The organism is Actinomadura sp. 9N215 (assembly GCF_044326345.1).
In the GTDB taxonomy this organism is placed as follows: Bacteria; Actinomycetota; Actinomycetes; order Streptosporangiales; family Streptosporangiaceae; genus Spirillospora.
In genome coordinates this window covers 57672-114910 of sequence record NZ_JBIRBA010000032.1, presented here as the reverse complement: position 1 = coordinate 114910, position 57239 = coordinate 57672, and the positions used below count along the sequence as shown (strand labels likewise).

The following is a 57239-nucleotide window of genomic DNA, read 5'->3' as shown; positions in this document are numbered from 1 at the left end:
CGGCCGGAGACAACGCGATCAGCGCCGGCGACGTGGTGCACGTCCGATGACGCGTCCACATCTGACGACGGGTGCGCGTCTGGTGACGGATGCACGTCTGGTGAACGGGTGGGGGCCGAGGGTGGTCCGCGCGGTGAATGCATGGCTGATCTGCAACGATATGTCCGGAAACCGATTCACGACGCCGGTGCCACGGCCCATGGCGGCGGTCGACTGAGGGGCGGAAGATGGCGGCCGGAATGCCGGATCCCAAGGAGATCGAAGAGCTCCTGCTCGGCGGCGAGCTGCGGTACAACCGCGTGGACGCCGTGCGCCTGGCCGGGGTCTCCCGGGAGTTCTCCGGCCGGGTGTGGCGCGCGTTCGGCTACCCGTCGATGCCGGACGAGACCGTCGCCTACACCGAGGGCGACATCGCCGCGCTGGACCGCATCCGCCGCCTGATGGACGACGGCGTCCTCGACGAGGAGGGCGTCATCCGGCTCGTCCGGGCGTTCGGGCAGACCATGACCCGGCTCGCGGAGTGGCAGGTCAGCCTGCTGCACAGCATGCTGACGCAGGATCCGCACGACACGCCGTCCGCCGAGGCCGTGCAGACGATCGTGGACGTCGCGGAGAAGCACATCGGCGAGTTCGAGCCGCTGGTCGTGCACGCCTGGCGGCGCCAGCTCGCCGCGGCCGGGACGCGCGCGCTCGCCGCCGCGGCGACGCGCGACAACGGTGACCCGGCGGGCCGCACCCCGACCACCGTCGGGTTCGCGGACATGGTGTCGTTCACGCAGGTCAGCCGGGAGCTTGAGGAGATCGAGCTGGCCCGGATCGTGGAGTGGTTCGAGGAGACCGCCGCCGACATCATCGCGTCCTGCGGCGGCCGCCTCGTGAAGACGCTCGGCGACGAGGTGCTGTTCAGCGCGGAGACGCCGGAGGTCGGCGCCGAGATCGCGCTGACGGTCGCGGCCGCCATCCAGGACGAGACCGAGGTCCCGGACGTGCGGGTCGGCGTCGCGCACGGCCCCGTCGTGCCGCTGATGGGCGACCTGTTCGGCACCACGGTCAACCTCGCGGCCCGGCTGACGTCCCTGGCCAGGCCCGGCTCCGTCGTGATCGACGGGGAGCTGGCCGGACGGCTGGAGTCGAGCCCGGCGTACGAGGTGACGCGGCTGGTGCGCCGTCCGGTCCAGGGGCTCGGCATCATCCAGCCGTACGTGCTGCGCCGCGCCCCCGGCACGCGCCCCCCGATCATGGACGCACCCTGAGCCGTGCTCCGGGCCGCCCCGAGGTCGGACGGGCCGCGCTCAGACGGGCTTGATCGCGTCCTCGCCGGGCGCGTCGGTGAGGCGCTGCAGGTAGTTCTGCTCGCCGAGGGCCTGGACGAGGCTCAGCTCGGTCTCCAGGTAGTCGATGTGCTCTTCCTCGTCGGCGAGGATCTCCTCGAAGATCCGGGCGGACGTCACGTCGCCGCGGGAGCGCATCAGCGCGATGCCGGGCCGCAGCCGGGCCACGGCCTCCATCTCGACGGCGAGGTCCGCCTCAAGCTGCTCGACGATGGTCTGCCCGATCCGCAGGGTGCCGAGCTTCTGGTAGTTCGGCAGGCCCTCCAGGAACAGGATCCGGTCGGTGAGCCGTTCCGCGTGCTTCATCTCGTCGAAGGACTCGTCGCGGGTGTGCTCGGCGATGCGCGTGAAACCCCAGTTCGCCTGCATCTTGGAGTGCAGGAAGTACTGGTTGATCGCCGTCAGTTCCGCGGTGAGCTGGTCGTTCAGCAGCGCGATGATGTCCTTGTCGCCTTCCATGACGTCCATGGTTCCATGGTGGGCTGTTTCAGGACAGCACTAACCCCCGCACAACGCGTGTCCGCCCGTCGCGGGCGGGGCCGTGCGGGGCCTGGAAAGCTCAGGCTGCGGTCTGCGGAGCGGCGTCTCCCTCGGTGTTCTCGGCGATGATCTGCTCAGGAAGGATCTGGTCGGGCACGGCCCCCCGGTCGCACGCGGCCCGGTCGGGAACGAGCCGGTCGGGCGCGGGCTGGTCGGGGACGGCCGTCAGTGCGGCGGGGCCGCCGGTCAGGGCGTCCGCGAGCTCGCTGGCCGTCCGGTACTCGCTGACCATCGTGTGGATGCGCTTGGTGCACAGTCCGCACGCGGGTTTGAAGCCGCAGGCGGCCTTGACGTCCTTGGCGGTCTGGCAACCGCTCGCCATACAGCCGTGAACGTCGTCCTCTGTGACGGCGTTGCAGATGCAGACGTACATCGGTTGACGGACCTTCCGTGCGGCTCTCGCGTGCCACCACGCCTGACCAGGCGAGCTTAGGGCACCCTCAATAAGGTTAGGCTCCCCTAAAGTAGCTCAGCTTTGTCCGTTCTGGCCAGAGGACTCCCGATCGGTGTGATCCACCCCTCACGGGGAAGGGCTCTCCCCACGCGCGCGCGGCCGCGCGACTGGCGGGCCGCAGGGACGGGAGGGCGGGACGGTGGCTGAGGTCTGGCCGGGCGACGCCCACCCGGTCGGCGCCCGCTCGTTCCAGGTCCCGCGCCGCGGCTGAGCCGGAGAACGTGAAGATCATGTACGCCGAACCCGCTCCCGAGGAACCGCTCCCCGGTACCGAACCCCCCGATGAGGAGACCGTGTCCGAGGATCATCTGGCCGAAGAGACCCTGACCGAAGACAGCAGAGCCGTCCCGGCGGACGAGATCGCCGCGCCGCCGTCCGGGACGTACCGGCTCCAGCTCCGCGGGACGCCGGAGGGCCGTTTCGGATTCGCCGAGGCCGCCGCGCTGGCCCCCTACCTGGCCTCGCTCGGCGTGTCGCACGTGTACCTGTCGCCGATCCTGCAAGCCGCGCCCGGGTCGGCGCACGGCTACGACGTGATCGACCATTCCCGGCTGGCGGACGAGCTCGGCGGGTCCGAGGCGTTCGGCGCGATGGCGGCCAGGTTCCGCGCGCACGGGCTGAAGGTGCTGGTGGACGTCGTCCCGAACCACATGGCGATCCCGGCGCCGCGCGAGCTGAACCTGCCGCTCGCCGCCGTCCTCGCGGACGGTCCCGCGTCGCCGTTCGCGAAGTGGTTCGACGTCGACTGGGAGGCGGGCGGCGGCCGCATCGTCCTGGGGGACGAGGGAGAGCCGAACTACCGGCGGTTCTTCGACATCGACGGGCTCATCGGGCTCCGCCAGGAGGACCCAGAGGTCTTCGAGCGGACGCACGCGCTGCTCCTCGGCCTGGTCGAGGAGGGCATGGTGCACGGCCTGCGCGTCGACCATCCGGACGGCCTCGCCGACCCGCGCGGGTACCTGCGGCGGCTGGCGGACGCGGCCCCGGACGCCTGGCTGCTCGTCGAGAAGATCACCGAGGGGGACGAGCGGCTGCCGCCGGACTGGCCGTGCGCGGGCACCACCGGCTACGACTCCCTCGGCGTGATCGGCGGCCTGTTCGTCGACCCGGCGGGCGAGAAGCCGCTGACCGACCACTACGTGTCGCTGACGGGCGGCCCGCGCGACTTCGGCGAGGTCGAACGCGACTCCCGCCTCCACACCGCGACGCACGGCCTCAAACCGGAGGTCGACCGTCTTCTGCGCGTTCTCCGGCGGGTCGTGGGCGAGGCACGGCCCGGCCTGGAACGGGCACTGGTCGAACTGCTCGTCGCCATGCCCGTCTACCGCGCGTACGTCGTCCCTGGGGAGGACGCGCCGCAGCAGGCTGTGGACGTTCTCCAGGAGGCCGCTCGCCGTGCACGCGCGCATCTGCCAGGGGAACTGCACGAAGACCTGGAGACGGTCGTGGAATTGGCCCTCGGACGCGGTGAGCGCACCGACGCCGAGTTCATCGTGCGATTCCAGCAGACGTCGGCTCCGCTCGCGGCCAAGGGCGTAGAGGACACGGCGTTCTACCGGTGGAACCGTATGGCCGCGCTGAACGAGGTCGGCGGCGCCCCAGGCCGGTTCTCCGTCAGCACCGAGGACTTCCACACGCACTGCCTAAGGCTCGCCCGGGACTGGCCGTCCACGATGACGACACTGTCCACGCACGACACGAAACGTGAGGAGGACGTACGGGCCTGGCTGTCCGTGCTGTCGGAACTGCCCGGCGAGTGGGCGGAGGCAGTGGACCGCTGGCGAAATTGGGGCTCCGTCAGTTCCGCAGCATCGCCGCTGGAACCGGACCTCGAATACCTGTTCTGGCAGACGCTCGTCGGCGCGTGGCCGCTCACCACCGGACGCCTGGAAGAGTTCCTCGTCAAGGCGATGCGCGAGGCCAAGACCCGCACGTCATGGCTCGACCAGGACCCCGCCTACGAAGAGGCCGTCCTGGAGTACGCGCGCGGTGTGCTCGCCGATCCCGACCTGGTCACGGACATGACCTCGTTCGTCCGGAAGCTGGCGCCCTACGCGCGGGTGAACACGCTCGGGCAGAAGCTCGTCCAGCTGGCGATGCCGGGCGTCCCCGACGTGTACCAGGGCTGCGAGCTGACCGGGCTGGCGCTGGTCGACCCCGACAACCGGCGGCCGGTCGACTACGGACGGCGCCGCGAGCACCTCATGCGGCTCGACACCGGCCGGCAGCCGAAGGAGGTGGACGACGAGAAGCTGCTGGTGACGTCGCGGACGCTGCGCCTGCGCCGGTCGCACCCCGAATGGTTCGGCCCGGCCGCCGGGCACGAGCCGATCGCCTCCCGCGGGCCCGCCGCCGAGCACGTCATCGGGTTCGCGCGCGGCGACGCCGTCGCGCTCGCGACCCGGCTGCCCGTCGGCCTGGAACGCCGTGGCGGCTGGAACCGGACGCGGGTGGACGTCCGCCGTCAGGGCTGGCGGGACGTCCTCACGGGCTGCACGCACATGGGCCCGTTCCTGGACGCCGCCCGGCTCTTCGAGCATCTGCCCGTCGCGCTGCTCGTCCCCAGAGAGATGAACCGGTGAGCATCCGGTTCGAGGTGTGGGCGCCGAACGCCGAGCGCGTGGAGGTCGTGACCGGAGACGCCCGGCGTCCACTGAAGGCAATGACGTCCGGCTGGTGGCGAGCCGAAAACCCCGACGCCGGACACGGAACGGACTACGGCTTCGCCCTGGACGGCAGCGAAAAAGTGCTTCCCGACCCGCGCTCGCCATGGCAGCCGAACGGCGTCCATGGGCAGAGCCGCGTCTACGACCACGAACGGTTCGCCTGGACCGACCAGCACTGGCACGGACGCCCACTCTCCGGAAGCGTCCTGTACGAGATGCACGTGGGCACGTTCACGCAGGAAGGGACGTTCGACGCGGCCGCCGAGCGACTCGACCACCTAGTGGCCCTCGGCATAGACGCCGTGGAACTCTTACCCGTCGCCGCATTTCCGGGCCATCACGGATGGGGCTACGACGGTGTTCACCTATGGGCGCCCCACGAACCGTATGGCGGCCCCGACGGATTGAAGCGTTTCGTCGACGCCGCCCATGCACGCGGTCTCGCCGTCGTCCTGGACGTCGTCTACAACCACCTTGGCCCGGACGGTAACAAGCTCGCCGCCTACGGCCCGTACTTCACGGACGTCCACCCGACTCCCTGGGGCGCCGCGGTGAATTTCGACCAGGAGGGCTCGGAGGAGGTCCGCGCGTTCGTCGTGCAGAACGCGCTGATGTGGCTGCGCGACTACCACTTCGACGGGCTCCGTATAGACGCCGTCCACGCCATCACCGACCACAGCGCCATCCACATACTGGAAGAGCTGTCGTGCGCTGTCGCGTGCCTGTCGGCGCACCTTGGACGGGAACTGTTCCTCATCGCCGAATCCGACCTGAACGATCCGCGGCTGGTGACGTCCAGGGAAGCGGGCGGTTACGGCCTGGACGCCCAGTGGAGCGACGATTTCCACCACGCGCTGCACGCCGCGCTCACCGGCGAACGTCAGGGCTACTACTGCGACTTCGGCCCGCTGGAGGCGCTCAAGAAAGCGCTGACGAACGTGTTCGTCCACGACGGGACCTGGTCGACGTACAGGGGGCGGCGCCATGGCCGTCCGGTCGACGTGCAGAAGACGCCCGCCCACCGGTTCGTCGGCTTCCTGCAGAACCACGACCAGGTGGGCAACAGGGCGGCGGGCGACCGCATAGGCGCGGTCTTGGCGACCTCCCGGATCCCCCCGTCGATGCTCAAGGTCGGCGCGGCGCTCGTCCTGCTCGCGCCGTTCACGCCCATGCTTTTCATGGGCGAGGAATGGGGCGCGTCCACCCCGTGGTGCTATTTCACCGACCACCAGGACGCGGAATTGGCCCGCGCGGTCCGCGAGGGACGCCGCCGGGAGTTCGCGCGGCACGGCTGGACGCGCGCGATCCCCGATCCACAGGCTGTGGAAACATTCCGGCGCTCCGTCCTCGACTGGACGGAGCCCGACCGGCCGCACCACCATGACCTGCTCGAATGGCACCGCTCCCTGCTCGCGCTGCGCCGGGCCTGGCCGGAGCTGAACGAGCCGCGCCTGACGGAGACGACCGTCGAGGCGGACGACGACACGGCCCGCTGGCTGATGATGCGACGCGGCCGGGTGTGCGTCGCGGCGAACCTCGGCACGCGTCCCGTCGTCCTCCCCGCCTCCGCTCCGGCGGCGTCCGTGCCCGCGGAGGACGCTTCCGGGGCGGTCAGGCCCCGCCTGCTGCTCGCCTCAGATCCGGCGATCCGCCTGGCCGCGGACATCATCGGCGATTCCGAATCCGCATTCGTCGAACTGCCCGCCGCGTCGGCGGCCGTTCTCGCCTGACCTCCGCCCCCGGATCGCCCGCGGATCGCGCCGGGCCGCGCCACGCCCGGACGGCGGGATGCGGCGTGCATCCCGATTCCGCCGGATAAGCGGTATTCGAGGATGTACTATGAGTGGCAAACCGCAGGTCAAGAGCGCGGCGGCAGCGGGGCAATGTTCAAGAATGGTCATACGATCGGTTCATGACCTCAGTACTGCTCGCCGAGGACGACACGTCCATCTCCGAGCCTCTCGCCCGCGCGCTGCGTCGCGAGGGGTACACCGTCGAAGTCAGTCCGGACGGCCCGCAGGCGCTGGAGCGGGCGCTCGGCGGCGGTGTGGACCTGATCGTCCTTGATCTCGGCCTTCCCGAACTGGACGGCCTTGAGGTGGCCCGCAGGGTGCGGGCCGAGGGGCACGGCGTGCCCATCCTGATCCTGACCGCCCGGGCCGACGAGGTCGACACCGTCGTCGGACTGGACGCCGGCGCCGACGACTACGTGACCAAGCCGTTCCGGCTGGCCGAGCTGCTCGCGCGGGTGCGGGCGCTGCTTCGCCGGGGCAGCACCGAGACCCCGATCGTCCAGGGGGTGCGGATCGACGCCGAGTCGCGCCGCGCCTGGATGGGCGACCAGGAGCTGCAGCTCACCACCAAGGAGTTCGACCTGCTGCGCGTCCTCGTCCGCGACGCGGGCAAGGTCGTGACCCGCGAACAGATCATGCGCGAGGTGTGGGACACCAACTGGTGGGGTTCCACCAAGACGCTCGACATGCACATTTCCTGGCTGCGCCGCAAGCTCGGCGACGACGCCGGCAGTCCCCGCTACATCACGACGGTGCGGGGCGTCGGCTTCCGGTTCGAGCGCGGCGACTAGCACCGGCCGCCGCGGACGTGCGGAACGCCGGGGGCCTTCCCGAGAGGCCCCCGGAGCGACGTGCCGCACGCGCCGCGGCCCCACCCTCGAAGGAGCCCCTGATGAGGCGCCGACTCCTCCTGTCGACGCTCGCGGTGGCGGTGGTCGCGATCCTGTCGCTCGGCATGCCCCTCGCCTACGCCGCACACAAGCTCGTCTACGAGGAGGCCGGCCGGTCGCTGTACCGCGAGGCGTCCTCCATCGCCGGCGGCGTCGGCTTCAGCCTGGAGACCCGCCGGCCCGTCACCGGCGCGATGATCGCGCGCGAGTATCCCGGACGGCACATCACGATCGTCCTGCCCGACGGCCGGACGCTCACCGCCGGCCCGCCGCGGCGCGGGCCCGTCCTGTCCGCCACGCAGACGCACGGCGCGGTGCGCGTGCGGGTGTCGCGGCCCGAGGCGGAGGTCCGCGCCGACGCGCTGCGGCTGATGCTGCTCATCGGCAGCCTCGCGCTGCTCGGCGTCGCCGTTACCGTCGGCCTCGCGATGGTCCAGGCCCGCAAGCTGACGCTGCCGCTGGTCGACCTCGCCGAGACCGCCGACCGGCTCGGCACCGGCAACGCCCGGCCGCGCCGCCGCCGCTACGGCGTCCCTGAGGTCGACCGGGTCGCCGAGGTCTTAGACCGCAGCGCGGTCCGCATCGCCGACCTGGTCGCGTCGAGCCGCGAGTTCGCGTCCGACGCCAGCCACCAGCTCCGGACGCCGCTGACCGCGCTGTCCATGCGGTTAGAGGAGATGATCGAGGCCGCCGACTACCCGGACGTCGTCCGGGAGGAGGGCGCGGCCGCGGTCACACAGGCCGAACGGCTCGTCGCGGTCGTCGAGCAGCTGCTCGCCCGCGCCCGGCACGACCGCACCGGCGGCGCCGTCGCCTCGCCCATCGACGAGATCATCGCGCAGCAGGTCGAGGAGTGGCGGCCGATCTTCCTGCGGGACGGGCGCGACGTCCGGATCGTCGGCGAGCAGGGCCTCGTCGGCATGACCAATCCGGAGGGCCTCTCCCAGATCGTCGCCACGCTCCTGGACAACTCGCTGATGCACGGTGCCGGGACCGTGACCATCCACACCAAGCCGGGCGCGAGCGGCGTCGTGGTCGAGGTCGGCGACGAGGGCGCGGGCATCCCGCCCGAGCTGGAACCCCGGATTTTCGAGCGGAGCGTCAGCGGCGGCCGCGGCACCGGGCTCGGGCTCTACCTCGCCCGCTCCCTCGCCATCGTGGACGGCGGGCGCCTCGAACTGATCCAGTCGCGTCCCGCCGTGTTCGGAGTCTTCCTCCGCCAGGCCGCCGAGGCCCGGCTCGCGGCGGAGCGCGTGGTGATGGGCCCTGCCTAGATTCGGTGCGCTGCCTAGATTCGGTGCGCGGCCTAGATCTCGGCGTAGTCCTCGGCGGTGCGCGAGTCGAGGGGGTGGCCGAGCCGCGGGGACGGCGCCTGCCGGTTGTGCGCCCGGGTCGCGCCCGGGCCCTCCGCCACCGGCTCGGCGGGGTCGGACGGCGCCTCAGGCAGCCCGGACGCCGGGTCGACCTGCGGCGCGCTCGCCGGCAGGAACACCCACTTCTTGTACGACCAGAAGCGGAACAGCGTCGCCACGCCCGTCCCGACGACCAGCGCGGCGTTGTAGGAGACCGGGCCGTCCAGCTTGAGGACGTAGTGCGTGAACCCGATGAACAGCTCCGTGATGACCAGCCCGACGCCGTTCAGGCCGAAGAACAGCACGTACTCGCGGCCGAGCCCGGTGCGGTCGCGGTGCCGGAACGTCCAGTAGCGGTTGGCCAGGTACGAGAACGTCGTCGCGAACACCGTCGCCACGCCGTTGGACGTCAGCGGCCCCACCCCAAGTCCTGTGTGCAGGCCGTTGCCGATCGCGACGGTGATGACGAACGCGATCGCGCCCACACTGCCGAACTTGGCCAGTTCCCGCACGAGGTGCGCGAACTGCCGATGGATCTTGGCGACCAGGCTCACGAAGGGGAACCGTCCTTCCGGACTACGGCGGTGCGCCACGGCCGGGCGCGCGGCGGCTATTGCGGAGGCATCACGAGAATAGACGCATGCGGCCCCTGGGACGTCGGAACATGAACGTTTCACGCTGTCCGAGCGTTCCATGCCCATAACCGAGATCCCCACACCCGGGTTCGACGCGGGCCCCGGACGGTTCGTTCGCACGATTCGGCCGATAACCTTCTGACGTGACGAATCCCGCTCAGCCTCGCCCGAGGGGAGACGACTCCCCGCACCCCCCGAACCGGCTCCGCCGGCATCGGGCGCCCGTGGTGGGAATCGCGGGCGGGGGCCAGCTGGCCCGGATGACGCAGCAGGCCGCGATCGGCCTCGGCCTGTCGCTGCGCGTGCTCGCCGGCTCGGCGGACGACTCCGCGGCCAGGGCCGTGTCCGACGTCCGGGTCGGGGACGACCGCTCCCTCGACGATCTCCTGTCGTTCGCCAGGGGCTGCGACGTCGTGACGTTCGACCACGAGCACGTCCCGGGGCCGCACATCGAGAAGCTGGAGTCGTCGGGCGTCCCGTGCCGTCCAGGATCGGCCGCGCTCGCCCACGCGCAGGACAAGCTCGTCATGCGCGAGCGGCTCACCGCGCTGGGCGTCCCGTGCCCCGACTACCTGCACTTGCACCGGCGTGCGCCGCTGCAAATGCTGGAGGTCTTCGCCCGCGAGCACGGATTCCCGCTCGTGCTCAAGGCCACCCGCGGCGGCTACGACGGCAAGGGCGTCTGGACGCTCGACGCCTACGACCGCGCGGCCGTCGAGCTGATCCACGAGCTGCTGTCCCAGGACGTCGACCTGATGGCCGAGGAGCACGTGCCGTTCACGCGGGAGCTGGCCGCGGTCGTCGCGCGCTCCCCGTACGGGCAGGGCGCCGCGTACCCGATCGTGGAGACCGTCCAGGAGGGCGGGATCTGCACCGAGGTGATCTCGCCCGCGCCCGGCCTGCCCGGCGACGTGGCCGCCGAGGCGCAGCGCCTCGCCCTGACCGTCGCCGCCGAGCTGGACGTCGTCGGCCTCCTCGCGGTCGAGCTGTTCGAGACCCCGGACGGCCTGCTGGTGAACGAGCTGGCGATGCGCCCGCACAACTCCGGGCACTGGACGATCGAGGGCGCCCGAACGTCGCAGTTCGAGCAGCACCTGCGCGCCGTCCTCGACCTGCCGCTCGGGTCCACCGAGCCCACCGCCCCGTACACGGTCATGGCCAACGTGCTCGGCGGCGACGACTCCGACGTCTACTCCCGCTACATCCACGTGATGGCGCACGATCCGGCCGTCAAGGTGCACCTGTACGGCAAGGAGCCGCGTCCCGGCCGCAAGATCGGCCATGTGACCGCGCTCGGCGACGACCTCGCGGACGTCCGCGAGCGCGCCCGGCACGCCGCCGCCTACCTGCGGTGGGGAACCGAGATGAACGAGCGGGAGGGACGGCGATGACGGATCCGGAGCCGCTGGTCGGCGTGGTGATGGGCAGCGACTCGGACTGGCCGGTGATGCAGGACGCGGCCCAGGCGCTCGCCGAGTTCGGCGTCCCGTACGAGGCCGACGTCGTGTCCGCGCACCGGATGCCGCACGACATGATCACCTACGGCGAGGACGCGGCGGCCCGCGGCCTGCGCGTGATCATCGCGGGCGCGGGCGGGGCGGCGCACCTGCCGGGGATGCTGGCCTCGGTGACGCCGCTGCCGGTGATCGGCGTGCCGGTCCCGCTGAAGTACCTCGACGGGATGGACTCGCTGCTCTCGATCGTCCAGATGCCCGCCGGGGTTCCGGTCGCCACCGTCTCAGTCGCCGGCGCCCGCAACGCCGGGCTGCTGGCCGTCCGCATCCTGGCCGCGTCCGACGAGGATCTGCGCGCCAAGATGAAGGTCTTCCAGCAGGACCTCCGCGGCCAGGCCAAGGCGAAGGGCGCGCGCCTCCGAGAAAGGCTCTGAGCCCCGCTCAGCGGCAGGGGAGCGGATCAACGGCGGAGGGTCGGGCTTAAGCGGCGGAGGGTCGGGCTCAGCGGCGGAGGGCCCACTCGACGGCCGGGCAGCGGTTCATGACGACGTCGAGCCCGGCGTCCTTCGCCCGCCGCGCCGCCGCCTCGTCGATCACCTGGAGCGGCAGCCACACCGCCTTCGCGCCGGCCGCGATCGCCTCGTCCACCGCCTGCCCGGCGTGCTCGGCGCGCCGGTAGACGCCCACGACGTCCACCTCGGACATGTCCGGCACGTCGGCCAGTGACGCGTACCCCGGCTCGCCCAGCACCTCCCGCGCCGCCGGATGGACGGGAATGATCCGCTTGCCGCGCTCCTGCAGCAGCCGGGCCTGCGTGTAGACCTCGCGTTCGGGGTTGTCGCCGAGCCCGACGAACGCCCATGTCTTCGACTCGTTCAGCAGCCGCCGGATCACGTCCAGGTCGGCGAACGCATCAACCATGTCCGGGACAACAGCTTTTGTGTCCCTTTACTTCCCCTTTTCAGGGACGTCCCAGGGCCCGGTAGTTCCACCCGGCGGCGCGCCACCGCTCGGGGTCGAGCGCGTTGCGGCCGTCCACGATGTTGCGTTCGGCGACGACTTCGGCGAGCGACGACGGCTCCATGTCCCGGAACTCCGCCCACTCGGTCAGCAGCAGCACCACGTGGGCGTCGCGCGCCGCGGACAGGGCCGAGTCGCCGTACTCCAGGGTCGGCTGGGCGCGGCGCGCGTTCGGCATCGCCTGCGGGTCGTACACCGTGACCTTCCCGCCCTGGGCGCGTATCGACGCGGCCACGTCCAGGGCGGGGGAGTCGCGGACGTCGTCGGAGTTCGGCTTGAACGCGGCGCCGAGCACCCCGACCGTCCGCCCGGCGAACGAGCCGCCGAGCAGCTGGCGGGCGAGTTCCACCATCCGGATCCGCCGCCGGATGTTGATCTCGTCGACCTCGCGCAGGAACGTGAGCGCCTGGTCGGCGCCGAGCTCGCCGGCCCGGGCCATGAACGCGCGGATGTCCTTCGGCAGGCAGCCGCCGCCGAACCCGAGGCCTGGGCCGAGGAACTTGCCGCCGATCCGGTCGTCGTAGGACAGCGCCTCGGAAAGCTTCGTCACATCGGCGTGCGCGGCCTCGCACACCTCCGCCATCGCGTTGATGAAGGAGATCTTCGTGGCGAGGAACGCGTTCGCCGACACCTTGACCAGCTCCGCGGTCGCGTAGTCGCTGGTGATGAACGGGGTGCCGGCCGCGATCACCGTCCGGTAGATCTCGCGCAGCGCCTTCTCGGCGTGCTCGGCGGCGCCCTGGTCGGCGGGCAGCCCGGCGACGATCCGGTCCGGCTTGAGGGTGTCCTGCACGGCGTAGCCCTCGCGCAGGAACTCGGGATTCCACGCGAGGACGGCGTCGCCCCCGGCCGGGGCCGTCTTCGCGAGCGTCTCGGCGAGCCGCGCGGCCGTCCCGACCGGCACGGTGGACTTCCCGACGATCAGGCAGGGCCGGTGCAGCAGAGGCGCGAGCGACGCGATCGCGGCGTCCACGTAGGAGAGGTCGGCCGCGTACTCCCCGGCCTTCTGCGGCGTTCCGACGCACAGGAAATGGACGTCGCCGAACTCCGCGGCGTCCGCGTACGACGAGGTGAACCGCAGCCGTCCGCTCGCCAGTCCCCGGCGCAGCACCGGCTCCAGGCCTGGCTCGTAGAAAGGCAGGTCACCGGCCGCGAGGCGGGCGATGCGCTCCGCGTCCACGTCGAGCCCCAGCACCTCGAAGCCCAGATCCGCCATGCAGGCCGCGTGGGTGGCGCCGAGGTACCCGGTTCCGATGACCGTCAGCCGGTAGGACAAGGCCCGCTCCTCTCGCTTCGCTGACGCCGACTAGCGGCCTCTTTGAACACGTGCCCACTTCCGGGCGGGTCCGTGCACCGACCGCGGCAGTGTACTGGCAGGGTCCGTTCACGGACGGAGCCGCGCTCCGCGGACGGAGCCGAACGAGGAGCCCCGGTTCCCCCGGGCCTTACCCGGGCAGGTCCGGGGGAGCGAGCGATGCCGGCGGCGGACCGACCTTGCCCGACACGAGCCGCAGCACGACGCCGTCCTGCGCCGGGCCCACGATCTGCATCGCGATCACCCCCGTCTGCTTCGGCGCCGGCGCCGGAGGCAGCGGCGAGCCGCCCTCCGCCACCGAGCAGTGGCGGCTCTCGCCGAACTTGGTGAGCAGCACGGTGCAGCCCTGCATGAGATTCCCGGTACTGGTTCCCTCGCGCGATTCCGCTTTGAAAGTGAGTTCGGACGAATGATATTCCGTCAGCGACAGCTTCTTGAGCCCGCCATGACGGCGCGGATCGATGGCGACGGTGCCGGACACCAGGATTTCGCAGTTTCCGTCGCCGCATGCCGAGACATTCGTGCCGTCCGCCGCGGTGGCGGCGGGGCTCGCGGTGACCGCCGGGTTGGTCGGCGCCGGGCTGGACTCGCTCTGCTCGGGGCGGGCGCCGTCATCTGAGGCTCCGCAGCCCGCGGCGGCCAGCGCGGTGAGCGCGATGGAGACGGCGGCCCGTCGGCGAGATCCCGAAATGGTCCGGTTCGGCATGGCCGGTTGACGCTCCTTCAGGTCGGGCTGCCGACTCTAGTGAGGAGCACCCGGGAGGGGTCCCGAAGCCATGCGGGGGGTTGTTGTTCCGGGGGACGGACGGTGTCGCGCCCGTCCCCCGGAACCTCGGTCAGGCGTGGGAGACGGCGACGATGACGCTGCCGTCCTTCCCCATGCGCGGGCTCAGCGTGAGGCCGTTGTACGACGCGGTCGAGTACGGCTGCGTCGCGTCGGTGGTCGTCTTCATCTGCGAGGCGCCCTTCTTGACGGTGAAGGTCACCTTGCTTCCGTCGACCTTGACGCCGATCGGATCGACGCCGAACTTCTTGTCGAGCGGGATCTCCTGGCTGCCACGGACCTCGACTTCGCAGTCCGCGTCCATACAGGCGCCGAGATCGGTGCCGTCCTTGGCGTCCGACTTCCCGGCCGGCTTCGCCGCGGGCTTGGCCGCCGGCTTGTCCGGCGCGGCGACCTCCTCCGTCTTCGGCGCCGCCTGCGCGTCCGGCTGCTCCTGCGCGCCGGGCTGCTCCTGAGCCTCAGGCTGGTTCTGCGCGCCGGGCTGCTGCTGCGCTTCCGGCTGGTCCTGCGCCTCGGGCTGGTCCTGCGCTCCGGGCTGGTCCTGCGCCTCGGGCTGGTTCTGAGCCTCAGGCTGGTTCTGAGCCTCGGGCTGGCCCTGGGCGCCGGGCTGGTCCTGCGCTTCCGGCTGGTTTTGAGCCTCGGGCTGGTTCTGTGCCTCGGGCTGGTCTTGGGCGCCGGGCTGGTCCTGCGCTTCCGGCTGGTTCTGCGCTTCCGGCTGGTTCTGCGCTTCGGGCTGGTTCTGTGCCTCGGGCTGGTTTTGAGCCTCGGGCTGGTTCTGCGCTTCCGGCTGGTCTTGGGCGCCGGGCTGGTTCTGGGCGTCCGGCTGGTCCTGCGCCTCTGGCGGCGTCTGGGTGTCCGGTGGGAGCTGGCCCTCCGGCTGTGTCTGGCCTTCCGGCTGTGGCTGGGCCTCCGGCGGCGTCTGGCCTTCCGGTGGCGTCTGGGCGTCTGGCGGTGTCTGGTCGTTGGGTTGTGTTTCGGCGTCTGGTGCTGCTTCCGCATCTGGTGCGGGGTCGGCGTTGGACGCGCTGTTCGCGTCCGGTGGAGACGGCGGTGGTGCGGCGAGGGCGGCGCTCGCGGTGCCGATGGAGGCGGTGAACGCGAGTGCGGCGGTCGTCGTGAGCAGGCCGAGTTTCCTTGTCGACATACTGTGAGCTCCTGACGAGTGACTACTCTCTGTCACTGTCGATTGTTACCCACAGTGTTCGATCAAGAACACGGAGCGATGCGGCGTGTCGCCGCGGGTTTCTACGCGGGCGGACGCTCGTCCACGAGAAGGGTCTGCAGAACACGGCCGAATTCGCCCGACCCATCGGCGATCGTCGCGGTGCACAGGGCGCTGCCGCCGGGGCTCGCGTCGAGGGACGCGTCCATGCACAGCCACTCGCCAACGGGGTCGCGGTGCAGCGCCACCGTCATGTCCGTGTTGATGATCAGCCACTTGCCGAGGTCGACCTCGCTGCCGACGCCGGACGCGCTGTCGGCCAGCGTCAGGGCGCGCACCAGCGGCGTGTCGGACTCGCCGGCGACCAGCGGGATCCGGGACCGCGCCCACACCGTGCCGGGCCCCGGCTCGCCGAAGGAGCCGCGGACGGGACGCCATTCCATCGCCGAGAGGTACCCGCGGACGTGCAGGTCCCCCCACTCCCCGAACAGCGGAGTGCTCTCGGGACGCGGCGGCGGGGCGGGCGCGTGGACGACGGGCTCCAGCTGAGCCGGCGCCCCCATGATCCGCCAGGCGTTCGCGCGGACGACGGGCCGTCCCTCGTGCACGAGTTCGCCTTCGAGGTACGTGACGCGCCTGCCGGGCCGGACGACGCGGACCGCGACGTCCAGTTCCGCGACCGGGACGGGGCTGAGGATCTCGATCGTCACCCGCGCGACCCGCGTCCCCGGGACGGGTTCGTGCCGCTCGAACGCCCGGCCCATCAGGCCCGCCACCGGACCGCCGTGCTGGAGGCCGGCCGACCACGGCCCCGCCGTGGCGGGGGTGCTGGCGAACCGTCCGCCGCCGAGCGGCTCGTAGAACGTCTCGGCTGGCACCGTTGCGCCGGGCACGTCGCTCATGGGGGGCTCCCTCCGTGTCTAGAACATTATTCTAGATCAGGGTCAGCCGCAGAGTTTCTGGGTGGCGGTGTCGGTGTCGATGCCCTTGGCCGGGGACGGGCTCGGCGACGCGCCGCCGGCCTCGACCTTCCGCACGCCGTCCCAGTTCGCGCCGACCATGACCTGCACCCTCGACCCGAGCCCGGCGACCTGCCTCAGCTTGGCGTCCGGGATCGCGGCGGCCAGGGTCTTCGCGGACTCCGCGCCCTCCGGGCCGTACTGGATCTGCGTCGTCTGCAGCCCGCGGCGCGCCACGCCGGGCACGACCGTGGTGCGGAAGCCGAGGTCGCGCAGTTGCCCGCCCGCCTTCGTCGCCAGTCCCGGCGTGCCGATCGCGTTCAGGACGCGGACGGAGATGTCGTCCGGCGGCACCGTCAGCCGGTCTTCGGGCTTCTGCGTGGGCGTCGCGGTCGGCTTCTTGGTCTTCTCGTCCAGCGGATGGTCCCGCCGGATCTTGGTGAACAGGTCGCGCGCCTTGCCCTCGTCCCACTGGACGGTCGACTGCGGCTGCGGCGAGTTCCACAGGACGGCGTTGTACCCGGGGTTCGCGAGCGGGATCTTCGCGAACGTCAGCTTGTCGGTCGACAGGTCCTTCATCTGCTCGGCGAGCTTCGGCAGGTTGTCGGCCAGCTCCGAGTCGACGCGCAGCGACTTCAGCGACGCCTTCAGGAACTTCGTCGACTTGACCGGGTCGCCGAGCGTCTTCGTCGACAGCGCCTGCTTCATCATCGACGCCATGAACTGCTGCTGCCGGTCGATGCGGCCGAGGTCGCTGCCGTCGGCGAGGGTGTAGCGGGCGCGGGCGAACGAGAGGGCCTGCAGGCCGTCCACGTGCGACTTTCCGGCGGGCAGCCTCAGTCCGCTCTTCGGGTCGTTGATCGCCTGCTCGGTGCACACGTCCACGCCGCCGAGCGCGTCCACCATGTGCACGAACCCGAAGAAGTTCACCTCGACGTAGTGGTCGATGGACACGCCCGTCGCGCGCTTGACGGTGCTGACCGTGAGGTCGGGCCCGCCGAACTGGTACGCCCAGGTCAGCTTGCCCGGACGGGACGGGATCCGCGCCCCCTTCGCCCCCTCAGACCCGTTCGACTTGTGCGCCGGGATCGTCACGTACGAGTCGCGCGGCAGGTTCACGATCGACACGCTGTCGTGGTCGCGGGACACGTGCACCAGCATCATCGTGTCGGACCGCTCGCCCGGCTGGTGCCCGAGCTTGGCCGCCTTCTGCTGCTCCCTCGTCAGCCCGTCGCGGCGGTCGACCCCGGCGACCAGGATCGTCATCGCGCCCTTCGGCGCGTCCTTGCCCTTGCCGAGCCCGTCGACCGAGATCTTGTCGATCATGCCGGTGACGTAGTTCTGAAACGCCCACGCGCCGCCCGAGGTCAGCAGGACGACCACCGACATCGTCCCGGTCAGCGTCAGGAACCGCTTCTGCCGCCGCGCGCTCATCGCCGCCCGCGGGCTCAGCCCCCGGCCGGGACGGCGCGGCCCGCGCGGGCTCTCCACCGAGACGCGCGGCGCGGGCATGCCCTCGATGGTCACGCCCTCGATGTCGCCGTCCGCCCCCGGCGCGGGGCCCGCCGCGGAGCCCGCCGCCCCCGGCACGCCCGGTGCGCCCGGACGCGGCCGGAAATAGCGCTCCAGCGGATCGGCGTCCGGCTCGTCGCCGGCGCCGCGACCCGAGTCGTTCCCGTCTGCCATGCCGGCCGCCGCCTCCCGAGGACGTCGTTCTGACGCGATTCCCCACCACTCTAAAGTGGGGGACACCCGTCTGTTCGCTACCTGGACCTCGTGTCCGTGCAGTAACGTGGCGCCGTCTTTGACCACACCGCGCCCCGCGAGCCCACATGAATCCGTCTCCCCACGCCCAGAGCGCCACGAAGCAGGAAACCACGAGGCAGGAAACGCAGCACGCCGTGAAGCCCCGCTCCGACTCCGGTGAACGCACCTGGCCGGCGGTGTCGATCGTGATGCCGGTCCTCAACGAGCAGCGGCATCTGACCGACGCCGTCCGCGGCATCCTGACCCAGGACTATCCGGGCGAGCTCGAACTCGTCCTCGCGATCGGGCCGTCCCGCGACCGGACCGAGGAGATCGCCCGCTCGCTCGCCGCCGAGGACCCGCGTGTCCTGGTGGTCGCCAACCCGACCGGACGCACCCCGCAGGGCCTCAACATCGCGATCAAGGCCTCGCAGTACTCGATCATCGTCCGGGTGGACGGGCACTCGCTGCTGCCGGCGGACTACGTCCGCGCCGCCGTCGAGACGATGGAGGAGACCGGCGCCGACAACGTCGGCGGGATCATGGCGGCCGAGGGCGTCACCCCGTTCGAGAAGGCCGTGGCGCGGGCGATGACGTCCAAGCTCGGCGTCGGCAACGCCCGCTTCCACACCGGCGGCGAGGCCGGCGACGTGGAGACCGTGTACCTGGGGACGTTCCGCCGCAGCGCCCTCGACCGCGTCGGCGGCTACGACGAGACGTTCACCCGCGCGCAGGACTGGGAGATGAACCACCGCATCCGGCAGACCGGCGGCCGGGTGTTCTTCACGCCGCGGATGCGGGTGACGTACCGTCCGCGTCCCAACCTGCGGGCCCTCGCCAAGCAGTACTTCCACACGGGCCGCTGGCGGCGCGTCGTCGGGCGCGAGCACCAGGGCACCCTGAACTTCCGCTACCTCGCGCCGCCGATCGCCGTGGTGGCGATGGCGGCCGGCGCGGTCGCCGGCGCGTTCGGGTTCTGGCCAGGTTGGATCGTGCCCGGCGGGTACGCGGCCGCGATGATCGCGGGCGCGGCGGTGGAGGGACGCGGGCTGCCGCTGTCGGCCTGGGTGCGGCTGCCGCTGGTGTACGCCACCATGCACGTGACCTGGGGTGTCGGCTTCCTGACGAGCCCGCCGAGGCTCGGCCAGCCGGCTCCGGTCAAACCAGGCGAGAGCGTGCAGTAGCGGGCAAGAAACGCAAAACGTCCTCCGAACCCGGGTGCCTTCCCGCACGTCTCAGGGTTACGTTTGGCGGGATCTCGCCGCCGACCCGGTTTGGAGGGTGGCCATGTCCAACGGAGCGCGCCATGGGCTGGGTGTGGTGATCGGCCTTGTCGTGACGCCGATCATCGCCGCCTGCCTGATGTACGGGACGACGAAGCTTGGCCAGTTCGCGCGGACCTTCCGATTCGACGGCAGCGACCGGTGGGTCGGCGCAGGCGTGATGCTGATCGCGGCCGTGCTCATCGGCCTGGCGGCGGGGTCGCGGGTGTCGCCGCTGGCGTCGCTGGTCCCCGGCGTCGTCTACGCGTTCGTTGGCGCCCTCTGGATACTGGCGCCGCGCTGGAGCTTCGAGCACGCCGGACGCGACGTCCTCCCCAGGGACCTGCGCTACGGATACCTGACGCTCGCACCCTTCGGTGTTTTCCTGGTGCTCGGCATCGCGCTCGTGGTGGCGTCCATCGCGCCGTCTCGCTGGCAGGCGCGGACGGGTGTGGGGGCCGGGCCGCGTTACGGCGCGCCGCCGCCGCCCGCGCCGATGGGTCCGCCCGCCATGCACGGCGCTCCGCCTCCGCCGCCGATGGGAGCGCACCAGCCGCACCAGGCGCACCAGGCGCCGCCGTCCCCTGGGCAGAGCCCGCCGCCCTGGCAGGGCACGCCCCAGTACGGACAGGCGCCCGCCGCGTCCAACCCGCCTCCGCTGCCGCCCGCGCCGCCCCCGTCCGAGCGGCCCAAGCCGTCCTCCGGGAGCAGGTCGGACGACGACGAGCCGGGCGAATGGACGCGCATGTACGGCGGCAACCGCTGACGCTCAGCGCGTTGCCGCCTCAGAGCGCCGCGAGCACGCCGGGGACGTCGTTGACGACCATCGCGTCGAACCCGGCGGCCGCGTAGTCCGGCGCCTTCTCGGCGGACGGGCACCACACGACGGTCTCCAGGCCCGCCTTGTGCGCGACGTCCACGCAGTGCTCCAGCGGGCGCAGCCGCGTGTCCGGATGGTCGATGCCGCACGACCCGGTGTGCACGCCGACGGCGTCCAGCCCGAGACCCGCCGCGGCCGGGACGGCGTGCCACAGCGGGAACCGCAGCCACGTCAGCAGCCCGAGCGGGACGCCGGGCAGCCCGTCCCGCAGGAACGCCAGCAGCGCCGGGTCGAACGACGTGACGAGCAGCCTGCGCCGCTCCGCCTCCCGCTTCAGCACCGGCAGCAGCAGCGCCCCCGTACGGCGGGACGGGGCGTCCACGGCGTCCTCCAGGACGGTCTTGACGTCCACGTCGACGGCGACGTCCGGGGGCAGCGCGTCGAAGACGTCCGTGAGGCGGGGCAGGCCGCTCGCCGTGGCCGGAAGGTCCACCACGTAGTCGCCGTCAGAGGTCGTCGGGTCGTGCCGCAGGACGAGGTCGTCGTCGGCCGTGCGCGTCACGTCGATCTCGATCCACGACAGACCCGCTTCGACGGCGGCGAGCATCGACGGCAGCGTGTTCTCGGCGACCGGCACCTCCGCGCCGGGCGGCGTGAGGTCGCCCGACCCGAAGCCGCGGTGGCCGATGACCGTCGGGGCGTGCTCGAAGATCAAGTGACGTCCTCGGTGGCGAGATGCTCGGCGACGACGGCGTCGAGCGGCTGGGTGACCTTGAGGTTGCGCTCGCTGCCCGCGACGACCCGGACCGGGACGTCCGGCAGGTAGCGGTGCACGATCCCGCAGTCGTCGGTGGCGCGCAGCTCCGGGTCGGCCAGCGCGAGCTCGTACGCCTTGCGGATCGTGCCGAGCCGGAACCCCTGCGGCGTCTGGAACCGGATCATCGTCTCGCGCGGCGGCATGGACACGACACGGCCGTCCTCGACCACCACCATCGTGTCGGACGCTGGCACGCCCACCGCGACGGCGTCGTCGCCGTCCAGCGCGTCCAGGACGCGGTCGATGACCGGGGCGTCCACGAACGGGCGGGCCGCGTCGTGGAACAGCACCCGCGCGTCGTCGGGACGGTCGTCCAGCACGCGCAGCGCCGCGAGCGTCGACGCGGTGCGCGTGTCGCCGCCCTCGATCACGGCCGCCGCCTTCGGGAACGGCGCGGCGATCGCGGCGGCCGCCCGCAGATGCCCGGCCGCCATCACGACCACCACCTCGCCGACGCGGGGGTGCGCGTCGAACGCGCCGACCGCGCGCGCCAGGATCGGCCGCCCGCCGACCTCCATGAGCTGTTTGGGACGTCCGGCGCCCATGCGCGCGCCGACACCGCCCGCGAGCACCACCGCAACCGTCCGCGTCGCCATCGCTCCCTCGATTTTCCACGACACCCGGTCATCGGACCACTACGCTGTGCACCTGCCCTTATCCGTACGACCGCCCGGAGGCCCGATGCTTCAGGCGTCCCCGCGCGGCCGCCCGGTCACGCCCAACGTACCGTCCTCCAGCCCCCACGTCCCGGACTACCGCGCGAACATCCGGCCAGACCGAGAGGCGGTCGACGCCGTGGACGACGGCCTCACGCCCGACACCGTATCGGCGATCTCCCTGGCCTTCGCGGTGCTCGCCGGGGTCTGGTTCTCGGACGGCGCCCGCGGCGGTCTGATCGCCGGGGCGCTGCTGCTGTGCGCCTCGCTCGTCCTCGGCGCCTTCCGGCCGGACGGCGTCCTCGACCGCGCCGGGGAGTTCGCGGTCTACACGGGGCTGGTGGTCGGGGCGTCCGGCGCCGCCGCGTCCGGGGTGAACCTGTGGTGGGCGGCGGCGGGCGCGGTGGCGCTGCTGTCCGTCCGGGACATGATGGACGCGTCGTACGCCGCGACCCGGCCCGCCCGCCGCCCAAGGCCGCGCCGTACCGTGCCGCGATGGGCCGGGGACGTCCTGGGCCTGCCGCCCGGCGCACGCTACGTGCTGATCGCGGGCACCGCCGCTGTCGCCGGCGCCCGCCTGACGTTCGCCGCGCTCCTCGCGTGGGGATCGGCCGCCGTCGCCGTCGCCCTGGCCGGACGCGTCGCGAGGTCCCTCGCGCGATGAGGCCCTCCCTGACCACGAGGACGCTGTGGGCCTACCGGGACGACGGCCCGGCGTCCCGCGCCCTCGGCCGGATGGCCGCCGGACGGCTCCCGCCGCTGCCCGCCGCCGTCCTCGCCGCGGCCGCGACGGCCGTACTGCTGCCTCTGCGGGCGCACGGGGGACCGGCCCCGGCGCTGTACGCCCCGGTCGTCGTCCTGCTGCTGACCGGACCGTCGTCCGCGCATCCGCACAGCGGACGGCTCGACTGGCTCGCACCGCCCATCCTCCGCGGGATCGAGTATGGTTACCTGGCCGTGTTGGGGTTCGCGCAGGCGATTTCGGCACCGCTCGTCCACGTGCTGATCGCGGTGCTCGCGCTCCACCACTACGACACCATGTGCCGTGTCCGCCGGGGGGCGTGGCCGCAGGAGTGGGTCGTCCTGGCCGGGCTGGGCTGGGAGGGCCGGGTGCTGCTCGTGGCCCTCGCGGGCCTGTCCGGGTTCCTCCCGTTCGCGTACGCGGCGCTGGCCGCCTACCTTGGCGTGTTGTTCGGCAGCGAGAGCGTCCTCACGCGAACGCGCCGCGGCGGCCGCCGTGGTGTGCTCGTCGACTCCTCGGGAGCGGTTGTCGGGGGGCGTGGGGGTCGGCCCCCACAATGAAGAGAGAGGGAAAGCATGATCGGCATGGTGCTGGCGGCGGGCGCGGGCCGGAGGCTGCGGCCGTACACCGACACCCTCCCCAAGGCCCTCGTCCCCGTGACCGAGACCGATGACGGCGCGACGACCGTCCTCGACATCGCGCTCGGCAACTTCGCCGAGGTCGGGCTGACCGACGTCGTCATCGTCGTCGGCTACCGCGCGGAGGCGGTCGAGACGCGCAAGGCCTGGCTAGAGGAGCGGTACGGCGTGTCCATCACGCTGGTCCACAACGACAAGGCCGAGGAGTGGAACAACGCCTACTCCATGTGGCTGGCTCGGGATCACTTCTCCAAGGGCGTCCTCATGGTGAACGGGGACACTGTCCATCCGGTGAGCGTCGAAAAGACACTATTGGCGAACCGCGGACCGGACATCCTCCTCGCCGTGGACGATGTGAAAACTCTCGCTGACGAGGAGATGAAGGTCGTCCTCGACGGCGCGGGCGACCTGCGGTCCATCACCAAGCTGATGGACCCGTCCACCGCCGACGGCGAGTACATCGGCGCCACCCTCATCGAGCCTCCCGCCGCCGGCCCGCTCGCCGACGCGCTCAAGGCCACCTGGGAGCGGAACCCCGACCTGTACTACGAGGACGGCTACCAGGAGCACGTGAACCGGGGCGGGCGCATCGGCGTCGCCCCGATCGGCGACGTCGAGTGGGTCGAGGTCGACGACCACGACGACCTGGAGAAGGCCCGCCGGATCGCCAAGGGCTACTGACCGCAAAGCGCGACCGAGCGAGGAGGCCCATGCCCCTGCTGACGCGGATGCTGAACGCGCCGCTGTCCATCGACGTGCGGCGCGGCGCCGTCGCGGGCCTCGGCGAGTTGCTCGCCGACCGGCGGATCGTCACCGAGGGACGCGTCGCGATCGCGGTCGGCCCCGGCCAGGGCGACCAGATCGCCGAGGACGTCCGTCCCTCCCTGTCGGCCTGCGAGGTGTTCCGGGTCGAGGACGGCAGCGTCGACGCCGCCGTCGGCCTCGGGGCCAGGCTGCGCGCCGGGTCGTACGAGGCCGTCGTCGGGATCGGCGGCGGCCGGACGATCGACGCCACCAAGTACGCGGCGACGCTGTCCGGCATCCCGATGGTGTCGGTCGCGACGAACCTGTCCCACGACGGGATCTGCTCACCGGTCGCGTCGCTCGTCCACGACAAGGGCAAGGGCTCGTTCGGCGTGGTGATGCCGCTGGCGATGATCGTCGACCTCGACTACGTGCACGCGGCGCCGCCCCGGCTCGTCCGCGCCGGGATCGGCGACGTGGTGAGCAACTTCTCCGCCGTGGACGACTGGCTGCTCGCCGCCGAAGAATGCGGCGAGCGCGTCGACCGGATGGCGCTCACCGTGGCGCGCACGGCCGCGGAGGCGCTGCTGCACCAGCCGGCCTCGATCGAGTCGGACCGGTTCCTGACCGTCCTCGCGGAGAGCCTCGTCCTGTCGGGGATGGCGATGGCGTTCGCGGGCGACTCCCGTCCGGCGAGCGGCGGCGACCACGAGATCCTGCACGCCATCGACCAGCTCTTCCCCGGCACCGCCAACCACGGCGAGCTGGCCGGGATCGGCGCCGCGTTCTGCTACCACCTGCGCGCCACCCACCTCGGCTCCGGCGAGGACCGGCTGGCCGAGATCCTCGCGTGCCTCGGACGGCACGGCCTGCCGCGGTTCCCCGCCGACGTCGGGCTGTCGGTCGAGCAGTTCGCCGAGGCCGTCGGATACGCCCCGCAGACCCGTCCCGGCCGCTATACGATCTTGGAATATCTCGGTCTCGACACGGGCGCGACCCTCAAGGCGGTGGAAGAGTATGTCCAGGCCCACGGAGGCTGAGATCCCCGGACGAAGCCGCGCCCCCGAACCTCCGGGGGACGAACCCCCGGGCGACGACCGCCGCCCGGATCGCAGGGGCGCATCGGTCGCCGACATCCGCCGGTACGGGCAGCCGCCGGGCCTGAAGGACCGGCGCAACGAGGAGCACTGGGCCGGCCGCCTCTACATGCGCGACCTGTCCCCGTACTTCGCGTGGATCGCGCTGCGCCTCGGGCTCAGCCCCAACCAGCTCACCTACCTGATGATGCTCAGCGGCGTCGTCGCGGGCGTCGTGGTGTCGCTGCCCGCGTCGCCGCTGTGGACGGCCGCCGGCGGCGCCGTCCTCATCCAGGTGTACCTGCTGCTCGACTGCGTGGACGGCGAGGTCGCCCGCTACCTGAGGCGGACGTCGGTGGCGGGTGTGTTCCTCGACCGCATCGGCCACTACCTGTCCGAGGTGTCGCTGCTCATCGGGCTCGGCTTCATGGCGCAGGGCGGCTGGGAGAACGGCGGCTGGGCCGAGCTCGGCCTCGTCGCCGCGCTCGGCGCCGCGCTGATCAAGGCGGAGACCGACAACGTCGTCGTCGCGCGGGCCAAGTCGGGGCTGCCCGCCGATCCGTCCGGGGGCGACCGGGCGCTGCGGCCCCGTTCGACCGGCATCGCGCTCGCCCGGCAGGCGGCGTCCATGCTGCGCTTCCACCGGATCATCGGGGCGGTCGAGCTGTCGCTGCTGATCCTGGCCGCGGCCGTGGTCGACGCCGTCTTCGGCGCCGACGGGCCGGTCGCGGTGCGCGTTCTCATGGGCGCTGTCGCGGCGGTCGCCGTCGTGCAGACGCTGCTGCACCTGGTCAGCATCCTGGCGTCGCGGAGGCTGAAGTGAAACTCTCCGTCGTCGTGCTGACCATGGGGAACCGTCCGGACGAGCTGGCCCGCGCCGTCCGCAGCGCCCTGGAGCAGGAGCACGTGGACGTCGAGGTCGTCCTCGTCGGCAACGGCGTCGATCCCGTCGGCGACCGCGGGGACGCCGCGCCGTTCGACGACGAGCGCGTCAAGGCCCTCGCCCTCCCGAAAAACGTCGGCATCCCCGCGGGGCGCAACCGGGGTGTGGAGGCGTCCAACGGCGACGTGGTCCTCTTCCTGGACGACGACGGCTGGTACCGCTCCTCCCGTCTCGGCACGTATCTGCGCGACCGGTTCTCCGCCGAGCCCGACCTGGGCGTCGTCTCGTTCCGCGTCCGCGACCCGGAGGGCGGGCGCGGCGAACGCCGTCACGTGCCGCGGCTGCGCGCCGGTGACCCGGAACGTTCCTCCGCCGTCACGACGTTCCTCGGCGGCGCCTGCGCCATCCGCCGCACCGCGTTCGACGCCGGCGGCGGCCTCCCCGAGGACTTCTTCTACGCGCACGAGGAGACCGACCTCGCCTGGCAGATCCTCAACGCCGGGTACCGCATCGTCTACGACGCGTCCGCGGTCATGTTCCATCCGGCCGTGCTGCCGACGCGGCACGACATGTTCTACCGCTACAACGCCCGCAACCGCGTCTGGCTGGCGCGCCGCAACCTTCCGTGGCCCCTCGCCCTCATCTACCTCGCCGTGTGGGTCGGCATGACCGTCGTCCGCGAACGCAAGCCGAGCGCTCTCAGACCGTGGTTCAAGGGCTTCTCGGAGGGCTGGCGCAAGGCGGCGGGTCCTCGGCGTCCGATCACGTACCGCACCGCCTGGCGCATGACCCGCACCGGCCGCCCGCCGGTGATCTAGGGGCGGGTGACGGCGGCGAGGATCAGCCGGGTCAGCTCCGCGGTGATGTCGTCGAGCGGGATGTCCTGGTCGCGGGCGGACCAGTGGTGGACGAGGTTGTTGATCGCGCCGATGATGGCGATCATGGTGAGGCGGTAGTCGCGGTCGACGGCCTCGCCGCGCCGGACGGCGTCGCGGGTCATCGCGAGCAGCGCGTCCTCCCACTGGCCGCGCCAGCTCAGCCGGTGCCGCTCGAGCCCGGCGCTCACGCCGATGACCTCGACGAACGCGATCCGCGCCCAGCGGGGGTCGCTGGCGGTGACGGTGACGAACGCGCGGACCGCGCGCTCCACCCGGGTCGCGAGGTCGGCGCCGGCGGCGTCGGCGAACCCGGTGGCGAGCGCCTGCGACGCGCGCTCGTTGATGGTGCGGTGCAGGGCGGTGAGCAGTTCCTCGCGTCCGGAGAACTCCTCGTAGAAGTTGCGGGTGGACACGCTCGCGGTCGCGCAGAGCCGCTCGATGGACGTGGCGGCGTAGCCGCGCGTGCCGAACAGTTCGAGCCCGGCCGCAAGCAGGCGCTCCCGCCGTTCGGCGCGGCGCTCCTCGGCCGAACGGCCGCCGTAACTCCGCCTGGGCGCGGGATTCCGACCGCTCATCGATCTCCGTCCACCCGTGCGATTGGGCCAGCGTCAGCCTAACCCGCGCGGAAGGGCGTTTTTCACGCCCGACCGGACGACCCGACGGGGCCGCTCAGTCTTTGAACAGCGTGTCGCGCCATTCGGGGTCGGCGGTGAGGACGGTCAGCCGCTGCGTCGCGCGGGACACGGCCACGTACAGGACGCGCAGCCCGCGCGGGGACTGCGCGGCCACCGTCTCCGGCGCGACGATCACCGCCGCGTCGAACTCCAGGCCCTTGGCCTCCAGGACGTCCAGGACCTGGACGCGTTCCGGCAGCCCCTCGGCGAGCCGGTTCCGGTCGGCGGCCGTCCAGGTGGCGGCGGGCTCGTCGAACAGGGTCGGCTGGCCGGCGGACTCGTCCAGGGCGAGCGGGACGATCACGCCGATCGTGCCCTCGACCTGGTCGAGCAGTTCCTCCGCCGCCTCTCGCGCGGCGGCGGGCAGGCCGGGTTCCGGGACGACCCGCGCCACCGGCTCGATCCCGGACGTGCGGACCGCGCGGGCCGGGCGGGCCTCCGGCAGCGCGACGGCCAGCACCCGCGCGGACACGGCGGCGATCTCGGTGGAGTTGCGGTAGTTCGTGGTGAGCTCGTACTCGTGGCGCTTGCGGACGGGAGCGGGCGCGGGCCTGCGCGGCGGCCTGCGGCGCCCCCGGGACCTGGACGCGGGCCGCTCCCCGCCGAGCGCGATCTCCATGGCCTGGCGGGCGGCGTCCAGCTCTTCCCAGGCGCTCTGGGCCGGATCCTCGACGATGGTCCAGCTGGCCTGGCGGCCGCGGCGGCCGAGCATCCGCCACTGCATGGGGGAGAGGTCCTGCGCCTCGTCCACGACGATGTGCGCGTACTCGGGGCGCTCCTCGACGACGCCGTCGTCGACGCGCCGCGACCGCTCCAGCCGCTCGATGGACGTGGTCAGCTCCTGCATCTCCGGCTCCCACGCGTCGTCCACGACGTCCTCGCCGGTCAGGATGTTGACGCCGTCGACGACGAACGGGTCGTCGTCGGCGGGCGCGGGCCTGCGGCGGGACGGGCGCGGCGGCGAGCCGAGCAGCGCGTCGAGCTCGTCGAGCAGCGCGACGTCCTGGTAGCTGAGCGGCGCGTTCTCGCCGTTCCAGGACGCGGCGAGGGCGTCCAGGTCGGCGCGGTCGAGCTCGCGTCCGGCGGCCCGGCGCAGCCGGGACGGGTCGCCGAGCGAGCGCAGCACGTCCAGCGGGCGGCGGATCGGCCACCACGCGACGAGGAAGTCGGTGAACGCGCGCTGCTCCCGGACGCGCGCCTCGAACTGGGTGCGCTTCGGGTCGCCCGGCTTGGCGGAGTCGCCGTTCTCGCGTCCGGGCGCGGGCTCCTCGTCGAGCGAGGCGAGGCCGTCCGCCGCCAGGATGGCGTTCCACAGGCCCGCTTCCGCGCCCTCCGCCGACTCGGCCGCTTCGGGGCCGCCGACGTCGGTGAAACGGTCCCAGAGGGCGTCCAGGAGCAGCTCTACGGCGCGGCCCCGGGCGGCGTTGACGGTGCCGCGGCTGCGGCGGTGGACCTCGTGCCTGATCCGGTCGAGCCGGGGCCGGTCGAGCGCCACGACGACGCCCTTGAACACCACGCGCAGCTCGTCCGGGGCGCCGGGCGCGTGGTCGGTCACGGCGCGGCGCAGCACGGACGCCATCTCGTCGGCGCCCTTGAGCCGGGCGAGGCGCGGCGGGTCGTGGACGGTCGCGGTCACGCCGTCCACCAGGTCGCCGAGCGAGCGCAGCGTCGCCGAGCCCTCGCCGAGCGACGGCAGCACCCGCTCGATGTACGCGGTGAACCGGCGGTTCGGCCCGATGACCAGCACGCCCCGCGAGCCGAACCGGCGGCGGTGCCGGAACAGCAGATACGCGACGCGGTGCAGCGCGACCGCCGTCTTGCCGGTGCCAGGCGCGCCGCGGACCAGGACCGTCCCGTCGGCGGGCGCGCGGATCACCTCGTCCTGCTCGCGCTGGATCGTCGCGACGATGTCGCGCATCGCGCCCTCGCGGGTGCGGGCGAGCGAGGCGAGGAACGCGCCGTCGCCGACGACGGTCATGCCGTCCGCGGCGTCCGGGTCGAGCAGGTCGTCCTCCAGGTCGACGACCGTGTGCCCGCGCGAGTGCAGGACGCGCCGCCGGACGACGCCGCGCGGGTCCTCGGGGGTGGCGCGGTAGAAGTCCTCGGCGGCGGGGGCCCGCCAGTCGATCACCAGGGAGTCGTGCTCGCTGGTCCGGACGCCGACGCGTCCGACGTACCGGACCTCTCCCGAGCCCTCCTCGCCGGTGGCCTGCTCGCCGTTGGCGAGGTCGAGCCGTCCGAACACCAGGCCGTCGTCGGCGACGTCCAGCGCCTGCGCGCGCAGCGCCGCCTGGTGGACCATCGCGTCCCGGTCGACGAGCGACCCCTTGGTGCCCGCGAGCGACTGCCGGTAGCCCTCGCGGATCATCGCCTGGGCGTCCGCGCGCATCTCCTCCAGCCGCGCGTAGGCCAGATCGACATAACGCTGCTCGGCGGCGATCTCCCGATCCTTCACCGTGCCGCCGGAACCGGTCGACAACCCGGTGCCTGGTGACGACATGCACGCAGCTCCTCGCACGTAGGCCACGCCGGGACGTCCCCGGCGCCCCGAAGGGGCGAAAGAGACAGCCTATTCGGTCTTCGTCGCGGTCCGATCGCGATGATCGAAGTGCCGGACGGCGCCCAGGCCTCAGGCGCGACGGCGACCAGGCCCTACGCGCCGGACGGCGACCGGGTCCTCTCGGCGGCCGTCCGGATGCGCGCGAGAGTGGCGCGCATGCTCGCGCGGTTCACGGCGGCGCGGTCCTCGGCGGGGACGCCGGTGAAGACCTTGCCGATCAGCGAGACGGCGGCGGCGCTCCGGTTGTCGCGCCGCAGGTCCTCCCAGTACTCGGTGAGCCGCGTCCGGGGGGCGGACGGGTCGTCCGCGATGTCCTCGATGCGGTAGCCCCACAGCGCGACCGGCATCCCGAAGGTCGATACGCGGAACGCGAACGCCTCGCCCGGCACCGCGACCGTCACCTGGCAGGTGGTGAACCACACGCGCCAGCCGATCCGGTTGAAGCCGACGAACCTCGTGCCGGGCGCGATCCGCCGGCCGCGGATCCAGGTGGCGAACAGCTCGGGGCTCCACTGGCGCATCCGGCGCGGATCGGCGACGGCCGCGTACACGGTCCGGGAGTCCGCTTCGATGCTCAGGCTCTCCTCGACGACCCATTCCCGTTCCATGGCGGGGATTCTCCCACTTGATGACCGTCCGGTCACATCAGGTGCGCGAAGTGCCGGCGCCAGGACGCGTACCAGTCCTTGAACCAGGGCTCGGACTCGGCGAGCGGGACGATGTACGTGAGCGTCTCGGCGTAGTAGCGGCGCTGGAAGTCGGGCGGCATCCGGTCGAGCGTCTGGACGTTGCTGGCCCGGTCGGCGAGCTTCACCAGCACCGCCTCCCGCGGCGCCTCGCCGAGACGGCGCAGGTAGGCGGCCTTCGCGGAGCGCTTCGCCTGACGGCCTGAACCGGCGGACGGCGGCTTGGTGACCCAGTCGACCAGCTCCGTCACCACCGGCCCGAACTCGGCCTCCACGTCCGCGAGGGTGGCGGAAGTGTCCTCGACCACGTCGTGCAGCAGCGCGGCCGACAGGATGTCGAGATCGGTCACGCCGGGCCCACCGACCAGCACCTCCAGAGCCTCCAGCAGGTGCTCGACGTACGGGGCGCCGGTCGGGCGGAGCTGGTCGCCGTGCCAGCGTCGCGCGGCGTCGGCGGCGCGGGCGAGACCGTCCACGTCGATCTCGCCGCCGGAGAGGGCGTCCCGGGCCTCGTCCCAGGTTCGCCAGCGGGTGAAGACCTCCACGTTCCGCTCCGTTCAGTCGCGCCGACGCCCGCCACAGGGCATGGTGGGTTGTCGTATCTCAGGCACAGGTCTTGCAGGCACAGTACGCGGAAGGAGGCGGCGCGGTCGTGGTCGCGAGCCGGCAGCGGCCCGGTGGACGGCCGGAGTCCGTGGGCGGTGTCCGCGTCGCTCTCGGCCTGGTCTCCGGCGCGGTGGCCATCGCCCTGTGCGCCGTCCTCGTCGACCGGTACGTGCTGGGCGCGGAATGGTGGCAGGTCCGGCACACCGTGACCGCCGAGCCGGTCACGCCGCAGAGCGAGACGGGGCCGCCGCCCGGCCCGCTCACCGTGAGCTGGGAGCGGACGACGCAGACGCACCACGGATCCGTCGCCGGGCACGACGGCGTCGCCTACGCGGTCGCGCAGGGCCAGGTCGTGACGGCGTCCGGGCGCGGGCTCGAAGTCCTCGACGCGCGGACCGGCGAGGCCCGCTGGAGCTACCGCCGCTCCGGATGGACGCTGCTTGGCTGGGCGTCCACGCGGGCCAGGCTGGTCGCCCACTTCCAGCGGGACGGCGACCGCACCGCCCGGCTCCTCGTCGCGTTCGACGCGCTGTCGGGCGGGCTGCTGTGGCGGCGGGAGGGCGAGCGTCCGGCCGCGGTGTCGCGGACGACGCTGCGCTGGCCCGCCGGGTCCGACGTGCTGCTCACCACGGACGAGCACCGCCGGACGCTGTTCGGCGTCTCGGCCGTGTCGGGCAACCGGGTGTGGCGGCTGCCGCTGCCGCGCGGCTGCCGGCTGTTCGAGGGCGGCGCGCGTCCGTCGGACGGCCGGGAGACGCTCGCGGCGCTGGCCCTCGACTGCGCGGGCGGCGACCGCCACAGCCGGCTCCTCGCGGTCGAGCCGGGGAACGGGACCGTCCGCTGGAACCGGCGGCTCGGGTCACGCGAGTCGCCCGAGGTGTCGATGCTGGACGGCGTGACGCTCGCGTCCGACGGGACGGCGCTGCGGGCGTTCGGCGACGGCGGCGAGCAGTTCGGCGTGTGGAAGGGCGGCGACGTGTGCGGCGACGCCATGTGCCCTGGCGTCCTGAGATCGGGCCGCCTCATGATCGTCTATCACCCGGAGGGGGAGAGGCGCGGGGTGACGCGCATGCAGGCGCGGCGGGTCTCGTCCGGGAAGGTCGAGTGGGAGCGGGATGTGCCCGCGTACGCGGCGCTCGCGCAGGCGGGCGGGCGCGTGTTCGCGCTGCGGTCCCGGCTGTCGGAGCGGCTGCTGCCCGCGGGCGTCGACATCGTCGAGCCCGGCGACGGGCGCACCACGACCGCGCCCGCGCCGTTCTCGCTGAACACCGACCTGCCGGGCGCGCGTCCTTGGCTGGCGGCGGCGGGCGGGCTGCTGTACGCGGCCGTCCCGGAGGCCGCGCCGCGTCCGGACGGCGCCGCGCGGCTGGTCGCGCTCCGCGGCGGGTCCACCGGCGCCGGACCGGCGGAGCTTGGCGGCGTCCCCGCGGCCGACTGGCCGGACGCCTGCTCCCTGCTGGAGAAGGCCGACCTGGCCGCGGCACACATGTCGGGCCACGCCGCCGAGCCCGTTCGCGGGAACGCCGGGACGGTGCGGCTCCCGCGCCCGGTGTCCTGCACGTACGAGCCGCCCGAGGACGAGGCCGAGCCGAAGGATCCGGAGGACAAGCGGAGGAACCCGCCCGATCCCGGCACGGCGTCACCCCGGCCGACCGGATCGCCGGGTTCCGCCGTGCCGGCGTCCCCGTCGCCGAGCGCGTCCAGGACGTCCGGGACGCCGCGCGCGTCCGGCACGCCCGGCCTGGTGGACGGCGGGTCCGACACGGCCGTGGGCAGCATCAGCGTCAGCGTCCGGTGGGTCGCCGAGACCGACCAGGCCGCCTCGCGGATGCTGGACGCGCTGCAGGCCACGCAGGCCCAGGCCAGGCGGCGGCGCGACATCCGCGCCGACGAGGCGTACGAGATCGGCCCGACCGCCGGAATGATCGCGTTGCGCGTCTCCCGGTACGTCGTGGTGGTGGAGGCCGACCGTCCGGCGGGGGCGGCGGCGCGGCTCGCCCGGTCCGTCGCGTACCGGCTGAACCACCCGTCCTGAGGCGGGACCGTCGTCCGGCGGCGTTGCGGGATCAGTATTCGGGGACGGGCTCGGGCCCGGGTTCCGGCTCCTGCTCGGGTTCCGGCTCGGGCTCGGGGAGCGGGGCGGGCGAGCGGCCCGCCCACGCCTCCAGCTGGGCGACGAAGCGTTCGGCGTGGACCGGCCAGTGGTACCGCGCGCGGGCGGCCAGGTAGCCGCGTTCGCCGAGGCCGGTGCGCAGGTCCGGGTCGTCGCGGAGCCGCAGCACGGCCTTCGCCGCGGCCTCCGGGTCGCCGAACGGGACGACGAGCCCGCAGTCGGCGGGCTCCACGATGTCCACGGCCGGCGGGTTCGGCGTGGTGATCACCGGGACGCCGCGGGCCATGTACTCCACGACCTTGGTCGGCATCGAGTGCCGGTAGTTCGGCTCGTCGTGCAGCAGCGCCAGCCCGGCCATCGCGCCCTCGGCGATGCGCAGCGCCCGGTCGTTCGGGACGAACCCGTACCAGCGCAGGATCCCCTCGCGCTGCGCGGCCCGCAGCGGGTCGCGGACGTCGGCGTCCGCCGCGCCGATCAGCTCGACCAGCACGCCCTCGGCGGCCAGCGGACGCGCCATCTCGATCATGTCGAGCGCGCCGCGCGCCCGGGAGAGCTGCCCGACGTAGACGGCGCGGCGGCCGTCCGGCGCCGGGGGCTGCCGGTCGGAGACGTAGGTGGTGTTGGGGACGACGGGATGCTCCTCGCGGAACCGATCCCGGTAGCCGTCCTCGGCGAGCAGCAGGCGGTGCCGCCGCTCGCTGCGCCGCTCCAGGTGCCGGACGGCGGGCCGCAGCACGGGACGCGCCGGGCCCGGCACCCATCCCTTGGCGCTGAGCGCGGCGGCGGTGTCCTCGTGGACGTCCCACACCACGGTGCGGCGGCGCACGTCGCGGGGGAGCGACACGAGCAGTTCGGGGTCGTGCAGCAGGATCACGTCGGCGTACGCGGCGTGCTCGGTGAGGGCCCGGTGGGCGGCGCGCAGGGCGCGGATGCGGCGCCGTCCGGTGGCGCGCGGGACGTCGACCGGGCTGATCTCCCGCCACGGGGTCGCATTGCATGCCCGGAATGGAGCGATATATGTGACTTCATGGCCGGCGTCGAGGAGCGCGCGTATCTGCCGGTGCAGAATGCGCGCGTCCTCGGGATGGTGCACGACCGTGCAAACACAGACCCGCATTATCACTCACTCCGCTGGCGCGCCGAAATCATGGCCTATGGGGCCGAGTCTTGGGCGTCGATGGAAATTGCCGATGAATTCCCGCTGTCCATGGCGTGGACGATGCCGGGCTAGTCCTTCCCACGTGCTAAGGGCCCCGTTCCACGGGCCGGGGTCATGCGCGCCGGGGCCGAGGCCATGCGCGCCGGGCCGCGCGCTCAGAGCAGTTCCACGGTCTCCGCCGGGGCGTTCCGCGTCCGGCCGCGCGTGTCGAACAGCAGGCGCGCGTGCCGCGTCAGCGTCGCCGCGTCGTAGGCGGCGTGGTCGGCCAGGACGATCGCCAGATCGGCCGCCTCCAGCGCCGCGCGCAGGTCGTCCCCGGCGGACGGGATCGCCGTCCCGTCGACGTCCCAGGCCTCGACGTACGGGTCGTGGAACGACAGGTCGGCGCCGAGCCGGGCCAGCCGCCGCGCCACCGGACGCGCAGGCGACTCGCGCTGGTCGGCGATGTCGGCCTTGTAGGTCACGCCGAGGAGCAGCACCTTGGAGCCGTTCAGCGCGCGTCCCTCCCGGTTGAGCAGCAGCTGCGCGCGTTCCGCGACGTACCGCGGCATCCGGTCGTTGATCTCCTGGGCCAGCTCCACGAACCGGAACGGGTAGCCCAGCGAGCGGACCTTGTACGACAGGTAGTTCGGGTCGATCGGGATGCAGTGCCCGCCGACGCCCGGGCCCGGCCGGAACGCCTGGAACCCGAACGGCTTCGTGGCGGCGCAGTCGATCGCGTCCCACAGGTCGATGCCGAGCTCGTTGCAGAACACCGCCATCTCGTTGACCAGCGCGATGTTCACGTGCCGGTAGGTGTTCTCCAGCAGCTTGGCCATCTCCGCCTCGCGGGTGCCCTTGGCCTGCACGACCTGCTCGACGAACTTGCCGTAGAACGCCGACGCCGCCGACGCGCACGCCGGGCTCATCCCGCCGACGATCTTCGGCGTGTTGCGGACCCCGTACACCGGGTTGCCCGGGTCGATCCGCTCCGGCGAGAACGCCAGATGGAACTCCTCGCCCGCGACCAGCCCGGACGTCTCCAGGATCGGCCGGACGACCTCCTCCGTCGTGCCCGGGTAGGTGGTCGACTCCAGCACCACCAGCGTCCCCGGCTCCAGGTGCCGGGCGACCGTCTCCGCCGCGCCGCGCACCGCGGTGAGGTCGGGGCCGCCCTCGGGCGACAGCGGGGTCGGCACGCAGATGACCACGGTGCGGGCGCCGTCCAGGACGTCCTCCTGGAGGCTCGGGACGAACCCGGCCTCCAGCATCGCCTCCACCTCGGCCGGCGATACGTCGTCGATGTGCGACAGCCCGGCCTTGAGCCCGGCGACCACGCGCGCGTCGCGGTCGAGACCGGCGACCCGCAGGCCGGCCCGGCAGGCCTCCCGCACGAGCGGCAGTCCCACGTAGCCGAGTCCGATGACCACCAGATCCACGCCGGTGGCTCCCTTCCAGCATCTATGTGATGGCGCACGCCCACCTAGCCGGCGGCGTGCGCCTCAGGTGACGGCGTATGCGGCCCGGTATCCGTCCGCGACGGCTCGCCAGGTGCGTTCCGCACGGACCCATTCCCGGCCCGAACGCCCAATTTTTTGCCTTCTTTCGGGACTGTAAGCCAGGTCTTCCAGGCAATTCGCCCATGCTTCCGGGTCTTCCGGAACTGTTAACTCGCCCGTCACCCCCGATTCCACGATTTCGCGAAGTGCCCTGACATCACTGGCAATGACGGGGATTCCCCCGGCCATCGCCTCGATCGGCTTCAGAGGCGTCACCAGCTGGCAGACACGGTCCGCACGGCGCGGAACCGCGAACACATCGAGGATTGCGTGGTATTGGCGAACGGATTCCATCGGGACCCGGCCGGTGAACACGGCGTGAACGCCCTGCTCCGCCGCGCGCCGTTCGAGCGCCCCGCGTTCGGGCCCGTCGCCGACCAGCAGCAGCGTGACGGGCACCGCCCGGTCGCGGAGCAGCGCGGCCGCGTCGATCAGCGTGTCGATGCCCTCGTAGCCGTAGAACGACGACGTGAGCCCGACGACCGTGTCGCCGTCCCGGACGCCGAGCCGTTCGCGCAGGTCGCCGGGGTCGGGGAGCGGGCGCAGGAACGCCTCGTCCACCCCGTTCGGGACCGTGAAGATCTTCTCCGCGGGGACGCCCCGGGACGCGATCTCCGCCCGCATCGCCTCGCCGAGCGTCACGACCGCGTCCGCCTCGGACATCCGGCGGGTCTCCAGCTCGCGCGTCAGCCGGTAGAAGTCGTCCGTCTCGCTGTGCGACGGGTCGCGCGACAGCCAGGAGTCCTCAAGGAAGCCGCGCACCTCGTATACGACCGGCAGCCCGTGCCGGCGGCCCGCCTCCAGCGCGACGGCCGCGTTCAGATGGTTGCTCACCGCGTGCAGGACGGCGGGCCGCAGCTCCTTGACGAGACGTCCGGCCAGGTCGGCGCCCTTCTCGACGGCCCGCAGCGGGTCGGCGGACGGCAGCCACGGCAGCAGCCGGTGGTACGGGACGCCGTCGACGTCCACCCGCGTCCGCGCGTCGCCGATGCCCTGGCTGAGCGGGTACCCGAGCCGCGTCACGACGTGCGTGTCGAACCCCATCTCCCGCTGGGCGAGCGCGAGCCGGTGCGTCCGGACGGTGTAGCCCGCGTTCGTGCACGGCAGCGCGTTCGTCACGAACTTCAGAACGCCCTTACCCTTACCCTTCTCGATCTCGGGCGGACGGTCCGCGCGCGGACGGGAGGACGGCTCGTGGGCGAGCAGGCGGCGCAGGTCGGACGTCTCGCGCCGCACGTCCCGCGGTTTCGGGACGATGATCGGGGAACGCCGCAGCCGGGCGCCGGCGGGCGTCCTGGCGAGCAGCCGGACGGCGAGCCTGGCCGCGCGGCCGGGATCGTCGCGGAGCTGCCGCCAGGCGAGTCCGAGCAGGTAGACGGGCTTTTTCAGGGGCACGGCGGGCGAGCGTAGGCAACCCCGATGAACAGAAGGGAAATTGTGTTGGGACCCATCGTGCACGTCCTCGGGGCGCGGCCGAACTTCGTCAAGGCCGCGCCGGTGATCGGCGCGCTGCGGGCCGCCGGGGCCGAGCAGGCGGTGGTCCACACCGGCCAGCACTACGACGCCCGGATGTCGGAGATCTTCTTCGACGAGCTGGGCCTGCCCGAGCCCGACGTCAACCTCGGCGTCGGCTCCGGCGGGCACGCCGCGCAGACCGCCGCGCTCATGATCGGGCTGGAGAAGGAGTTCACGAGCCGTTCACCCGCGCTCGTCATCGTGTACGGCGACGTGAACTCGACGATCGCCGCCGCACTGGTCGCGGCCAAGCTGCACATCCCGGTCGCGCATGTGGAGGCCGGGCTGCGCAGTTTCGACATGTCCATGCCGGAGGAGGTCAACCGCCGCCTCACCGACCAGCTGTCCGCGCTGTGCCTGGTCACGAGCCCGGAGGCGGTCGGGCACCTGGCGAACGAGGGCGTCCCGGTGGAGCGGGCGCACCTCGTCGGCAACCCGATGATCGACACGCTGCTGGCGAACCTCGACTCGTTCGACACCGCCGCCGTGCGGGCCGCGCACGGCCTGCCGGAGCGGTACGTCCTCGCGACGATGCACCGGCCCGCGAACGTGGACGACCCCGAGACGGCGGCGGCGCTCGTCCGGCGCCTGCACGGCATCGCCGACCTCGCCGACCTGGTCATCCCCGTCCACCCGCGCGGCCGGGCGAACCTGCTGGCCGCCGGGCTGGACGACCACGACCGCGTGCACGTCCTGGAGCCGCTGGGCTACATCGACTTCATCGCGGCCGTCCGGGGCGCGGCGGCGGTCGTCACCGACTCCGGGGGGCTCCAGGAGGAGACGACGATCCTCGGGGTGCCGTGCCTGACCGTCCGTCCGAACACCGAGCGGCCGATCACCATCACGCACGGCACGAACCGGCTGGTGACGTTCGAGGAGCTGGTCCCCGGAGTGCGCAAGATCCTGGAGGCGGGCGGGCAGGGCGGCGACCGGCGCCCGCCGCTGTGGGACGGCCAGGCAGGCCCCCGAATCGCAGAGGTGATCATGGAGTTCCTGGGTGACTGACGACGACAAGGCGGCCAAGGCGTACGAGCAGCTCGGACGCCTGAAGGCCACGCTCCGGGAACGCGACGCGCGCATCGCCGAGCTGGAGAAGCGGCTCGCCAGGCTGGAGGGCTCGACGGCCGTCCAGTTCGGGAAGCTCGTGGCGGGCGCCGCGCGGAACCCCAAGAGCGGCAGGCGGCTCCCCAAGGACCTGTACCGGCTGTGGCGCAAGCGGCACGCGCCGGTGTCGGCGTCCGGGTCGTCCGCCGGAGGCGGCGGCGTCCAGCCGGAGCGCGTCGAGCGCCCCGAGGACCACCTGCTGGTCGCCGGCCCCTGCGACACGATGATCATCGCCGGGGTGTTCGGGCCCGGCACCGCGGAGCTGCTCGCCGCGCACGCCAAGGTCGTCCCGCTTTACCCGCACGATGCCGCGACCGTCCTGCGGTCCGCCGACGTGGACGCGGTCGTCGTGGACGCCGCCGCCGGCGAACCCGGCGGCCCCTGGGCGTACCTGGGCGTTCCCGGCATGTACGACCGGGACCTCGCGCTGCACGAGCTCCGCCGGATCGCCGCCGCCCGCTCCCTCCCGCGCGTCCTGTACGGCGCGGCGCCGCCCGCCACGCTGGCCGGCCTGACCTGGGACGCCAGGCTCCCGGACGCCGCCACCGCCCCCGGCCGGCTCGCCGAGATCCTGGAGCCCGCTCGTTGAAAGGAACCACTGTGCGACCACGCGCCCTCGTCTACGGCGACGTCGATCTCAACATGATCGACGGCTCGGCGATCTGGGCCCAGGGCATGGTCCAGGCCCTCGCCCGCGCCGGCTGCGAGGTGACCCTGGTCCTCAAGGCCCCCGTCCGGACCGGACGTCTCGTCGACCCGCTGCGCGACCTGCCCGGCGTCACCGTCCGGAGCCCGCACGCCGAGGGCCTGTTCGACGGCTCCGGAAGCATGACCCCGAAGGACGCCGCCCTGACCCTCGGCCGCGTCGACGCCGAGAACCCGCACGACCTGGTGGTCGTGCGGGGCCGCGGCCTCGCCGGGAAGCTCGCCGCGGGCCCGCTCGCCGGACGGCTCTGGACGTACCTCACCGACGTCCCGCAGTCCGCCGCCGAGTTCACCACGCCCGCCAAGGCGGAGCTGCGCCGGATCGCGGACGCGTCCCGCCTCCTGCTCTGCCAGACCGAGGAGCTCCGCGGCTTCCTGGAGAGCGCCGTTCCCGCCGCGGCCGGCAAGAGCGTGCTGTTCCCGCCGGTCGTCGTCCTCCCGGACGGCCTGGAGCCGCGCCCGTCCGGCGCCCCCGACGGCCGCGAGCTCCGCCTCGTCTACACCGGCAAGTTCGCGCCGCGCTGGAACACCTACGAGATGACGTCGCTGCCGCGCCTCCTCGCGATCCGTGGCGTGGACGCCGAGCTCCACATGGTCGGTGACAAGATCCACAACGATCCGGACGACCCCGCGTTCGCGACCCGGATGCGGACCGCGCTGGAGTCCGGCGAGGGCGTCGTCTGGCACGGCGGCCACCCGAGGGCCGAGGCGATGCGGCTGACGGCGGCCTGCGACGTGGGCCTTTCCTGGCGGCACCCGGAAATGGACGCGAGCCTCGAACTGTCCACGAAGGTTCTGGAATGCGGGACGCTGGGCGTCCCGGTCGTGCTGAACCGCACGCCGATGCACGAACGCCTCCTCGGCGCCGACTACCCGCTCTTCGCCGCCACCGAGGACGACGTCCTCGACGCGCTGACCCTCATCGGAAAGAACTCGGACGTCTTCACCCTCGCCGTCGACCGCTGCCGCGCGGCCGCTGCGGAATTCACTTTGGACGCCGCCGCCGGACGCCTCCGCGACTACCTGTCGCAGGCATTTCCGGAGCAATCCGAAAAGGTCCTCTCCGTCAAAGAGCGGCCGCTACGCGTAGGCGTGGCGAGCCACGACCTCAAATTCTTCACCCGCCTGCTCGACTACCTGCGTTCCCGCCCGGACATGGAAATCCGCGTCGACCACTGGTCGGCGCTGAAGGCCCACGACGAGAAACGCAGCCAGGACCTGGTCGACTGGGCGGACGTCATCATCTGCGAATGGTGCGGCCCCAACGCCCTCTGGTACGCCGACCGCAAACGTCCCGGCCAGCGCCTGGTCGTCCGGCTGCACCGCTTCGAGCTCTACGCGGCCTGGCCGAAGAACCTGAACATCGGCGCCGTAGACCAGGTCATCTGCGTCAGCCCCCACTACCGCGACCTCACCCGCGAGCTCACCGGCTGGCCGGCGGACAAGGTCGTCACCGTCCCCAACTGGGTCGACGTCGAGCAGCTCGGCCGCCACAAGCTCCCGGGCGCCGAGCACCACCTCGGCATGATCGGCATCGCGCCGGCCCGCAAGCGCCTCGACCTGGCCCTGGACGTCGTCGAACAGCTCCGCCGCGACGACCCGCGCTTCACCCTCTTCGTCAAATCCAAGCTCCCGTGGGAGTACTGGTGGATCTGGCAGAAAGACGATGAACGCGAGCACTACGAAAAGGTGTTCCGCCGTATCCGCCGCTCAGAACTCCTGACCGGCGGCGTCGTCTTCGACTCGTACGGCCGGGACGTGGCGTCCTGGCTCCGCCGAATCGGCTTCGTCCTCTCGACGAGCGACGACGAAAGCTTCCATCTGGCCCCCGCGGAAGGAATGGCGTCCGGCGCCATTCCGGCCCTGCTCCCCTGGCCGGGCGCCGAAACCATCTACGACGACCACTGGATTCACGAAACGCCCGAAGCGATGGCCGCCTCCATCGCGGCGACCGTTTCGGAAGGCCGCTGGGAAGCCGAAGCCGAACTGGCCCGCACCCAGGTCCAGAACGCCTATTCCTTGACCGAAGTCTGCACGCAGTGGGTGGACGTCCTAGCCCAGAAATAGGCTATTCGCACACCGTTCCGTCCCCGTCCCGATCCTGGTACCACTGATACTCCGGCTCGCCCGCGTGGTACGGCCCGAAACCGGCCCGTTTGGCCGCAGCGCAGGTCGAGAAACGCGGATCCGTCCTCGGCGCGGGCCTCGCCGTCTTCCTCGGCTTCGGCCGTGGCTTCGGCTTGGCCTTCTGCGTCCGGCGCGGGCTGGGCGTCGCGGCGGGCGGCCCGGTCGGCGTCGCCTCGGCGGGACGCACGGTCGTCGTCGCGGTCACGGTCACGGTGGGCGCGACCGGGGACGGCGCGGCCGCGGGCTTCGCGGTCTCCGTCCCGCCGATCCCGACGCCCACGACGCACCCGAACAGCAGACACCCCGTGGAGATCACCACGACGGCGACCAGGGGGATGCGGTGCCGCGGTCGCGCGGACGCGGGCCGCTGCGGCGGCGATGGCGGTGGATACATGGCGCTCCCGTCGTCGGCCGGACTGGCCGTGGCGGAGGGCGTGAGTGAGACGGCCGAGGCGCGCGAGCCGTTCACCGCCGATCACTCGTTGTCGCGATCCGGCCACCGGCGACCGGCACTGGAACCGCGGCGACCCGCACTGGAACCGCGGCGACCGGCACTGGAACCGCGGCGACCGGCACTGGAACCGCGGCGACCGGCACTGGAACCGCGGCGACCGGCACTGGAACCGCGCCCGCCCGCTCCGTACCGTGGCCATCACGAGACGAGGGGAGCCGTCATGGGGGAGCAGTTCGACACGGTCAAGGCCGGTCACAGAAAGATGTGGGCGCTCGGCGACTATCCGGCGCTGGCCGCGGACATCAACCCGGAACTCGGGCGGGTCCTCGTCCAGGCGTCCGGCGCGAAGTCCGGCGACCGGGTCCTGGACATCGCCGCCGGCTCGGGCAATGCCGCCATCACCGCCGCACTCGCCGGCGCGGACGTCGTGGCGAGCGACCTGACACCCGAACTCCTGGACGCCGGACGCGAAGAGGCCGCACGCCGGAACGCGCACCTGGAATGGCGTGAAGCCGACGCCGAGGCGCTCCCGTTCGGCGACGGCGAATTCGACATCGTCATGTCCTGCGTGGGAATCATGTTCGCCCCCCACCACCAGGCCGCCGCCGACGAGATGGTGCGCGTCTGCCGTCCCGGCGGCACGATCGCCCTGCTCAGCTGGACGCCGGAGGGCTTCATCGGCCAGATGTTCGCCACCATGCGCCCCTACGCCCCGCCGCCTCCTCCGGCCGCGCGGCCCGCACCGCTTTGGGGCAGCCCTGACCACGTCCGGGAACTGCTGGGCGAAAGGGTCACCGGCATCACCAGCGAACGGCGCACCCTACAGGTCGGCCTTTTCAATGAACCCGAAGATTTCCGCGACTACTTCAAGACCTACTACGGCCCCACCATTACCGTCTACCGCCACATAGCCGACGACCCAGAAAAGGTCGCCGCCCTGGACCAGGCCCTGACGAACCTGGCCCGCGACCATGCCCAGGGCACTTCACCCCTGACCCTGAACTGGGAATACCTCCTGACGACAGCCCACCGCCGCCCCGAATGAGACGGGGTCAGCCGGAGCTGGTGGTGGCTGGGGTCGTGGGGTGGGCGTGGCGTGCCGGGAGCTGGGTGCGGTATTCGGCGATCTTGGTGTTGAGCTTGGTGAGGTTGCGGCTGTAGTCGCGGGCGGCCAGCCAGAACTTGTAGATGACGATCAGTTCGAAGGTCAGGAGGCCGGCGGCGCTGACGGCGACGACCGGGATGATGGCGCCGGAGACGATCGCGGCGGCGATGGGGGCGACGATGAAGACGCCCATCTGGAACTCGATGCCGCTGAACAGGTGCGGGCGGATGCGGCCGGCCATGAGGACGTTGCGGACGCGGATGTACCAGGGAAAGCGCTGGTAGAAGCCGCTCTGGAGGGCCGCGTTGGCGGGGTCGTCGCCGACGACGCGGTCCTCCATGTCGGCTTCGGGGTCGTCGGCGAAGGCGCCTTCGGCGGAGCGGAGGTCCTCGTCGACGTGGCCGTCGGCTCGCTGGGCCGCGACCTCCAGGGTGTGGGCCTCCGCGCGGGCCGCGGTGAGGGTGTCGCGCATCTGGGCGCGGACCTTGTAGATCTCCAGGGCGTCCATGTAGCGGAGCATGTCGAGGAACACGACGGCGAGCGCGGTCCAGATGTAGGCGGCCTCGCCGGTGGCCTGGTACTGGCCGGCCATCAGGGCGATCGCGCAGACGAGGACGCGGACGCGGTCGAAGATGTAGTCGAGCCAGGCGCCGAACACCGAGCCGGTGCCCTTCAGGCGGGCGATCTTGCCGTCCATGCAGTCGAGGGTGAACGACAGGTGGTACAGCAGGGCGCCGGCGAGGAGCCACGGCCAGGAGGCCACGGCGAAGCAGGCGCCGGCGGCGAGGCCGAGGACGAGGGCGCCCACGGTGAGCTGGTTCGGCGTCACGCGCGTCCGGTTGGCGGTCAGCTTGACCAGCCTGGACGCGAGCGGGTCGACCAGGAGTACCGTCCACCAGGCGTCACGCGCCTTGTACGTCCGTTGCCGAACGTCGTCGAGCGTGAAGTTCGCCATGGAGTGCCCTTTCGTCGTCGGAAGCCGTCCGATGTTATCGGCTGTCCGGTTGTGGACTCCGGCATTGTCTCCGACTCGTGATTGTGCGCACGGATAGTGATCATCACGGTGGGTAGCCCTTGGTGATGCGTGTCCGATCCTTGGTGGTTCACCTGCCGTTCGCCTGCGTGCTGGCGGCGGCGATCGCGGTGCGGGTCGTCGCGGTGCTGGGGTATCCGTCGCCGATGTGGTTCGGCGACTCGCCGGGGTACCTGACGGCGGCGGTCGAACTGCGGCCCAGCGAGACGCGTCCGTCCGGGTACTCGCTGCTGCTCTGGGCGATCAAGCCGTTCCACAGTTTCACGCTGATGGTGTCGGTGCAGCACGCCGTCGGGGTGCTCACGGGTGTGCTGGTCTATGTGCTGGTGTGGCGTGCCGGGCGGGCGGCCTGGCCGGACGGCGATGAAGCGTGGCGTGTCTGGGCGGTGGGGTCGGCCGGGGCGCTGCTGGCGGTTCCGGTGCTTCTGCCGGTGCATCAGGTCGCGCTTGAGCACATGCTGATGTCGGACTCGCTGTTCACGTTCCTGCTGCTCGCGGCGGTGGCGGCGGTGCTGTGGCGGAGGCGGGCGACGTGGTGGCTCGGCGCGCTGGCGGGCCTGTTCGCGGGGTTCGCGGCGGTGACGAGGGCGGCGGGGCTGCCGCTGGTCGCGGTGATCCTCGTCGCGATGGTGCTGCGGCGGGCGGGGTGGCGTGCCTGCGGCGCGGTCGCGGTGGCGTTCGCGGTCCCGGTCGCCGGGTACATGCTCTGGTTCCATTCGGCGTACGGGGAGTACAAGCTGGCCAAGGCCGAGCAGGTCTGGCTTTACGCGCGCACGGCGACGTTCGCCGACTGCCGGGTCATCGAGCCGCGTCCCGGGCTGGAGATCATGTGCCCGAAGCGCACGAACCCGCGGGTCTCGCGGCCGTTCGCCGCCATGTGGACGGGCGACTCCGCGTTCCGCGACATTCCCGGCTGGATCTACGGGGAGCGGGGCAACGCGCTGGCGCGCGAGTTCGCGTGGGAGGCCATCAAGGCGCAGCCGGCCGACTACGCGAAGGTGGTCGTGCACGACACGCTCCGGGCGTTCGAGTGGGAGCGCAAGCCGTATCCGACGCCGTGGACGTGGCGGCAGTACGAGTTCCCCGAGGGCGAGGCCTGGGCGGACGAGCAGGCGCAGATCGCCGGGCTGTACGACCCGGGAGGCGGCGGCCGGACGAGGGTCGTCGACCCCTGGGCCGAGCAGATCCTGAAATACCAGGACAACGCGGTGCTGCCGGGCAGTGTGCTGGGTGTTCTGCTGCTGGGCGGGCTCGGCGGGGCGCTGGTGCACGTCCGGTCCAGGGGACGGTGGCGGCCGCGGCGGGCCGTCCGGCACTGGGGGACGGGCGCCCTGCTGCCGTGGGGGACGGGCCTCGCGCTGCTCGTGATCCCGGCGGCGACGGCCGACTTCGACTACCGGTACGTGCTGCCCGCCGTCCCGTTCGCCTGCGTCGCGCTCGCGCTGGCGGTGCTTCCGGCGCCGCGGCCCGCGCCCGTCCAGGACGACCTGGAAGAGGACAGCCGGGAGAAGGTCGACGCGGAGCCCGGCTGACGCCCGGCACCCCTCAGGCAGACGTCCCGAACACGTCAGGCAGACGTCCCGAACACGTCAGGCGGACGTTCCGAACACGCGGTCCACGGTCCGGGACGCGGCCATGCCGTCGTCGAGCGGGCAGAAGCGGGCGACGAAGTCGCGGTAGCGGTCCCGGTGCCCGGCCGTGGCGGAGTCGACGTCCCGGATCGCGTCGATCAGGTCGTCGGACGTCTCGACGAGCGGCCCCGGCGCCTCGGCCTCGAAGTCGAAGTAGAAGCCGCGGAGCCGGTCCCGGTAGTCGGCCAGGTCGTAGGTGAAGAACAGCATCGGACGGCCCGTGTTGGCGAAGTCGAACATCACCGACGAGTAGTCGCTGATCATCAGGTCGGAGATCAGGTACAGCTCGGTGACGTCGGGGTACAGGGACACGTCCCGGACGAAGCCGTGCTCGTCCTCGGCGACGCCGTCCACCACGTTGGTGTGCAGCCGGACGAGCAGGACGTGGTCGTCGCCGAGCGCGGCCCGCGCCCGCTCCAGATCGAGCCGCATGTCGAACTTGTACCGGCCGCGGCTGTAGTACTGGTCGTCGCGCCACGTCGGCGCGTACAGCACGACGCGCTTGCCGTCCGGGATGCCGAGACGCGCCCTGACCTGCGCGGCGACCGCGTCGGCCGCCGGGCTGTGCATCAGGTCGTTGCGCGGGTAGCCGACCTCCAGCATCTCGCCCTCGAACGAGAACGCGCGGCGGAAGATCTCCGTGCTGAACGGGTTCGGCGACAGCAGATGGCTCCACTCGCCGACGGCGGGCCCGGCGGACTTCGACTGCAGCGCCTTCTTCATCCCCGGCGTGTAGGCGAAGTGCACCTCCTTGATGTCCTTGCCGATCTTCTTCAGCGGGGTGCCGTGCCAGGTCTGCAGGACGACCTGGTCCGGATGCCGCCGGAACGCGTCGCCGAGCCGGTGGTTCGTCACGATGTAGCGGGACGTGGCGAGCGCCTCATGCCACTCCCTGCCGTGCAGCCGGACGGCCCGCAAGCTGCTCGGCAGGTCCACCTGCGCGTCGTTGACCACGCACAGCTGCTCCAGGTCGGCGCCGCGGCGCAGCAGTTCCTGGTGGACGGCCTTGGGACTGTCGGAGTACTGCCGTCCGCTGAAGCAGGAGAACACGACGGCGTCGCGCAGCCCGTCCCGGTCGACCCGGCGGCGGGCCTCCTCGCGGTACTTCGCGCCGTCGCTCTTCTCCTCCTGGGAGACGTCGCCGGTCACGGACATGGCGAGCCGTCCGTCGCGTCCCTCCAGCTCGTAGCCGCGCCGCGCCACCTCGATCGGCTCCGGCAGGTGCTGGTGCGCATGCGCGGACAGCCGGACGGTCAGCGCCCGGCCGCCCGGTGGGCGGAACAGCACGTCCCAGCGGCCGGGACGGAGCGGCAGGACGCCCGCGACGCTCGGCACCGCCGCCACCGGTACCTCCGCGCGCAGCACGCCCGACGACGGGTCGGCGACGAGGTCGAACGCGTAGTCCTTGCGGCGGCCCCGGCCGCGCAGCACGATCTGCCCGCCGTCGTGGGCGGTATGCGTCGCGGTGAGCACCAGCGTGCCGTCCGGCCGCCAGGTGCAGTCGTCGACGGCGAGCCGGGTCGTGGTGCGGCGGACGCGCAGGTAGCCGCTCGGGCCGCGGCCCGCGTCGATCTCCAGCGTGCCGAACGTCCGCTCGACGTCGTCGGCGTCCTCGGCGAGGACCAGCGGGCGGCCGCCGGCCGAGACCGTCCAGTCGCGGGTGTCGTCGATCTGGTCCGGTCTGGCGGGGGAGCCTTCGAGGGCGCCGATGTCGACGCGGGCGGCGAACCGGCGGTCGGTCGCGGTGACCGGGACGGCGATGCGGTCGTCGCCGAGCGTCAGCTCCAGCTCGTCCAGCGCCTGCCCGGCGGCGGCGGTGACCTCGATGACGAGGGCGTCGCCGTCCCACCGCAGCGCGGTCGCCCGCACGGCGACCCGCTCGACCTTGATGACGAGGTGGTCGTCCGCGATCAGCGGGACGACGCGGACGTCGTCGGCGACGTACCGGTACGGCGGGTGCGCGCCGCTGCCCGCGCTGCCGCCGCGCAGCGGCCCCCGCCGGAACACGCCCGCGTTGAACACCGACGCCTCGACGTCCCAGTCGCCCTCGACCCAGCGGCCGTGGTCGCGGAGCCGGCCCACGTCGAACCCGAACTCGAACCCGGAGAAGCCGGACTTCTTCCCGGGTTTCGGGATCTGCCGGGCGCGCAGCACGATCTTGCGGTCGCCGGACCGCAGCGTCATCGTCTTCACCGACGTCCAGCGGCGCCGGTTGCTGACCGAGTTGATGTACGCCTCACCGGTGACGGTCAGCCGGTCGCCTTCCCACGTCACGGTGTGGACGCGGCCCCGCATCCGGACCTCGCCGCGGGCCCGGTACACGTCGCGGGGTACGCCGAGCTTGGCGTCCTTCCAGTACGGGTAGACGACGTACCGGCGCAGCGGGTCGCGGACGATCGACGGCGACGCCTTCCCCCGCTCGTACCGGACGACCTTCACCAGCTCGGACGTGTGCCCGGTCGTCGCGAGATGCCACTTCAGCCGGGTCAGCGCGGGCGCGCCCGCGAGCACTTTCGCGGGTATCCCGGACGCGTACGCGGCTGCCTGCGCGACGACCTGCTCCCGCTCCCCGGCGGGCACGTCGGGCAGCGCGTCCAGGAAGACGCGCAGCTCCTCGTCGACGGCGATGAGCTGGAACCTCTGCCGTGCCCTGGCGTCGCCGCCCTCCTCCAGCCAGGTCGTGGCGAGGGTGACGGCGCCGAACCCGTCCGCGATCTCCTGCGCCTCCGTCGTCGGCGCGAACCGGCGGGTGCGGCGGTGCAGGACGACGTCCGGCAGCACGTCGATCGCCGTGGCCAGATGCAGCGCCTTGATCATGGCGGGCAGGTCGTCGTAGCGGCCGACGTCGGGGAACTCCAGCGCGCTCGCCGTCCAGAACGAGCGCCGGAACAGCTTCCCGAACGCCTTCCTGGCGCGGATCAGCTCCGGGCTGCGCCGCAGGTCCGTCCCGGTGACGGGATCGGCGACCGCGCGGCACGGCCGCCACTGCCACACCTGACCCGTCCACGCGCGGACGGCGTCGCGCCCCACCGCGATGTCCGACCCGGACCGCTCCAGCGCCGCCGCCAGCGCCGCGACGGCGTCCGCCGGAAGCTCGTCGCCGCCGTCGACGAACAGCAGGAACTCGCCGTCGCTCTCCTCGACGCCCAGGTTGCGCGCCGCGCCCCGGCTCAGCGCCCCGCGCCGGACGATGCGGAACCGGTCGTCGGGGACGGCGATCTCCGCGGTCGCGCCGGTGCCGTCGTCCATGACGAGCACGTCGAGGGCGGTGTGCGACTGGGCGGCGAGCGACTCCAGGGTGGCGTCCAGGGATTCCCCGGCCCCGTGGGAGAGCACGATGGCGCTGATCCTGCTGGCGGGCAAGCGGCCCACTCCTTCGATCACTCGGCCGGCCGGGCGACGGTGCCGGGCCGGGAACGGCGGGTTTGCGCGGCGGACGGTCGCCGCGCGGACGTGCGCCGGTCGCCGGGTGCCGGGCACGGCGGGACCCGTGCGCGGCAGAGGTGTGCGCCGGGAGACCGGACGCGGCGGGGTTCGACGGGCCTTCGACCCGGATCGTACTGCGGGAGCGGTGGACGCCGCCGGATCCCTGCGGGTTACCGCGGCGGGTTCGGGACCTTCTCGCCGAGGAACATCCGGCGGACGGCGCGCTCGGCCGCGTGCCCGTCGTCCCACGGGCAGAAGCGGGCCCTGAACTCGGCGCGGTCCTTGGCGGCGGCGTCGCTCCACGCGGCGCGGGACACGAACGCGTCGACCAGCTCGTCCTCCGTGGTGGCGACGACGCCCGGCGGCGTGGCCGGCAGGTCGAAGTTGACGCCGCGGGTGAGCCGGTACGTCTCCCAGTCGTTGGCGTAGATCACGATCGGCCGGTCGAGGTTCGCGTAGTCGAACATCACCGACGAGTAGTCGGTGAGGAGCGCGTCCGACGCGATCATGAGGTCCTCGACGGACGGGTGCCTGGACACGTCGACGACGCGGTCCTCCGGCCAGCCCAGATCCGCCGCCATGTTCTTGATCTTGTAGTAGTAGTGCGCCCTGAGCAGCAGCACGTGGTCGTCGCCGAGCTGGTCGACGACCCGCCCGATGTCGAACATGGGGCTGTAGCGGCGCTGGTAGTCGCGGTGGGTCGGCGCGTACAGGATCGCGGTCGCGCCGTCCGGGACGCCGGCCTCGTCGCGCAGCCTGGCCCGCAGCTCCGCGTCGTCGCCGGCGTTCACCAGCCGGTCGTTGCGCGGATAGCCGATCTCCAGCATCTCGTAGGCGCACGGGAACCCGCGCTGCCACGCCTCCGTCGACAGCGGGTTGGACGAGACGAGGAAGTCCCACCGGTCGGACCGCGTGATGAGGGCCTTGAAGTCCATGTCGTTCGCGCCGACCGGATACTCCATCTGGTCGAGGCCCATCTTCTTCAGCGGCGTGCCGTGCTGGGTCATCAGGTGGACCTGCTCGGGCCGCTTCACGTAGAAGTCGGGGAAGTTGACGTTGTTGACGAAGTACTTCGCGCGGGCGAGCGTCCGGTAGTAGTCGGCCGACCCGGCGACGACGTACTCGACGCCGTCCGGCATGGACGCGCGCGCCCCCGGCTTCACCACCCAGACGGGGTGGATGTGCGGGGCCAGCTCCCGGACCTTCTCGTAGATCGCCGCCGGGTTGCACGCGTACCCGCGGTACCAGTAGGCGGCGAACACGGCGAGGTTCTCGTCGATCGGCAGCTTGCGCTGCATCTGGTAGTAGCGGTCCTTGGCGAGGTCCTTCGAGGCCCGCACGCCGCGCTTGCCGAGCCGGCCGACCTTGCGGGTGCGCCGCTTGGCCGTCTTCGTCCGCGACTCGGTGGCGCGGACGCGCACGAAGCCCTTGTAGTCGTCCGCCTTGATGGCCCGGTGCTTGTCGGCGAGGTACGGCTTGTCGTCGGGGTCGGGCGGGACGTGCCCCTCCGGCTCGTACCGGTTGTACGTCTTGGCCATCTCGGCGAAGAACCGCGCCTTGTCGGACTCGTGGACGCGGTCCTCGCGCTCGATGATGACGAGGAGGTGCCAGATCGTCCGGTCGAACATCAGGGTCCGGAAGGGGGCGGCCCTGTCGCCCATCCCGTCCATGAACTCGAAGATGCGGTCGTACTGCGCGAACGCGTCGAAGTGCTTCGCGCCGGTGGTCTTGGTGATCGCCCCGTGGCGGCGCTGCCGGTAGATGTAGCAGACCCGGTCGAGCAGGCTGAGCCGCTCGGCGGCCATCAGGATCGGGTAGGTGACGTTGACGTCCTCGTAGTAGCCGCCGCTGAACCGCAGCCCGAGGTCGACGAGGAACTCCCGGCGGATGGCCTTGTTCCACGCCGTCATCATCATTTCGAGGACGCTCGGCCGCTCTTCGAGGGTGAACACGTCGGGCGCGGGCGGCTCGCGGAACAGGTGGTTGATGATGCTGCGCTTGACCTTGCCGTTCCAGTACGAGCGGGCGTAGTCGAAGACCAGCACGTCGGGACGGGTCTCGGCGAGCCGGTCGCAGATGGCGCGGACCGCGCCCTCGGTGGCGTGGTCGTCGCTGTCGAAGAACCAGACGTAGTCGCCGGTCGCCATGTCGAGGCCGATGTTGCGGGCGTGGCCGAGCCCGACGTTCTCGTCGAGGTGCCGCACCCGGACGCGCGGGTCGCGCGCGGCGAACTCGTCGAGAATCTCCCCGCAGCCGTCCGGCGAGTGATCATCGATCGCTATGACCTCAAGGTTCGGAATGTCCGGGTCGAGGATGGAATCGAGGCACTGCCGGATGTACCCCTGCACTTTGTGCACGGGGACGACGACGCTCAACGAGATGGTGTGGTCACTACTCACGCGTTGGCCAATCGACTATCGGTGAATCTGGACTATACCCGCAACTGTCAGCAAATCTTATGTCGCGCCTTGTGACGGCTTCAGCAGCCAGCGCGCCTTGGGCTCGACGGCCCAGCGGGTAAGGCGCACCACGGGAGTCGCGGCGAGGAGCACGCCGAGCGCGAGGCCGCCGGCGGTGACGAGGACGAGCCCCGGCGGGCTCCGGAAGAAGCGGTCGTCGAGGACGCCGCCGTACTGGAGGGCCTTCACGACGAGGCCGTGCAGCAGGTAGACGTACATGGTCCGGGTCCCGAGGCGGGTGTACCAGGCCCGTCCGCGCGGGACGACGGCGAGGAACGCCGCGCCCAGGACGAGGGCGAACACCATGGCCAGCAGCCGATACGACATGCCCTCGGGCATGCTGAAGCCCATCTGCTCGTACCCGCGGTTCCACAGCCGGACGCCGTGCTCGATCTTCGGGACGACGGTCCCGCGCTCCCAGACGTAGGCGATCGGCAGCGCGGCCACCAGCGCGGATGCGCCCGCCCAGCGCGTCCAGTCGCGGCTCCGCAGCGCCTCGACCGGTCCCGTCCCGCCGCCGTCGGGGGAGTTCCCGGAGCGGATGGTCAGGCCGAGGACGAAGAACGGCAGCAGCCCCGCAGCCCGGCAGATCGTCGGGTCGGAATTGAAACTCCAGCTTCCGGCGATCAGCGACAGGACGACCGCGGTCGCGACCGGATAGCGCAAATGCGCCCACAGCGGCGCGCTCAGCCGCCACAGCGCGAGCGCGACGAGAAACCACATCAGGAACTGCGGGCGGAAAAGCTCGTGCAGCCGGAAGTCGTCGGCATTGACGAAGGCGAGCAGCCGGTACGCGACATTGAAAATCGCGAACGGCACGATCAATGTCGGGAAAATGCCGCGGAATCTGCTCGTCGAGCGCATGAAGCCGCGGGAGAAGTAACCGGAGACGAACACGAACAGCGGCATGTGGAACGCGTAGACGACGGTGTAGGCCGCGTCCGCCGCCTGGCTGTCCTTCCGGAACACCTCCCAGACGTGGCCCAGCACGACCAGCAGGATCAGGAAGAACTTGACGTTGTCGAAGTAGGCGTCGCGCTGCCGCGGGACGGACGCCGGCGCGTCCGGGCCGGGCGCGTCCGGCATCGGCGCGCCGGGCACGCCGGGTGCGCCGGGCGCAGCGGGTGCGCCGGGCGCCGGCCCGCCGCCGGACGGTGGCGGGTGGTGGGGTGGGCGGAGGATGCCGGTCATGTCTCCGTATGCCTCATCGGGTACGTGCAGGTGGGAGCATCGGTGACTCTAGTCACCGATCAGGGGACGCCGTGGCCTGATACGTGAGGCGGCACGCTAGCGCATCCGGCCCCCCGGTTTGCGCAGAGGCGTGAACACCCAGGTCATCTTGGGTTCCAGCGCCCAGCTCATGCACCGGACGACGGGTCTGGAGCACAGCGCCGTCCCGACCGCGAACGCGCCGCCGACCACGATGACGACGCCGGGCGGGGTGTGCATCCAGTCCGCGTCCCACCAGCCGGTGAAGTCGAGCAGGCGGGTGACGAACCCGTGCAGCAGGTAGGCGTACAGCGTCGCCGCGCCGAGCCCGGTGAACCAGTACCGGCGGCGCGGGATCTGGGTGAGGAACGCGGCGACGAGGACGATCGCGCACACGAACATGGCGAGCCGCATCAGCGTGCCCGCGAAGTTGCCGACGCCCATCTCGAAGTGCGCGTGCTTCCAGTAGATCCAGTTCCGCGACATGTGGTCCATGGCGAGGAACGTGCCGCCGAGCCCCGCGGCGAGCACGACCGCGCCGACCGGCCGCGCGGCGGGACTCTTCAGCAGCTCGAAGTGGTGCGGCTTCAGCGTGAGGCCGAGGACGTAGAACGGCAGCAGCCCCAGCACCCGGTGAATATCGAACGTTCCACCAAGGTCGCTCATGTACGACAGCAGCGCGAACCCCACCGCGACGGCGAGCGGCCAGCGGATCTGCTGCCAGACCGGAGTGGAGAGCCGCCACATGAACAGCGCGCACAGGAACCACGTCAGGTAGTACGGATTCAGCAGGCTGATCTCAAGCTCATTGCGTCCGGCGAGCCAGTCGTACAGCGAGTAAGCGAATTCGAACACCACGTAGGGGACGCCCACATTGGTGATCAGTTTTCTGGCCTTGCCGCCGGCGAACGTCCAGTTCCGCGAGAAGTAGCCGGTCATCACGATGAACAGCGGCATGTGGAACATGTACACGAACAGGTACAGGCCCTTGGCCATCGGGACGTTCAGCAGGTTGGCCAGGGAATGCCCCGCGACCACCAGCAGGATCGCGAAGTACTTCGCGTTGTCGAAGAACGGATCACGCCGTTTTCCTGGAGCGGCGCCCGGTGCTTCCGGAGCGGAGCCGCGGGCCGCCGGGACGGTGCCTCGTGCGTCCGAGGCGGTGCCCGGTGCCTCCGGGATCGGACCCGCCGCAGGGTCCGCGGTGAGCGGCCGGTCGGAACGGGGTGCCGTCTCGGCCCCGGAGGGCCCGGTGGTAGAGCTCATAGGGGCTGCCGGTCAGTGCTCCTTGCAGATGTTGTCGCTGGCGCGGATCTCGCCCTGCTGCTTGGGAATGCCGCTGCCCGCGCTCTTCAGGTTCGTCCAGTCGCTACCGACGACCAGGTCGACGAGACCGGGCGTGGCACCACGGGTGCGCGCGGTCGGCTGCGGCTTGCTCGGAATCAGCGCGGCCAGCGACTGCGCCTGCTGGTCGGCGCCGGAACCGAACATCACCTTAGTGGTGGACGTGGTCCCGGAGGCGTTTCCGCCGACCGTGACCTGGAATCCCTGCGACTCCAGGTCGTCGGCGACGCGTCCCGCCTGCCCGTCGATGCCGCTGCCGTTGTAGACCCGCACCCGGATCTGGCTCGGCGGGAGCTTCACGCTGCCCGCCTCCGGCTCCTTCGGGATGGTCTTGTCGTTGCGGATGGCGGCGAAGAACGGCTGCGCGCCGGCATTGAGCGCCACGCGGTTCGGGTCCTGCGGGTCGGGCCCGGACGGGACGGTCACGAACCGCAGCTTGCCGGAGGTCATCCCCTGCATCTCTTTGGCGATGTCCATCATGACCTGCGGCGTCAGTTCCTTGTCGGTGGTGAGCGACTTGGTGACCGCGTTCATCAGGTCGAGGAGCTTCTTGGGGTTGCTGAGCACGCCCGCGCTCATCGCCTTGTTGGCGAGCGCGCCCATGAACTTCTGCTGCCGCTTGATGCGGTCGAGGTCGGAGCCGTCCCCGAGGCCGTGCCGGACGCGCACGTACGCCAGCGCCTGCTCGCCCTTGATGTTGTGCTTGCCCTTGCCGAGGTTGAGCTTCGACTGCGGGTCGTTGACGGCCTTCGGCAGGCACACCGGGACGCCGCCGATCGCGTTCGTGATGGCCTTGAACCCGTTGAAGTCGACCTGCATGAAGTGGTCGACGCGGACGTTGGAGATGCTCTCGATCGTCTTGATGACGCAGGCCGCGCCGCCGTTGGTGAACGCCGAGTTGATCTGGGCGCGGGCCTGCGCCGGGATCACCCCGCCCTTCCTGCTCTTGCAGGACGGCATCCGGACCATCAGGTCGCGGGGGAAGCTGATGCCCATCGCCTGCCCGCCGCCGGGGGACAGGTGCAGCAGGATCATCGTGTCCGACCGGGGGGCCTCGTTCTTCAGCTGGCGACCGTACTTGGCGTTGGCGCCCTCACGGGTGTCGGACCCGAGCATGAGGATGTTCATCGCGCTGTTCAGCTTCTTCGGCCGGTTGGGGCCGAGCTGGGCGTTGACGTCCTCGTGCGCGATGTTCCCGAACGCCCTGCGGTACAGGCCGTAGGCGGTGAGGGAGCCGGCCACCATGACCGCCGACAGCCCGATGCACACCCATCCGAGAATGCGCCAGCCGCGTCGCGGCGCCGCTGACTGCGGATCGGCGTCGTCGACGTACTCCATGTACATCGGGTTGCTGTTCATCGGCTCCGAGGTCCGGGGGGACGTGTCGCTCCGTGGTGGGCGTCGGGTGGGCAAGGGCAGCGTAGGTCAGGCGAGCCGACGTGGGGACCCGGATGGGTCATTCCGTCCGGGCGGACCGGCCACCACCGTCACATGTTCCAGGGTTACGCGTCGCTCTAGTACGGCTTTGTCGAAGTTTCGTTGGATTATGACGGAAGCACCCGAGGCTAGTGGTGCGAGCAAGCCGGTCAGTACCCCGTCCAATGTGGTGAACGACATGTCAACCAGGAGGCGGTCCCGCGCGTCTAGATCCCATTTTTCGGCGGCGGCGCGGGCGGCCCCGACCAGCTCGGCGGCGGTGAATGTGGTCTTTGTCACACTGAGCGCGGGCGCCTCAGGCGTCACTTCCGGCCCCGGGACGAACCTGTCGCCGTGCGCGCGCACCTCCAGGGCGTAGTCGGTGACGCCGGGCGGGCAGTCCGCGAGCGGGCCGCCGAGCGCGTGCAGCGACAGGCCGACGATCTCCTCGGCCCCGCCCGCCGCCGCGTCGTCCGCGATCACGTCGTCCAGCACCTCCTGCGCCACCGCCAGGATGTACGGACCGGACGCCCCGGACGGTTCGGCGGACGCGCCGTTCCGTACCGATTCCGGGTCGACGGGCTCCACCACCAGGCCCGCCGACCAGCACGCCATCAGCCACACAGCCGTCTGCCAGTGCGGTGGCAGGACGAGCACGACCCGGGTGCCGGGTTCGGCAGCGAGGCCGTCGACCAGGAAGTTCGCCGTCTTGGCGACCCAGTTGTCGAACGTCCGGGCGGACAGCTCGACGCGCTCGCCCGACGCGTCGTCGTAGAAGGTCACCAGCGGGCTGGACGGGTCGTCCGCCACCCGCCGCCGCAGCAGCTCGGCGGGCCCGGCGTTCGCGCTCATAGGTCAGAGCGTATGCCCGCATGATCGTCCTGGAGCCATCACCCGGCCGGGGCCGCTACGCTCCGCACGGAACCAGGGAGTCTTCCACGGGGCGGAATCATGGACGCGGGTCGGCTGCTCGTGCGGGTCACGCTGGCCCCGGCACTGCTCATCACGGCGTGGTTGTCCGTTTCGCTGCCGCTGCTGATGGCGGGCGTGTTCCGTCCGGTCCCGGCGATCGTGCTGTTCGTGCCGGTCGCGGCGGTCGTCCTGTGGTGGGGCATGCGCGGCCGGACGGCGACACCCGACGTGCCCTGGTGGACGGTCGCCGCCGTCCTCGCGATCACGGTGGCGTTCCTGGTGCTCCAGGTCGTCATGGTCTCGGAGCAGATCATCGTCCGGCGCGACCCGGCGTCCTACGTGCAGTTCGCGACGTGGCTGAAGAACGAGGGGTCGCTGCCGATCCCGCTGACGGAGGGGGCGTTCGGCGGCCCCGACCGGGCGCTGGACTTCGAGAGCCCCGCGTTCTACCAGCACGACGGCGCGGTCGTCCCGCAGTTCATGGCCGGGCTGCCGCTGGTGCTGGCGCTCGGCGGCTGGCTCGGCGGCACGCACGGCATGCTGCTGATGGCGCCCCTGCTCGGCGCGTGCTGCGTGCTCGCGTTCGCCGGGCTGGTGGCGCGGCTCGCCGGGCCGCGCTGGGCGCCGGCCGGGGCGTTGCTGCTGGCGCTGACGCTGCCGATGCTCTACGTGTCGCGCAGCACGTTCAGCGAGCTGCCCGCGATCGTGCTGCTGCTGGGCGGGCTGTCGCTGCTGCACGACGTCCGGCGGGAGGACGGACGGCACGCCGGCCTGAAGGCGTTCCTGGCGGGTCTGGCGCTCGGGCTCATCGTGCTCGTCCGCATCGACGGGCTCCGGGACGTGCTG

General features: G+C 71.9%; 49 protein-coding genes (2 of these 49 cut by a window edge). 23 read left to right on the top strand and 26 right to left on the bottom strand.

Annotated features, from left to right (window positions below; translation table 11 throughout):
- Both ACH34T_RS37540 and ACH34T_RS37535 read left to right on the top strand, forming a co-directional pair.
- Nucleotides 1-50 carry the final stretch of a biotin--[acetyl-CoA-carboxylase] ligase gene (locus ACH34T_RS37540; RefSeq protein ID WP_396025745.1) on the top strand. Its footprint begins 817 nt before the window's first position, so only the last 50 of its 867 coding nucleotides appear in the window; the start codon falls outside the window, past its left edge; the stop codon is at nt 48-50.
- Nucleotides 51-239: 189 nt separating this feature from the next.
- Complete coding sequence (locus ACH34T_RS37535; protein WP_396025744.1) at nt 240-1253, top strand: adenylate/guanylate cyclase domain-containing protein; 1014 nt, start codon at nt 240-242, stop codon at nt 1251-1253.
- A gap of 39 nt (nt 1254-1292) precedes the next feature.
- Here the strand turns inward: ACH34T_RS37535 and bfr are convergent, their stop codons facing one another.
- Nucleotides 1293-1790, bottom strand: coding sequence for a bacterioferritin (gene bfr, locus ACH34T_RS37530; protein WP_396025750.1), 498 nt, complete (start codon nt 1788-1790; stop codon nt 1293-1295).
- 100 nt (nt 1791-1890) lie between these two features.
- Nucleotides 1891-2244, bottom strand: coding sequence for a bacterioferritin-associated ferredoxin (locus tag ACH34T_RS37525; RefSeq protein WP_396025743.1), 354 nt, complete (start codon nt 2242-2244; stop codon nt 1891-1893).
- 311 nt (nt 2245-2555) lie between these two features.
- On the opposite strand from ACH34T_RS37525, the gene treY reads away from it, so the two are divergent.
- From treY to ACH34T_RS37505, 4 genes are all read left to right on the top strand, one after another.
- A complete protein-coding gene (gene treY / locus ACH34T_RS37520; RefSeq protein WP_396025742.1) occupies nt 2556-4907 on the top strand; it encodes a malto-oligosyltrehalose synthase in 2352 nt (783 codons plus the stop codon).
- Nucleotides 4904-6721 carry a malto-oligosyltrehalose trehalohydrolase gene (treZ, locus tag ACH34T_RS37515; RefSeq protein ID WP_396025741.1) on the top strand — a complete coding sequence of 606 codons (1818 nt, stop codon included), beginning with the start codon at nt 4904-4906 and terminating at the stop codon, nt 6719-6721. The genes treY and treZ overlap by 4 nt, the downstream gene beginning before the upstream one ends.
- A 182-nt stretch (nt 6722-6903) precedes the next feature.
- Entirely contained in the window at nt 6904-7575 is a 672-nt protein-coding gene (locus tag ACH34T_RS37510; protein ID WP_019629095.1) for a response regulator transcription factor, read from the top strand.
- Between the two features lie 101 nt (nt 7576-7676).
- A complete protein-coding gene (locus ACH34T_RS37505; RefSeq protein ID WP_396025740.1) occupies nt 7677-8948 on the top strand; it encodes an ATP-binding protein in 1272 nt (423 codons plus the stop codon).
- A 32-nt stretch (nt 8949-8980) separates the two neighbouring features.
- On the opposite strand, the gene ACH34T_RS37500 is transcribed toward ACH34T_RS37505, so the two are convergent.
- Nucleotides 8981-9580, bottom strand: a complete 600-nt coding sequence (locus ACH34T_RS37500) for a GtrA family protein (RefSeq protein WP_396025739.1) — start codon at nt 9578-9580, stop codon at nt 8981-8983.
- 224 nt (nt 9581-9804) lie between these two features.
- On the opposite strand from ACH34T_RS37500, the gene ACH34T_RS37495 reads away from it, so the two are divergent.
- Together ACH34T_RS37495 and purE are read left to right on the top strand one after the other, a co-directional pair.
- Complete coding sequence (locus ACH34T_RS37495) at nt 9805-11052, top strand: 5-(carboxyamino)imidazole ribonucleotide synthase (RefSeq protein WP_396025738.1); 1248 nt, start codon at nt 9805-9807, stop codon at nt 11050-11052.
- Entirely contained in the window at nt 11049-11549 is a 501-nt protein-coding gene (purE, locus tag ACH34T_RS37490; RefSeq protein ID WP_396025737.1) for a 5-(carboxyamino)imidazole ribonucleotide mutase, read from the top strand. The genes ACH34T_RS37495 and purE overlap by 4 nt, the downstream gene beginning before the upstream one ends.
- Before the next feature lie 67 nt (nt 11550-11616).
- Here purE and ACH34T_RS37485 read toward each other — a convergent pair whose 3' ends face one another.
- The 6 genes from ACH34T_RS37485 to ACH34T_RS37460 all read right to left on the bottom strand — a co-directional run bounded on the left by ACH34T_RS37485 (nt 11617) and on the right by ACH34T_RS37460 (nt 18041).
- Nucleotides 11617-12036: a CoA-binding protein gene (locus ACH34T_RS37485; RefSeq protein WP_396025736.1), complete on the bottom strand. Its 420-nt coding sequence runs from the start codon at nt 12034-12036 to the stop codon at nt 11617-11619.
- A gap of 40 nt (nt 12037-12076) precedes the next feature.
- A complete protein-coding gene (locus ACH34T_RS37480; protein WP_396025735.1) occupies nt 12077-13411 on the bottom strand; it encodes a UDP-glucose dehydrogenase family protein in 1335 nt (444 codons plus the stop codon).
- Between the two features lie 169 nt (nt 13412-13580).
- Entirely contained in the window at nt 13581-14156 is a 576-nt protein-coding gene (locus ACH34T_RS37475) for a hypothetical protein (protein ID WP_396025734.1), read from the bottom strand.
- Between the two features lie 130 nt (nt 14157-14286).
- The gene (locus ACH34T_RS37470; protein ID WP_396025733.1) at nt 14287-15378 is read right to left on the bottom strand and encodes a hypothetical protein; all 1092 of its coding nucleotides are present in this window, start codon (nt 15376-15378) and stop codon (nt 14287-14289) included.
- 101 nt (nt 15379-15479) lie between these two features.
- Nucleotides 15480-16298, bottom strand: coding sequence for a thioesterase family protein (locus tag ACH34T_RS37465; protein WP_396025732.1), 819 nt, complete (start codon nt 16296-16298; stop codon nt 15480-15482).
- Nucleotides 16299-16340: 42 nt separating this feature from the next.
- The gene (locus ACH34T_RS37460; protein WP_396025731.1) at nt 16341-18041 is read right to left on the bottom strand and encodes an LCP family protein; all 1701 of its coding nucleotides are present in this window, start codon (nt 18039-18041) and stop codon (nt 16341-16343) included.
- A 146-nt stretch (nt 18042-18187) separates the two neighbouring features.
- On the opposite strand from ACH34T_RS37460, the gene ACH34T_RS37455 reads away from it, so the two are divergent.
- Entirely contained in the window at nt 18188-19285 is a 1098-nt protein-coding gene (locus ACH34T_RS37455) for a glycosyltransferase family 2 protein (protein ID WP_396025730.1), read from the top strand.
- Between the two features lie 103 nt (nt 19286-19388).
- Nucleotides 19389-20129 (top strand): hypothetical protein, encoded by a 741-nt coding sequence (locus ACH34T_RS37450; protein WP_396025729.1) that lies wholly within the window; start codon nt 19389-19391, stop codon nt 20127-20129.
- Between the two features lie 19 nt (nt 20130-20148).
- On the opposite strand, the gene ACH34T_RS37445 is transcribed toward ACH34T_RS37450, so the two are convergent.
- Together ACH34T_RS37445 and ispD are read right to left on the bottom strand one after the other, a co-directional pair.
- Nucleotides 20149-20898: a glycerophosphodiester phosphodiesterase gene (locus tag ACH34T_RS37445; protein ID WP_396025728.1), complete on the bottom strand. Its 750-nt coding sequence runs from the start codon at nt 20896-20898 to the stop codon at nt 20149-20151.
- Entirely contained in the window at nt 20895-21596 is a 702-nt protein-coding gene (ispD, locus tag ACH34T_RS37440) for a 2-C-methyl-D-erythritol 4-phosphate cytidylyltransferase (RefSeq protein ID WP_396025727.1), read from the bottom strand. The genes ACH34T_RS37445 and ispD overlap by 4 nt, the downstream gene beginning before the upstream one ends.
- Before the next feature lie 85 nt (nt 21597-21681).
- On the opposite strand from ispD, the gene ACH34T_RS37435 reads away from it, so the two are divergent.
- The 6 genes from ACH34T_RS37435 to ACH34T_RS37410 are packed head-to-tail and all read left to right on the top strand — an operon-like array spanning nt 21682 to nt 26557.
- The gene (locus ACH34T_RS37435) at nt 21682-22320 is read left to right on the top strand and encodes a hypothetical protein (RefSeq protein ID WP_396025726.1); all 639 of its coding nucleotides are present in this window, start codon (nt 21682-21684) and stop codon (nt 22318-22320) included.
- Nucleotides 22317-22958, top strand: a complete 642-nt coding sequence (locus tag ACH34T_RS37430) for a DUF5941 domain-containing protein (RefSeq protein ID WP_396025725.1) — start codon at nt 22317-22319, stop codon at nt 22956-22958. The genes ACH34T_RS37435 and ACH34T_RS37430 overlap by 4 nt, the downstream gene beginning before the upstream one ends.
- Before the next feature lie 15 nt (nt 22959-22973).
- On the top strand, nt 22974-23717 hold the full coding sequence (locus tag ACH34T_RS37425; RefSeq protein WP_396025724.1) for a sugar phosphate nucleotidyltransferase: 744 nt from the start codon (nt 22974-22976) through the stop codon (nt 23715-23717).
- A gap of 29 nt (nt 23718-23746) precedes the next feature.
- A complete protein-coding gene (locus tag ACH34T_RS37420) occupies nt 23747-24820 on the top strand; it encodes an iron-containing alcohol dehydrogenase family protein (RefSeq protein WP_396025723.1) in 1074 nt (357 codons plus the stop codon).
- Complete coding sequence (locus ACH34T_RS37415; protein ID WP_396025722.1) at nt 24798-25679, top strand: CDP-alcohol phosphatidyltransferase family protein; 882 nt, start codon at nt 24798-24800, stop codon at nt 25677-25679. The genes ACH34T_RS37420 and ACH34T_RS37415 overlap by 23 nt, the downstream gene beginning before the upstream one ends.
- Nucleotides 25680-25702: 23 nt before the next feature.
- The gene (locus ACH34T_RS37410) at nt 25703-26557 is read left to right on the top strand and encodes a glycosyltransferase family 2 protein (protein WP_396025749.1); all 855 of its coding nucleotides are present in this window, start codon (nt 25703-25705) and stop codon (nt 26555-26557) included.
- On the opposite strand, the gene ACH34T_RS37405 is transcribed toward ACH34T_RS37410, so the two are convergent.
- From ACH34T_RS37405 to ACH34T_RS37390, 4 genes are all read right to left on the bottom strand, one after another.
- Nucleotides 26554-27192 carry a TetR/AcrR family transcriptional regulator gene (locus ACH34T_RS37405; RefSeq protein WP_396025721.1) on the bottom strand — a complete coding sequence of 213 codons (639 nt, stop codon included), beginning with the start codon at nt 27190-27192 and terminating at the stop codon, nt 26554-26556. The two genes, ACH34T_RS37410 and ACH34T_RS37405, sit on opposite strands and share 4 nt — an antisense overlap.
- Nucleotides 27193-27286: 94 nt before the next feature.
- The gene (locus ACH34T_RS37400; protein WP_396025720.1) at nt 27287-29791 is read right to left on the bottom strand and encodes a HelD family protein; all 2505 of its coding nucleotides are present in this window, start codon (nt 29789-29791) and stop codon (nt 27287-27289) included.
- Between the two features lie 152 nt (nt 29792-29943).
- Nucleotides 29944-30459: an SRPBCC family protein gene (locus ACH34T_RS37395; protein WP_396025719.1), complete on the bottom strand. Its 516-nt coding sequence runs from the start codon at nt 30457-30459 to the stop codon at nt 29944-29946.
- 32 nt (nt 30460-30491) lie between these two features.
- Nucleotides 30492-31082 carry an HD domain-containing protein gene (locus ACH34T_RS37390; RefSeq protein WP_396025718.1) on the bottom strand — a complete coding sequence of 197 codons (591 nt, stop codon included), beginning with the start codon at nt 31080-31082 and terminating at the stop codon, nt 30492-30494.
- A gap of 71 nt (nt 31083-31153) precedes the next feature.
- On the opposite strand from ACH34T_RS37390, the gene ACH34T_RS37385 reads away from it, so the two are divergent.
- The gene (locus ACH34T_RS37385; protein ID WP_396025717.1) at nt 31154-33178 is read left to right on the top strand and encodes a PQQ-binding-like beta-propeller repeat protein; all 2025 of its coding nucleotides are present in this window, start codon (nt 31154-31156) and stop codon (nt 33176-33178) included.
- 31 nt (nt 33179-33209) lie between these two features.
- Here the strand turns inward: ACH34T_RS37385 and ACH34T_RS37380 are convergent, their stop codons facing one another.
- The 3 genes from ACH34T_RS37380 to ACH34T_RS37370 form a co-directional block, all read right to left on the bottom strand.
- Nucleotides 33210-34373, bottom strand: coding sequence for a glycosyltransferase family 4 protein (locus ACH34T_RS37380; protein ID WP_396025716.1), 1164 nt, complete (start codon nt 34371-34373; stop codon nt 33210-33212).
- A 197-nt stretch (nt 34374-34570) separates the two neighbouring features.
- Nucleotides 34571-35833 carry a nucleotide sugar dehydrogenase gene (locus tag ACH34T_RS37375; RefSeq protein ID WP_396025715.1) on the bottom strand — a complete coding sequence of 421 codons (1263 nt, stop codon included), beginning with the start codon at nt 35831-35833 and terminating at the stop codon, nt 34571-34573.
- Between the two features lie 63 nt (nt 35834-35896).
- Entirely contained in the window at nt 35897-37348 is a 1452-nt protein-coding gene (locus tag ACH34T_RS37370; RefSeq protein ID WP_396025714.1) for a glycosyltransferase family 4 protein, read from the bottom strand.
- A 24-nt stretch (nt 37349-37372) separates the two neighbouring features.
- On the opposite strand from ACH34T_RS37370, the gene wecB reads away from it, so the two are divergent.
- Genes wecB through ACH34T_RS37355 form a run of 3 tightly spaced genes read left to right on the top strand, consistent with a single transcriptional unit; the run spans nt 37373 to nt 41344 of the window.
- On the top strand, nt 37373-38473 hold the full coding sequence (gene wecB / locus ACH34T_RS37365; protein WP_396025713.1) for a non-hydrolyzing UDP-N-acetylglucosamine 2-epimerase: 1101 nt from the start codon (nt 37373-37375) through the stop codon (nt 38471-38473).
- A complete protein-coding gene (locus ACH34T_RS37360) occupies nt 38466-39161 on the top strand; it encodes a hypothetical protein (RefSeq protein ID WP_396025712.1) in 696 nt (231 codons plus the stop codon). Before wecB ends, ACH34T_RS37360 begins: the two co-directional genes overlap by 8 nt.
- Before the next feature lie 53 nt (nt 39162-39214).
- Entirely contained in the window at nt 39215-41344 is a 2130-nt protein-coding gene (locus ACH34T_RS37355; RefSeq protein WP_396025748.1) for a glycosyltransferase, read from the top strand.
- A 1-nt stretch (nt 41345) separates the two neighbouring features.
- On the opposite strand, the gene ACH34T_RS37350 is transcribed toward ACH34T_RS37355, so the two are convergent.
- Entirely contained in the window at nt 41346-41798 is a 453-nt protein-coding gene (locus ACH34T_RS37350) for an excalibur calcium-binding domain-containing protein (RefSeq protein ID WP_396025711.1), read from the bottom strand.
- A 280-nt stretch (nt 41799-42078) separates the two neighbouring features.
- On the opposite strand from ACH34T_RS37350, the gene ACH34T_RS37345 reads away from it, so the two are divergent.
- A complete protein-coding gene (locus ACH34T_RS37345) occupies nt 42079-42903 on the top strand; it encodes a class I SAM-dependent methyltransferase (RefSeq protein WP_396025710.1) in 825 nt (274 codons plus the stop codon).
- A 7-nt stretch (nt 42904-42910) separates the two neighbouring features.
- Here ACH34T_RS37345 and ACH34T_RS37340 read toward each other — a convergent pair whose 3' ends face one another.
- A complete protein-coding gene (locus ACH34T_RS37340) occupies nt 42911-43918 on the bottom strand; it encodes a CDP-alcohol phosphatidyltransferase family protein (RefSeq protein ID WP_396025709.1) in 1008 nt (335 codons plus the stop codon).
- A 125-nt stretch (nt 43919-44043) separates the two neighbouring features.
- Between ACH34T_RS37340 and ACH34T_RS37335 the strand changes: the two genes are divergently transcribed.
- Nucleotides 44044-45528 (top strand): hypothetical protein, encoded by a 1485-nt coding sequence (locus ACH34T_RS37335; protein ID WP_396025707.1) that lies wholly within the window; start codon nt 44044-44046, stop codon nt 45526-45528.
- Nucleotides 45529-45585: 57 nt separating this feature from the next.
- On the opposite strand, the gene ACH34T_RS37330 is transcribed toward ACH34T_RS37335, so the two are convergent.
- The 6 genes from ACH34T_RS37330 to ACH34T_RS37305 form a co-directional block, all read right to left on the bottom strand.
- A complete protein-coding gene (locus ACH34T_RS37330) occupies nt 45586-48990 on the bottom strand; it encodes a CDP-glycerol:glycerophosphate glycerophosphotransferase (RefSeq protein WP_396025706.1) in 3405 nt (1134 codons plus the stop codon).
- A 233-nt stretch (nt 48991-49223) separates the two neighbouring features.
- Nucleotides 49224-51452 (bottom strand): CDP-glycerol glycerophosphotransferase family protein, encoded by a 2229-nt coding sequence (locus ACH34T_RS37325; RefSeq protein ID WP_396025705.1) that lies wholly within the window; start codon nt 51450-51452, stop codon nt 49224-49226.
- A 57-nt stretch (nt 51453-51509) separates the two neighbouring features.
- Nucleotides 51510-52703, bottom strand: coding sequence for an acyltransferase family protein (locus ACH34T_RS37320; RefSeq protein WP_396025704.1), 1194 nt, complete (start codon nt 52701-52703; stop codon nt 51510-51512).
- A 96-nt stretch (nt 52704-52799) separates the two neighbouring features.
- Complete coding sequence (locus ACH34T_RS37315) at nt 52800-53987, bottom strand: acyltransferase family protein (protein ID WP_396025703.1); 1188 nt, start codon at nt 53985-53987, stop codon at nt 52800-52802.
- A 12-nt stretch (nt 53988-53999) separates the two neighbouring features.
- Nucleotides 54000-55424, bottom strand: a complete 1425-nt coding sequence (locus ACH34T_RS37310; RefSeq protein WP_396025702.1) for an LCP family protein — start codon at nt 55422-55424, stop codon at nt 54000-54002.
- 66 nt (nt 55425-55490) lie between these two features.
- Nucleotides 55491-56333 carry a TIGR03089 family protein gene (locus ACH34T_RS37305; RefSeq protein ID WP_396025701.1) on the bottom strand — a complete coding sequence of 281 codons (843 nt, stop codon included), beginning with the start codon at nt 56331-56333 and terminating at the stop codon, nt 55491-55493.
- 99 nt (nt 56334-56432) lie between these two features.
- Between ACH34T_RS37305 and ACH34T_RS37300 the strand changes: the two genes are divergently transcribed.
- Nucleotides 56433-57239: the 5' end (the start) of a hypothetical protein gene (locus tag ACH34T_RS37300; protein WP_396025700.1), read on the top strand. The gene runs 1224 nt beyond the window's last position; only the first 807 of its 2031 coding nucleotides appear in the window; it begins with the start codon at nt 56433-56435; its stop codon lies off the right edge, out of view.

Bases quoted from the DNA above. Each gene is read 5' to 3' on its own strand.
- ACH34T_RS37345 (WP_396025710.1), top strand. From the start codon at position 42,079: ATGGGGGAGCAGTTCGACACGGTCAAGGCCGGTCACAGAAAGATGTGG.
- ACH34T_RS37450 (WP_396025729.1), top strand. From the start codon at position 19,389: ATGTCCAACGGAGCGCGCCATGGGCTGGGTGTGGTGATCGGCCTTGTC.
- ACH34T_RS37505 (WP_396025740.1), top strand. From the start codon at position 7,677: ATGAGGCGCCGACTCCTCCTGTCGACGCTCGCGGTGGCGGTGGTCGCG.
- ACH34T_RS37485 (WP_396025736.1), bottom strand. From the start codon at position 12,036: ATGGTTGATGCGTTCGCCGACCTGGACGTGATCCGGCGGCTGCTGAAC.
- treY (WP_396025742.1), top strand. From the start codon at position 2,556: ATGTACGCCGAACCCGCTCCCGAGGAACCGCTCCCCGGTACCGAACCC.
- ACH34T_RS37305 (WP_396025701.1), bottom strand. From the start codon at position 56,333: ATGAGCGCGAACGCCGGGCCCGCCGAGCTGCTGCGGCGGCGGGTGGCG.
- ACH34T_RS37320 (WP_396025704.1), bottom strand. From the start codon at position 52,703: ATGACCGGCATCCTCCGCCCACCCCACCACCCGCCACCGTCCGGCGGC.
- ACH34T_RS37475 (WP_396025734.1), bottom strand. From the start codon at position 14,156: ATGCCGAACCGGACCATTTCGGGATCTCGCCGACGGGCCGCCGTCTCC.
- ACH34T_RS37400 (WP_396025720.1), bottom strand. From the start codon at position 29,791: ATGTCGTCACCAGGCACCGGGTTGTCGACCGGTTCCGGCGGCACGGTG.
- ACH34T_RS37415 (WP_396025722.1), top strand. From the start codon at position 24,798: ATGTCCAGGCCCACGGAGGCTGAGATCCCCGGACGAAGCCGCGCCCCC.
- ACH34T_RS37410 (WP_396025749.1), top strand. From the start codon at position 25,703: ATGGGGAACCGTCCGGACGAGCTGGCCCGCGCCGTCCGCAGCGCCCTG.
- ispD (WP_396025727.1), bottom strand. From the start codon at position 21,596: ATGGCGACGCGGACGGTTGCGGTGGTGCTCGCGGGCGGTGTCGGCGCG.
- ACH34T_RS37395 (WP_396025719.1), bottom strand. From the start codon at position 30,459: ATGGAACGGGAATGGGTCGTCGAGGAGAGCCTGAGCATCGAAGCGGAC.
- ACH34T_RS37525 (WP_396025743.1), bottom strand. From the start codon at position 2,244: ATGTACGTCTGCATCTGCAACGCCGTCACAGAGGACGACGTTCACGGC.
- ACH34T_RS37430 (WP_396025725.1), top strand. From the start codon at position 22,317: ATGAGGCCCTCCCTGACCACGAGGACGCTGTGGGCCTACCGGGACGAC.
- ACH34T_RS37460 (WP_396025731.1), bottom strand. From the start codon at position 18,041: ATGGCAGACGGGAACGACTCGGGTCGCGGCGCCGGCGACGAGCCGGAC.
- wecB (WP_396025713.1), top strand. From the start codon at position 37,373: ATGAACAGAAGGGAAATTGTGTTGGGACCCATCGTGCACGTCCTCGGG.
- ACH34T_RS37380 (WP_396025716.1), bottom strand. From the start codon at position 34,373: ATGCGGGTCTGTGTTTGCACGGTCGTGCACCATCCCGAGGACGCGCGC.
- ACH34T_RS37405 (WP_396025721.1), bottom strand. From the start codon at position 27,192: ATGAGCGGTCGGAATCCCGCGCCCAGGCGGAGTTACGGCGGCCGTTCG.
- ACH34T_RS37465 (WP_396025732.1), bottom strand. From the start codon at position 16,298: ATGAGCGACGTGCCCGGCGCAACGGTGCCAGCCGAGACGTTCTACGAG.
- ACH34T_RS37340 (WP_396025709.1), bottom strand. From the start codon at position 43,918: ATGGCGAACTTCACGCTCGACGACGTTCGGCAACGGACGTACAAGGCG.
- ACH34T_RS37435 (WP_396025726.1), top strand. From the start codon at position 21,682: ATGCTTCAGGCGTCCCCGCGCGGCCGCCCGGTCACGCCCAACGTACCG.
- ACH34T_RS37315 (WP_396025703.1), bottom strand. From the start codon at position 53,987: ATGAGCTCTACCACCGGGCCCTCCGGGGCCGAGACGGCACCCCGTTCC.
- bfr (WP_396025750.1), bottom strand. From the start codon at position 1,790: ATGGAAGGCGACAAGGACATCATCGCGCTGCTGAACGACCAGCTCACC.
- ACH34T_RS37310 (WP_396025702.1), bottom strand. From the start codon at position 55,424: ATGAACAGCAACCCGATGTACATGGAGTACGTCGACGACGCCGATCCG.
- ACH34T_RS37420 (WP_396025723.1), top strand. From the start codon at position 23,747: ATGCCCCTGCTGACGCGGATGCTGAACGCGCCGCTGTCCATCGACGTG.
- ACH34T_RS37535 (WP_396025744.1), top strand. From the start codon at position 240: ATGCCGGATCCCAAGGAGATCGAAGAGCTCCTGCTCGGCGGCGAGCTG.
- ACH34T_RS37335 (WP_396025707.1), top strand. From the start codon at position 44,044: ATGCGTGTCCGATCCTTGGTGGTTCACCTGCCGTTCGCCTGCGTGCTG.
- purE (WP_396025737.1), top strand. From the start codon at position 11,049: ATGACGGATCCGGAGCCGCTGGTCGGCGTGGTGATGGGCAGCGACTCG.
- ACH34T_RS37350 (WP_396025711.1), bottom strand. From the start codon at position 41,798: ATGTATCCACCGCCATCGCCGCCGCAGCGGCCCGCGTCCGCGCGACCG.
- ACH34T_RS37455 (WP_396025730.1), top strand. From the start codon at position 18,188: ATGAATCCGTCTCCCCACGCCCAGAGCGCCACGAAGCAGGAAACCACG.
- ACH34T_RS37510 (WP_019629095.1), top strand. From the start codon at position 6,904: ATGACCTCAGTACTGCTCGCCGAGGACGACACGTCCATCTCCGAGCCT.
- ACH34T_RS37425 (WP_396025724.1), top strand. From the start codon at position 22,974: ATGATCGGCATGGTGCTGGCGGCGGGCGCGGGCCGGAGGCTGCGGCCG.
- ACH34T_RS37355 (WP_396025748.1), top strand. From the start codon at position 39,215: ATGATCGACGGCTCGGCGATCTGGGCCCAGGGCATGGTCCAGGCCCTC.
- ACH34T_RS37470 (WP_396025733.1), bottom strand. From the start codon at position 15,378: ATGTCGACAAGGAAACTCGGCCTGCTCACGACGACCGCCGCACTCGCG.